The sequence below is a fragment of the Aliikangiella sp. G2MR2-5 genome, from assembly GCF_015687155.1.
Classification (GTDB): Bacteria; Pseudomonadota; Gammaproteobacteria; order Enterobacterales; family Kangiellaceae; genus Aliikangiella.
The window spans coordinates 288358-346028 of record NZ_JADPQF010000001.1 but is presented as its reverse complement, the minus strand read 5'-3'; the positions used below and the strand labels follow the sequence as shown (position 1 = coordinate 346028).

Here is a 57671-nt window from a genome sequence, read left to right as displayed (position 1 = left end):
AGTATAAACAATTATTATTTATCTGATGCTATCTTCTTGTCCTGACTCTCATAAATCAAGAGAGGATCTGATTCACCATCAACGACGGCTGCATCAATAGCAACTTTGGTAACACCTTCCATAGAAGGCAGTTCATACATTGTGTCTAGTAATACTTTTTCGACAATAGAGCGAAGTCCACGAGCTCCAGTTTTCCTTTCCATAGCCTTTTGCGCAACAGCTCTTAATGCATCTTCTCTAAATTCCAGAGTTACACCTTCCATTTCAAATAACTTGGCGTACTGTTTAGTCAGCGCATTTTTCGGTTCAGAAAGGATCTGAACTAGCGACTCTTCGTCGAGCTCCTCAAGGGTTGCAACAACTGGAAGTCGACCAACGAACTCTGGAATAAGCCCGTACTTAACCAGATCATCAGGTTCAATATCTTTAAAAATTTCCCCGATATTTTTATTTTCATCTTTGCTCGTAACCTGCGCACTAAAACCAATACCTGAGCGCTCTGAACGGTCGCGGATAATTTTATCCATACCAGCAAATGCACCTCCACAGATAAACAGGATACTGCTAGTGTCCACTTGTAGAAATTCCTGCTGAGGATGTTTGCGACCGCCTTGTGGAGGGACAGAAGCTACAGTTCCCTCAATCAACTTCAATAGCGCCTGCTGGACGCCTTCACCAGACACATCTCTTGTAATTGAAGGGTTATCAGACTTACGGGAAATCTTATCAATTTCATCGATATACACAATCCCGTGTTGTGCTTTTTCCACATCATAATCACATTTCTGCAAGAGCTTTTGAATGATATTTTCTACATCTTCACCAACATAACCGGCTTCAGTTAATGTTGTTGCATCTGCAATTGTAAATGGCACATTAAGTAACCGAGCCAATGTCTCTGCCAAAAGAGTTTTACCGCTTCCTGTTGGTCCAACTAAGAGGATATTGCTTTTACCCAGCTCTACTTCGTCATTCTTGAGGTTACCCGACTGTAAGCGCTTGTAGTGGTTATAAACAGCAACGGAAAGAACTCTCTTAGCGGCCGGCTGACCGATAACATACTGTTCTAATATGTCGTTGATTTCCCTTGGGGTTGGCAACTTGTTAGAGTCACTATCTTGCGCAACTTCTTGAATTTCCTCACGAATAATATCGTTACACAGCTCAACGCACTCGTCACAGATAAACACTGAAGGCCCGGCAATAAGCTTTCGAACCTCATGTTGACTTTTTCCACAGAAAGAACAGTAGAGAAGCTTACCGCTATCGTCACGTCCACCTGATTTTCTGTTATCGCTCATCGATTATCCTTTAACAATTTTTCTCTGTTTCAGCGTCCCTTATAGATGCAGGGACTCTATACCTAGCTTAGACCTTTTACCGCCAATTTGTCGACCCTGGACTGCAAAATCCCTTGAATATTGTGAAGTTAATCTGATCAAGGAACAAAATCAACCATTAACGAGAAGCGATTACCTGATCGACAATACCGTACTCTGCGGCATCTTCTGCACTCATAAAGTTATCCCGATCTGTATCTTTTTCCAGATCTTTGAGCTTTCTACCTGTGTGATGAGCCAGAATCTTGTTAAGGTTATGCCTCATATTCAAAATTTCTTTAGCATGAATTTCAATATCCGATGCTTGTCCCTGAAAACCACCTAGAGGCTGATGAATCATGATGCGTGAATTAGGTAGCGCAAACCTTTTTTCTTTAGCTCCACCAGCTAAAAGAAAGGCGCCCATGCTACAAGCCTGCCCAATACAGAGGGTAGAGACATCAGGCTTAATAAATTGCATAGTGTCATAAATGGCCATTCCGGCAGTTACCGAACCACCAGGAGAATTGATATAAAGAGAAATATCTTTGTCTGGATTTTCAGATTCTAAAAATAGCATTTGGGCAACAATCAAGTTTGCCATATGATCTTCAACTTGGCCTACCATGAAAATCACGCGTTCTTTCAGCAGTCGAGAATAGATATCGTATGACCTTTCCCCTTTTGCTGTTTGCTCAACAACCATAGGGACTAATCCGAGCGCTTGTTCTTCTAACATCGAACGAGTTGTCATTACTTTTTTATCCTTATATTTATTGTCTCAGAAACTAAAAACCCAGTATAAAACCACTGGTGTTAACCTTGGGGTTAACTATAGCAGTTTCAATACCGGGTTTGTAAATAATAAGATATTTTATTATTTATTATTCTTTATCTTCTTCAGCTGGAGCATCTTCCTGCTTAGGGTTCATGATCTCGTCAAAACTCATAGAAGTCTCGCTCACTTCAGCTTTGCCTTCTACAAATTCAATAACGCTATCTTCCAAAACGAGCTGTTCTACTTCATTCAAACGATTTTCATCAGATAAATAGTAATTAATGACTTCTTCAGGTTGCTCATATACCGAAGCCAACTCCTCCAGCTTATTTCGAACCTTATCTTTGTCTGCAGTAATTTTGTTTTGCTTGATGATCTCACCGACAACCAGGCCTAACTTAACTCTGCGTGTAGCTCGCTCTTCAAATAACTCTGAAGGTAGGTCAGGTAATGAAGCTCCTTGACCACCAAATTGTTGCATAGCCTGTTGCTTAAGCTGTTGAATTTCTTGATCAATCATAGACTTAGGAATTTCAAAGTTGTGGGCTTCCACCAGAGAATCCATCACTTTTTCCTTAAGCTTTGAGTTGACAGCTTGCTTAAGCTCTCTTTCCATATTTTTGCGGATATCCGCTTTCATAGTAGAAATATTGCCGTCTTCAATACCAAGTTTTTCTGCTAACTCACCCATTTTAAGAGTTTCTTTTTTATTAACGATTTTAACAGTCGTTGCAAACTCAGCTTCTTTTCCGGCGACTTCTTTATTGTGGTAATCTTCAGGGAAAGTCACCTTAACTGTGACTTCGTCTCCAGATTTGCTTCCTGTTAACTGGTCTTCAAACCCAGGAATCATCTGACCTTTGCCCAACTCAAGCGCAAAGTCGCTTGCTTTACCACCGGCAAACTCTTCACCATCAATTGTTCCAACGAAGTCGATAACTATTTGGTCACCCTCTTTGGATTTACGTTTTACTTCAACCCAATTTGCCTGTTGTTCACGAAGCGTGTCTATCATTTTTGATAAATCATCATCGCCAACTTCAGCAGTGATTTTTTCAAGAGATATTTTAGATAAATCTTCAAGCGCTACTTCAGGATAGATCTCAAAAGTAGCAGTAAACTCAAGATCTTTACCTTCTTCCATTGAGACTGGCTCAATGTGAGGAGCTCCCGCCGGCTGAAGCTTTTCCTGAACAACCGCTTCATAAAAGGAGCGCTGCATAACTTCAGAAACAACATCCTGGCGAACATGCGGACCAAATCTCTTTTTGATTACATTCAGCGGTATTTTGCCTGGGCGAAAACCATTCATTCGCTGAGTTTTAGCCAACTCTTTCATTCTTTCAAGCGCAACATCGTCTACCTTGCTAGCAGGTACACCGATTGTAAGCTTACGCTCTAGGCCACTTGTGGTTTCAACAGAAACTTGCATTGATATGCTCCAACTAAGTTTTTAATTCTCTTATCGACTAACCTGCTTAAAACCTAGTGTCGTGATAGCTGCTGGTTAGACTGTTAAACGTTGTAATTTTCTGGCTACCTAAGTCAACCAGAGCCCCTCTTTTCAGGATTTTCACCTAAAAAGAGCTGTCCCATCAAAAAGGACTGGTCAGTATACGCATAGTTGAGACTAGATTAAAGAGGAGTTTGCTAGAGCTTGTGCCTTGAAATTAAGGCATGTAGTTGCGGCCAGGGCATCCCAGAGATGTTTGGCTCGCTCCAAAGCTCAGGCGACCACCATCCAGCTCAAGCCTAAATACTGACAGCATCCTGAGGCCAGGAATACCTGATAAAGATTACAAAGTGGTGCGAGAGGAGAGACTCGAACTCTCACGCCGCAAGACACTGGAACCTAAATCCAGCGCGTCTACCAATTCCGCCACTCTCGCACTTTGTAAATCAACCATTCAGACATTTATTCTTATCTAAATAGTTAGATATGGGGTGGACGATGGGGTTTGAACCCACGACCACCGGAATCACAATCCGGGGCTCTACCAACTGAGCTACGTCCACCATAATTCTTTATAAACCAGTAACTTAGCTGGTTTATCTTCATTCCGCCTAGGCGGTAATGGCACGCCCGGCAGGATTCGAACCTGCTACCCTCGGCTTAGAAGGCCGATGCTCTATCCAGATGAGCTACGGGCGCATCGTTCCTAAGAAACCCCGCTGCTTGAGATTACCGTCAACAAGCAATTGTTTTCCTTAAAGTACCTGGTCGGGGAAGAGGGATTCGAACCCCCGACATCCTGCACCCAAAGCAGGCGCGCTACCAGACTGCGCTATTCCCCGACATTCCCCATTTGGAGCTGAGCTCCTCAAGGAGCGGCGAATAATACTGGCTAATCTGACCGCCGTCAACAAGGAAAATAAATAATTTTAAAAAACTTTTCATTCCACCTGTATTCGACTAAAAATCAAACCGTACCTGGTTAAATTTAGCTCAAATTTAGCGTAATAAACTACGTTTGGTCAACCATCCGCAATAATGTATAAATTCAGGCTCGCCTTTTTAAAATCTACCTATTCATGCTTAGTATCACCTTTTATCAGGGTTTCTCCAAACTTTTACTTGGCAGCCACTCCGACAATTGAGAAAATACGCGATTATATTTCCACAAGTTATTAGAGATATCCAAGCAAATGACAGCAAAGCTGATCAATGGTAATGAAATTGCCGCTCGTCTTCGTGCCGACATCAAACAAAAAGTTCAAGCTCGAATAGATCAGGGCAAAGCCCCTCCCGGACTAGCTGTAGTTTTGGTTGGAGAAGATCCAGCCTCTTCTGTTTACGTGAACAAGAAAGTTAATGCGTGTGAAGAGGTCTTATTTAATTCAAGAAAAATAGAACTACCTGCATCAGTTACTCAGGACGAACTTCTGCAAAAGGTCGATGAGCTGAACGGTGACAACTCCATCAATGGTATTTTAGTGCAGCTGCCACTTCCTTCACATTTGGACTCTAGTGAAATACTCGAAAAAATTAATCCTGATAAAGATGTAGATTGCTTTCATCCATACAATATAGGCCGATTAGTACAACGAATACCTCAGATTAGACCCTGTACGCCGTACGGTGTAATGCTAATGTTGGAATCTATTGAGGTAGATGTAAAGGGCATGGACTGTGTAGTGGTTGGAGCGAGTAATATTGTCGGCCGTCCAATGGCAATGGAACTACTTCTTAAAGGAGCAACTGTTACCGTTTGCCATAAATTTACCAAAGATCTTGAGTCTCAAGTGCGCAGAGCAGACCTTGTAGTTGTTGGTGTCGGAATTCCCGGGCTGGTAAAAGGAGAATGGATAAAGCCAAATGCAATAGTGATCGATGTTGGCATTAATCGCTTGGAGAATGGAAAGCTCACCGGTGATGTAGAGTTTGATATTGCCTCACAAAATGCAGCATGGATTACACCAGTTCCAGGCGGAGTTGGCCCAATGACTGTCGCAACTTTGATGCATAATACTTTGCTCGCAACAGAAATGATGGATTAGTACGACAGTTAATACTTTAGATAGCCCAGAACAGCAACCTCTGGGTCCTTCATCTTCCAATATCCCCCGATTTTACTTCCCTTATAACCCTGCTATCCTATTCCATCTTTTGTGTGCGCCTTTTGTCAAAATTTGCAAAAGTCCAATTACCAGCTAGGATTAATCAAGAAGCTTCTTTTATTCGATAAATCATTAACTTATGAGCCTAAAGTTCCTAATAGTCGATGATAGTAAGGCAATGCAAACAATTGTTCAAAGAACACTCAGCAATGCTGGCTACAAAGATCATGACTTCAAATATGCCGACAATGGTAAGGAGGCGCTTGAAATTATCAAGCATTGGCAACCTGACATGGTTCTGCTCGACTGGCACATGCCTGAAATGACCGGAATTCAAGTACTGGAAAAAGTTAACGAGTTGAAGCTGGGAACCCGTATCGGCTTCATTACTGCGGAGAAAAATGAGTCGTCTCTTAAAAGAGCAAAAGCTTCAGGTGCAATGTTTGTGGTAAACAAACCTTTTACCGCAGAAACTCTCAAAGAAAACCTTATTCCGGCACTTTCAGGTGCTTCAACCCTGACCAATGCCTTTCCGCATATCAAAGATCTGATATTCCCCTCTCCGGCAGCAATGAGTACTTTATTGTCGACAATAACCAGTCATGTAATAAAAGTCGAAAAAGTCAAACCCGTGTCAGTGAATGAACTAGAATTGCCATGCACAATTGCGCTTTTTGGAGACAAGGATAAAAAGGTCAAAGCCATTCAGATTCTGGATTCAACTTCATCCGACCAACTCGCAGAGAAGTTTGCCTCGAGCGTATTTAGAGGAGAGCCATTTGACGATAAGCTATTGGCCAAAGCTCTGCTCAAAGCTTTATCAATTATTGCGGTCTGCTTTTACAATGTTGATAAATCTGCGGAGCTTCGTCTGTTAAAAACATACAATATGCAAAAAATGATTAAGAAGGTTGCCCGACTGGACAAGATTCCCGAAGAAGAACGACTGGATTTAAAGTTTACTTTCGATGACGGTTCTTCCAGTTATTCAACTATATGTCTCGAATCCCGAGGCGAAGCCCTCTGATCTCCTCCCGCTACAGGAACTTTCTCTTTATTCAGTCTTGTCCAGTTCATTGAGAACTTCAAGGTATTGTTGCTCTAGCAACTGATGCTCGCTTGTGAGTCGAGCGAGAGCCTGTGCTGTCTCATCGGCGACGGTTGACTCTTTCGATATCTTAAGAAACTGTTGCTCTAACATTTCATTCTCAACTTTGAGCCGGTCCATGATTGACTCTTTTTCCTCGAGCTTGCTCCTTAATCCTTCTAACTTGTTAACCAGTTCAGGATCGACATTCTGGGACTCTGCTTGTACTTGGAGAAGCTTGTTTCTGGCTTCCAGATTACGATACTTACGAGATAATTCTTTGTGCTCATTACTTAAACCAACATAATTTCTATGCATCTGGTTCTGGGTTGCCTTATGCATTCTAATTTGCTCTTTTTGTGCGTGAAAAACCTTAGCTTTTGCAACAAAGGCCATTAGTTGTTCACTGGTAATTGAAAGATCTTTTTTGAGCTTATCTTTTATTTTAAGAGCTTCAGAAAGCTTGCCGGTCAGTAAATTAATTTGCTCTTCCAGGCTTTCGTTTTCTTTTAAATTGGAAGTTGTAAATGCTTCTGCTTGTTTTATTGTTTTATTGGCCTGCTCCAGAGAAGCTTCAGCCTGATCTATTTCCGCTTCAGCTTCCTCATTAGTTTTCGAATCTGCCTGTTCATCCGAAAAAATAGTCACATCATCAACCACTCCGACCATTTCGCCAATGGAATTATATCGCTCTTTTAACTGCCCTAATTGTTCACTTTCCGAATAGTTGCCGTTTTCCAGAAGTCGTGAGCGAAGTACATCCAATACCTGCTCACCTCCTGTCATATTAAAAGCAATCGCGTTCTTTAGCTCATGATACAACTCTTCATAATTCACTTCTTCTACGTCAGTCATAAGAGTGTTATCTAAAACTGATGTGTTCTGCTCTTCCAGCTTGTCTTCCAGCTCATTTAACCGACTCTTTAATGAATCCAGGGTTTCTTTCAATAGTTCTTCACTTTGTTCGGAATCCTTCAGCTTCTTACTTAACTTGCTTTCCGATTTCTCAAGCTTGGCGAGCACGGCCTGAAGCTCTTCATACTCCGCAGCAATCTCTTCTAGTTGTTTAGATAAGTCACTATCTTTCGATTTCTCGCTATCTAATAATCTTTGAAGCGATTCGATGGTACGAATTTGTTCCTGAACCTTAATCCTGAGTCCTTTAGAATGGCGTTTTTCATCTTTTAATTTTTCTCTAAAGCTCTCAATTGCGTCTTGCAGCTCATTGTTCAGGTTGTTCAGATAATAGAGAAGGGCTCCGGCGACAACGATAAGTACCAGAAAGACTTGACCAAGAATAACAACGGAAGAGGTAGACAATTATTACTTCGTTCTATCGGATAAACTCTTGATTTGAGTATAGATGAGAAAGCGAGATATTGCCTATTGTATTGATTTTTAAGAAATTACCCCGCAATAATTACGGGGTCTTAATAGTAGGAGAACTTAATAGATTAGAGTGCTTAAACTCAGAGGCTGCAAACTAATTCTGCCAGAAGAGATCGCCTCCGTGCTCTTCGATAGTCTCTAATACTTTGCCGCCACCTCGGGCAACACAGGTCAGTGGATCTTGCGCCACTATTACCGGCAGCCCTGTTTCCTCAAGGAACAGGCGATCAAGGTCTTTGATTAATGCACCACCACCTGTTAATACCATACCTCGCTCGGAAATATCTGCAGCCAATTCAGGCGGAGATTGCTCCAAAACTGACCGCACAGCTCGAATCATGCCCGCCAGAGGGTCCTGAAGAGCTTCAAGTACTTCATTACTATTAATGGTAAAACTTCTTGGAATGCCTTCGGCGAGGTTACGTCCGCGCACATCAATTTCCATTACCTCACTACTAGGGAAAGCCGTTCCTATTTCATGCTTGATTCTCTCGGCGGTAGCTTCTCCAATAACTGTACCGTAGTTTCTTCGAACATAGTCGATGATAGCTTCATCAAACTTGTCACCACCAATTCGAACAGAATCAGAAGAGACCACGCCATTTAACGAAAGAATAGCGATTTCTGTGGTTCCACCACCAATATCAACAACCATAGAACCGCGAGCTTCGCCGACTGGTAACCCGGCACCCACAGCTGCAGCCATTGGCTCTTCAATCAAATAAACGTCTCGCGCTCCCGCACCATATGCTGACTCTTTGATAGCTCTCCTCTCTACCTGGGTTGAACCACAAGGAACACAAATCAGTACTCGAGGACTGGGGCGCATGAAGAAACTGGAGTCATGAACTTTACGAATAAATTCCTGAAGCATTTTTTCTGTGACTTCGAAGTCGGCAATAACTCCGTCTTTTAGAGGTCTAATCGCTGTGATGTTACCAGGAGTTCTTCCTAACATCACTTTAGCATCCTTTCCAACAGCCGCTATCGACTTATTACCGCCGCGCTCATGTCGTATTGCTACCACTGAAGGTTCGTTCAATACGATTCCTTTTTCACGCATATAAACCAAAGTATTGGCAGTCCCGAGATCGATAGAAAGGTCGGCCGAAAACAGCCCTCTAATTTTATTAAACATATTTCTTTTTAATTCCGATTATTAATTACGCTCATTAATTCTCTGACTTTTTGCTAAAGCTTCAATTCAGCCTGTTTAGAAGCAATTGCTGCTGATTATCGCTTACTTATTATAGAAACAGAAGGGTTTGCTTTAATTTTCTTATGTTTTATGATGCGATTCATTAAAATTAGTTCCAGAGACCCCTATGCTAGAAATAAATCTCGTAACCAAGCAAGAAGCTGGTGCAATAAGTCTGCTAGCCAAGCCTATTTGGGAAGAACACTACATCCCCATTATCGGCTCCGCTCAAGTTGAATACATGCTGGAAAAATTCCAGTCCGAATCAGCCATTCAGGAACAGATAGAGCAGGGTTATCAGTATTATTTGGTTATACAGGACGAACAGCCTGTGGGCTACTTTTCAGTACAACCACGAAGTAATACTCTTTTCCTGAGCAAGTTCTATCTCGATCAATCAACTCGTGGCAAAGGTTTCGGTCGTCAAATGCTTACCTTTGTCGAGAGTCTGGCCAGGCAATCGGCGGCAAACAAGATTGAGTTAACAGTCAATAAATTCAACCCCGCGTACGAGGCTTACTTAAAGATGGGCTTCGAAAATATAGAAGCCATACAAATAGACATAGGTAATGGCTATATTATGGATGACTACCGAATGAATAAGATAATTAGTCCCGAGTAGACATTTAACCTTATCAGGTAGCGCCTAGTATTTTACAACCACCTTGTTGCACCCGGTAATATTACTCAAATTGAAAAGCAGCTCGTCGGTCGGTTTTACCGACCATTCACCCGAGGCAACGATTTCTGCCTGAATATTGTCCAGCGAGGTATCAAATCTGAGTGGACACAAGCCTCCTTTGAAAGGTGCAATGGTCTCGATTAACTCTTCAGCTAAAAGGTTGTTCTGATTAAAGTCCAGTTTAACACTCAAATGATCAGCCTTTTGCTCTCTGACAACGGTCAACTCTTCAATTTCTACGGCACTCATTTTCAACCCCCCAGAAAAATCGTCATTGCTAATATCGCCTTTGGCCACAATGATGCCGTCTTTGGTCAGAATTTCCCGACAAGACTCATAGAGATCGTTGTAAACCATCACGTCTACCCTGCCACTTTGATCATCCAGTGATACGATTGCCCAGCTCAATCCTTTTTTGGTTTTCATGACTCGAATACCAACAATCAAACCCGCAACTGAAACATACTCCCCGCGGCGAGTTGGCTGCAGAGAGTTAAGTCGTAAGTTACAAAATTGTTTAATTTCCGGTAAGTAGCGATCGATAGGATGTCCGGTTAAATACAGACCGAGAGTATCCTTTTCTCCTTGAAGCACCTTCTCTTCAGGCCAGGGCCTTACCAAAGCAAATTCTGGCGCTTTATCACCTGAGGTATCTGTAGGCGAACCGAAAAGATCATTTTGACCGATTAATTGATCCTTTTTAAACTGTTCGGCACTTTTAATCGCATGCTCCAATGATGCCATCATTACCGCTCTACTTGGACCTAACGCATCAAGCGCTCCCGCACGGATCATCGCCTCCAGGTTTCTTCTGTTGACTTTTTTAAGATCGACACGATTACAGAAATCAAACAAATCTCTGAACTTACCATTTTTTTCCCGCTCTTCAACAACCGATTGAATTGCTGCTTCACCGACTCCTTTAATTGCTCCAATTCCATAGATAATCGTTTTAGGCCCATCAATAGTGAACTTATATTGCCCTCTGTTAACATCTGGTGGCACAATTTCAATGCCGTTCGATTTAGCATCATCAACATATGTAACCACCTTGTCAGTATTATCCATATCTGACGACATTACCGCGGCCATAAAAGGCGCTGGATAGTGCGTTTTTAACCACGCGGTCTGGAAAGATACCAGCGCATAGGCAGCTGAATGCGACTTGTTAAATCCATAACCGGCAAATTTTTCCATCAAATCAAAAATGTGGCCCGCGAGCTCTCCATCAACATCTCTCGCAATTGCACCTTTCATGAAGATCTTACGTTGTTCTTCCATTACCTCTGGTTTTTTCTTACCCATTGCACGACGAAGCAAGTCCGCACCACCTAGAGTAAAGTTGGCGAGTACCTGCGCGATCTGCATTACCTGTTCCTGATAGAGAATGATTCCATAAGTAGGTTCTAGTACGGGCTTAAGATCTTCATGTTGATAGTCTGAGTGAGGATAAGCCACCTCCTGACGACCATGTTTACGATTGATAAAGTCATCTACCATGCCTGAACCAAGGGGGCCCGGTCTAAACAGCGCCACCAATGCAATAATGTCCTCAAAACAGCTCGGCAAAAGCTTTTTGATCAGCTCTTTCATTCCTCGGGATTCCAGCTGGAATACAGCAGTAGTATTGGCAGATTTTAATAGCTCGAATGATTTAGGATCTTCCAGGTCAATGGATTCAATTTGCAAAGGGCCTTCTTCTGCGGAGCGCAGTTGCTCATTAACCATTTCGAGGGCCCAGTCGATGATCGTCAATGTTCGTAGCCCAAGAAAGTCAAACTTAACCAGACCTGCGGTTTCAACGTCATCCTTATCAAATTGGGTCACCAGTCCTCCGCCGGATTCATCACAATAAAGTGCAGCGAAGTCAGTCAAATCCGAAGGTGAAATTACTACACCTCCGGCGTGTTTACCCGCATTACGTGTTATACCTTCCAATTTAACGGCCATGTCCCAGAGTTCTCTGAAATCCTCCTCTTCTTCATAGCGTGTAGCAATTTCAGGTTCTGCCTCCCAGGCTTTCTTCAAAGTCATGCCGGGATCGAAAGGGATCATTTTGGAAATTTTATCGACGAAACCATAAGGCTGACTCATCACCCGACCAACATCGCGAATTACCGCTTTAGCTGCAAGCCGACCAAAAGTAATAATCTGAGAAACTGCATTTCTGCCGTATTTTTCTGCTACATAGTCGATGACTTTGTCTCGTCCATCCATGCAGAAGTCGATATCAAAATCGGGCATGGAAACTCGCTCAGGATTGAGGAATCTTTCGAAAAGTAAATCGTATTGAAGCGGGTCTAGGTCAGTAATTTTAAGCGCATAAGCCACCAAAGAGCCTGCTCCGGAACCACGGCCTGGACCGACAGGAATCCCATTGTCCTTGCCCCATCGAATAAAGTCGGCAACAATAAGGAAATAGCCAGGAAACCCCATTTGATTAATTACATCCAGCTCTATCTGAAGCCTTTCATCATACTCCTTTCGTTTTTCAGCAAAGTCTTCTGCACTGGTATCGAACAAAAACTCCAGACGCTCTTCCAGACCTTCTCGGCTTAGTTCGCAGAAATACTCTTCAATAGTCATTCCCTCTGGAATAGGATAGTTGGGCAGGAAGTACTCTCCCAGATGCAAGTGAACATTGCAACGTTTGGCAATTTGAATGGTGTTTTCTATCGCTTCGGGTATATCGGAAAAAAGCTCCCACATTTCTTCTGATGATTTTAAATACTGTTGTTCAGAGTAAGTCTTAGGTCGACGAGGGTCGTCGAGTACACGCCCCTGATTAATACAAACTCGAATTTCATGTGCTTCGAAATCTTTTTGTTCCAGAAAACAAACGTCATTCGTGGCTACCACTGGAGTTCCACTGCCTTGAGCGAATCCGGAAACTGACTGGATATAGGCTCCCTCTCCTGGCCGCCCTGTTCTTTGTAATTCAAGGTAATAGCGTTGTGGAAAATGTAAATTCCAGAAGCCAAGCTGACTGGCTGCTTGTTCGTGATTATTGGCTAGCAGTGACCGACCAACATCTCCATCCTTGCCTCCAGAAAGAACTATCAAGCCCTCATTTAACTCGGTTAACCATTCTTTCTCAACAATGGGCTTCCCCATTTTCTGATTAGTTTGGTAAGCCCTCGATATTAGCTTTTTAGCATTGAGATAACCCGCATCATTCATGCAAAGAACACCAATCCGGAAAAAATCATTTTCATCATTTGAATCATTTATCCAAAGATCGGTACCAACAATTGGCTTGATTCCGTTGGCAATGGCTTTACGATAAAATTTAATCAAGCCGCAGAAATTTACATGATCTGTAATCGCAATGGCTGGCATCTCAAGTTCTGCAGCCCTATCCAATGTTGGATTGATTCGACATATCCCATCAACCATGGAAAATTCGGTGTGCATCCTGAGATGTATAAAGGACTTGGCCCGGACAGTGTTGCTCTCCAGATTCTGTTCTGCAGTGTTTGCTACTTCAGACATATTTAATTAGCTTCTTTTACTCATCAGATAAATCACTTTGAGCGATCCAGGTTTTATATCAGCTCAAGTTGCTTTTGAACGGGTCCAAAACTTTTGCGGTGAATTTCTGTAACGCCTAACAAGGCAATTGCTTCCCTATGTGCTTTTGTCGGATAGCCTTTATGTTGAGCAAATCCATAACCAGGGTAGCGTTCTTCCATTGCAACCATTTCCTGGTCACGTGTAACTTTGGCGATAATGGAGGCTGCACTGATCGCCGGCTCTTTCAAATCACCTTTAACAATTGCCTCAGCGCTACACGGGAGTTTGGGAAGCTTGTTACCGTCAACTAGACAATGTTCGGGAGCAATATCAAGTCCTTCGACCGCCCTGGTCATCGCTAGTAAACTCGCCTGTAAAATATTGATCTGGTCGATTTCTTCAGGCTCACAACGTGCAATACACCAGGCCAGTGCTTTTTCTTTAATTTCCTGGGTCAGTATTTCCCGCTTTTTTTCACTCAACTTTTTCGAATCAGTTAATCCGTCAATTGGATTCGCCGGATCCAGGATGACTGCCGCAGCAATCACAGGCCCCGCTAGCGGACCTCGACCAACTTCATCAACTCCAGCAATTAGTCTATCTATCCCCAATTTAAGCCCCACAAAAACTAAATTTTCTTATTTTTCAAAAGCTTGAACTCACTATTGAACAAGCAGATATATTTTCATGAAAGCAATTATTTCATACTCGCTTATTCTTTCCCAGCCGCAGTTAACAATTTTCTTTTGAATCATATATTTCGCTTTGTAGCCTGTTAAGGTAGGGAGCCAGATTCCATGACTAGCCGATTTATGCTATCTTTCGCGGTCGAATATTCTGACGAGATCAGTAAACTTAACCGTCAAACTTTTATTGTAAGCCAATGAAGTCTTGGTTAGACCTTGGAAAACTAATGAATCAAAAAATAGTTATTAGTGCGGGCGAAGCATCAGGAGATCTACACGCCGCTAACCTGGTGAAAGAGCTGAAGCAAATTAACCCTCATGTGAAGGTTAAAGCAATGGGCGGAGATAAGCTTCGTGCGGCAGGCGCTGAAGTTGTTCTCGACTGCAAAGAATTAGCTGTCATGGGTCTGGTAGAGGTTCTTCTGAACTACAGAAAGCTCAAAGCAGCGCTTACCTTCATGCAAGAGCAGGTGATAAAAGAGAAGCCAGACCTTCTTATTCTGGTTGACTACCAGGAATTTAACAACAAGCTGGCACAAACTGCAAAACAGCATGGTATTAAAGTTTTGTTCTATATTGGACCACAAGTTTGGGCCTGGCGTCCCAATAGAGTGTATAAGATGAAAGAAAGGGTCGACATGATGGCTGTACTCTTTCCATTTGAAGTAGAGTTTTATCAAAAAGCAAACGTACCTGTAACCTTTGTGGGGAACCCACTAGTTGATGAAGTCAAAGCGAATAAAGATAAAATAGATCTTATTTCGGGTTATGGACTCGAGGCTACAAAACCAATAGTCGGTCTTTTACCGGGAAGCCGAAGGAGCGAATTAAAACGGATTTTGCCCATCCAGTTAGAGGCGGCAAGAAAACTAAAAAATCAAAAACCCCAACTTCAGTTTGTCCTTGCGGTGGCAAGCACTTTGGAACTGGAAGAAGTTCAAAGCTTTTGCAAAAACTACCAGGATCTCAATATCAAATTGATTCAAGACCTTTCTTACAACGTAATGTCTGTTTGTGATGCGATGATTGTCGCTTCTGGAACCGCTACACTGGAAGCAGGATTGATGGGAATACCGAGCGTAATCGTCTACCATATGTCTCCAATATCATATGCGATCCTTAGCCGACTGATAAGTATCGAGTGGGTAGGTCTGGTCAATATTGTCGCTCAGAAATTGATAATGAAAGAACTTATTCAGGGAAATGCTAAACCACAAAAGATCGCGGACGAAATTTGTGAACTTCTGGATAACGCTAGCTACCGGCAAAACATGCTAGATGAACTAGCCAGCATCAAAAATAAACTGGGTGTCGGAGGTGGTTCGCGAAAGGTCGCACAACTAGCTAACTCAATGCTTTAAATCAGGCGAAAATAGTAAACGAGTTTAATTCAGTTCCAAAAAAGCCCAGACAATGCCGGGCTTTTCATAGAGCGATCCTTAACAAATCGAACTAGAGCATAGAGCCTCTTGCCAAACCTCTTTTCGAGGTATTAATAAAGTCGATCATAGACTGAACAGAAGGCGAGTCTTTTGCTAACTCTTCAAGTTCCACCATTACCTGCTCCAGCAGCAATCCTTGACGATAAATAACACGATAAGCTTTACGAATTTTAGAGATTTCATCTGAATCAAAGTTTCGTCTCCTCAAGCCTTCAGTGTTTACTGCCCTCGGGGCAGAGTCTGCATAAAGAACAAAAGGGGCGATGTCCTGAGTAACAGTACTTCTGATACCTACAAAAGCGTGAGCACCTATATGACAAAACTGATGGACTCCGGAAAACCCCCCGAGAATAGCCCAATCTCCCACTACTACATGGCCAGCTAAATTCGAACTATTAGCGATAGTTACATTATTTCCTATCACACAATCATGAGCGACATGAGTATATGCCATCAGCAGATTTCCATCCCCAATGACAGTTTCAGAACGATCGTCAACGGTTCCACGATGAATTGTACAAGACTCACGAATAATATTGTTGTCTCCAATAATTGTGCGAGTTGGCTCGCCGTGATACTTCTTGTCCTGGTTCGCTTCTCCAACAGAACAAAACTGATAAAAATGATTTCCTTTACCGATATGAGTGTGTCCATTGATTACTACATGAGGACCAACAACAGTATCCTCATCAATACTTACGTTTTCATCGATCACACTAAAAGGACCAACTTTTACCGAATCGGCAAGTTTTGCAGAAGGATGTATTATGGCTGAAGGATGAATATTACTCACGGCTCTATTTCCTGCTTTGAACACATTAATTCTGCGGAACAAACAACTTTTCCCTCAACTAGTGCTTCCGCCTCAAATTTCCACATCGTCCTTTTGCGCTTTAATAATTTAACTCTTAGCTCTACTTGATCCCCTGGCTCTACGGGCTTTTTAAATCTCGCATTATCGATTCCTACGAAATAATAAAGCGAGCTCTCCTCAGGTAATTCATTCATGGTTTTAAATGCCAGAATACCTGTTGCCTGTGCCAAAGCTTCTAATATCAAAACTCCTGGCATAACAGGTCTATGAGGAAAATGCCCGGTAAAACAAGGTTCGTTTATAGTTATATTTTTGATTGCGTGCAGATATTCGCCAGATCTATAGTCGGTAACCCTATCTACAAGCAAGAACGGATATCGGTGTGGCAGATGTTTCATCACCTCATGAATATCTAAGGTAGAGATCTGTTCACTCATTCCGATTCCCCAATTGCCCAATAATCGTATTAATTAAGAAGTGTAGCAAACTATCTATTATTCATCTTTAAGATCGTTACTATTTGATATTTCAGATAGCCTTTTCTCTAAAGATTTTATTTGTTTAGCCATTTCGTCCAGTTGTCTGAAGCGAGCCACATTTTTACGCCAGGATTTATTATCCTGCATTCCTGTTCCAGACGAATAAACCCCTGGTTCTTTGATGGACTTGTTGATCACACTACATGCAGTTACATGAGTGCGAGGAGCCAATTCCAAATGTCCAAGGATAGTCGTTCGTCCACTCAAAGTGGTATATTCCCCAATTTTACTGCTACCAGCTACCCCAGTATAAGCAGCCATTGCCACGCTCTCGCCAAGCTCAACGTTGTGAGCAATATGACAAAAGTTATCGAGTTTTACGCCGTCGGAAACAACAGTATTATTCAATGCTCCTCGATCAACACAAGCGTTAGCACCAACTTCAACAAAATTACCAATTGTTACGCCGCCAGTTTGCGGAATCTTAACCCAGCGTCCATTTTCATTTGCGAACCCGAATCCATCAGCACCTATTACAGCACCTGAATGGATAATACAGTCACTGCCAATACTAACTCCATGGTATATACTGACATTTGAGTAGACTCTAGTAGCTTTTCCAATGATAGAGCCCTCACCAACCACAACATTCGCTCCAAGAATGACATCATCTTCTATCGTGGTGTCAGCTTCGATAACGACCCCGGCAGCTATGGAAACACTCTTTCCAATTTTAGCCGTCGGGTGAATAACAGCGGACTCAGATATGCCGACTTCGGGAGTAGGAGTTGTATCGAGTAATTGACCAACTTTTGCAAAGGCCAAATAGGGATCTTTCACGACAATAACATTGCCTGAATAAGAACAGGCATTTTCCTCAGAAAGCAAAACACAACCCGCGTGGGTTGTGTCTAGCATTTTAAGGAATTTAGCACTATTTAAAAAAGAAATTTCATCACTTTTTGCAGAATCTAAGGATGAAACTTTCTTTATTTCATGCTCGCCATCCCCTTTGAACTTAGCATCCAGGGATGTGGCGATTTCCTTAATTGTATAGCTATTTGAATTCAAATAATTAACCTGCAGGATTGCTAATAATTGCTATGACTTTATCTGTAATATTTACCGATTGTGAAGCATGAAGAACCATATCGCTTCGTACAACAAGATCTAACTTTTCGTTAGAAGCAACTTTTTGGACCGCTTCCATAATTTTTACCTGAACTTTTTTCATTTCCATATTTCTAGCTAGAGCAAAATCTTCATCTAGAAACTTCTTTTGTAAATTAAATTCAGCATCGATCTGCTCTAATTGACGCTTATACTTCAATTTATCAGCAAAAGTCAGAGTCATTTCTTCTTTTCGTGCTTTGTCTTGAAGTTCCTTGCCCTTCTTCTGAAGCGCTATCAAAGACTCCTGCTTCTCTTTGAACTGGGCTTCAAGCTTTTCCATGATTGTCTTCATTTGAGGAGCCTTTGACTCCACAACACTAAAATCTACAACACCGATTTTTAGATCAGCCGCTGACACGCCTAACGAGCCTAAAACCAAAGCAATACTTACTATAAATTTTTTAAACATTATTACACCTTTTATTTTACTAATTTAGTTGAATTATTTTGCCTTTCAATAGCACTAGAATGTTTGCCCTATGTTAAAAGAGAAAGTTTCCGTTTCATCCAAGTCGCTTTGCTTAAATGGCTTTGAAAAACTAATTGTCAGCGGCCCCATTGGTGATAACCACTGAAGGGAAAAACCGGCAGACATACGATAAGACTCAGGTTTAGAATAATCAGGAATTGTAGCAAACAAATCAGGATTGACAGCTTCTATATCTTTATAATCATCTAAATCGAATTCTGTGTCCCATAAATTACCGACATCGACAAAAAAGCTCGTTCTAACGGAGTTACTTTCTTCAGCAAAAGGCGTTGGGAAAATCAATTCAAAAGTGGTTAAAACTCTCGCGTTTCCACCAGCACTTCTACGTTGAATTGTAACATTATCATATCCCGATGGAAGTGGGTATTGAGCTTGACCATCTTGCGCGTCAACCACTACGCCATTACCAGTAGAAGATGGCGTTCTAACGATTAAACGAGGACCTATCGTATTAGTATCAAACCCGCGCATAGTACCGGAGCCACCTGCAGTAAAGTTTTCAAAATACGGTAATTTTGTAGTATCTCCATATCCATCGCCGTATGAAGCACGAAATGAAGTCATGAATGTCCACTTGTGTGCCAGTGGAAGGTAGTATCTAAAGTTGTAGTCTACCTTGTAAAATTCCAGATCACTTCCAGGTAATGCACTGTTAAGTACCAGAGTTTGACTTGTCCCTCGGTCAGGAAAAACCCCACGATTTAAAGTATTTCTGGAAACACCAACACTAAATCGATAAATATCATAATCAAAGTTAGGCTCAGCTCGTACATCACGTCCGTTTTCAGCAAAAAAGTCTATCACCTGTTCTGATTGAGTTCCTTGTGCTTTTAACAAGTTATCTTGATAACCCAGAGAAAAGTTTAAACCGGTCACTTCACTGGTACGATAGCCAACTTTAAAATCAACTCCGGTTGAATCTAACAAACCATTATATAAATTGATTGACCCATAGTCTGTTTTCCTTAAATATACGCCTACACCCGCACTTATTTCATTGATTGTGAAATATGGATCAAAGTAATCAGCATTGTAACTTTCAACATAATCACTCTTATTGATAGCAAACTGAACTTTCTTCCCTGACCCCATAAAGTTGTTATGGCTTACATTGGCATTTAGCGATACGCCAAACCTGTCACTATAACCAATTCCACCACTAACGGTTCCCGCAGAACGCTCTTTGACTGCGTAGTTTATATCAACTCTGTCATCCTCATTTTCAGCCTTCGGAGTTTCGACTTCAACTTCCTCCATATAGGTCAGTCTCTGCAAGCGCAGCTTGGATCTTTCAACTGCACGAGTTGAAAGAGCTCCACCCTCCATCAAACGAATTTCACGTCTTAGAACTTCATCATCGGTAGCTTCGTTTCCGGAAAAGTTAACCCGATTTACATAGACCTTTTTGCCAGGCTCAATAAAAACGTTCAAATTAACTTTTTTCTCACCTTCCTTAATCTCGGGCACGGTCACAACTTTGGCAAAAGCATAGCCATAGTAACCCAAGTTTTCTTTTATTTGCTCTTCAGCAAAAGATATAGCTGCAGCCGAGTAAGTATCGCCCTTAGTAAGCGGCATAATTCGCTGCAATTGCTCTTTTTCAAGAATAAGATCACCTGAGAAAACAATATCGTTTACAGTAAATTTTTCACCTTCCTCTATATTGATAGTTACATAGATTCCTTTACGGTCGGGAGAAATTGACACTTGGGTGGAAGCATTATTGAAGGTCAAATAACCTCTATCTAAATAAAAAGATCGAAGAGTCTCAAGGTCTCCGCTCAATTTTTCTCTTGAATACTGATCATCACCAGTAAAAGTCGATAACCATCCCCCTTCAGAAAGTTCAAATTGTTCTAACAATTCTTCATCAGTGAATAACGAATTGCCCACAATACCAATTTTCTGAATCTTGGCTGGCTCGCCTTCGTCAATGATAAACTTTACATAAACTCTGTTTCGGGACTGCTTAACAATCTTGTCTTCAATTTTTATCGAGTACTTCCCATGAGAAAAATACTGCTCTTCAATACCTATTTTGATACTTTTAATGGCTGAAGGATCAAAAACTTCACCTTTAGCAAAGCCCGAACGGCTCATTGCTTCAAGGATCTGCTCAGAATCTATATCTGAATTTCCATCAATGGTTATATCTGATATCGTAGGACGCTCATTAAGATCAACAATAAGCTTGCTCCCTTCTCTGAAAAGCCGAATATCGTCAAAACTGTTTGAACCATATATGCTACGAATGATTACAGGTATCCGTTCGGGGCTTAAACTTTCGCCCACTTGTAGGGGAAGCAAGTTGTAGAAGGTACCCAACTCCATTCTTTGCAAGCCCAGAACTTCAATTTCTTCTACTACGAATGAACTGTCTTCTATAGAAGCATACGCCGGGCGTGGTGTAATCAGCTGAGAAGTTGCTAATGCTGTTATACCAAAAATCAAGTTACGAGCTTTGAACTTATTCTTGTACTTCATGTTTCCCTAAAATTCTCTTATTTGCACCTTATTTAGGCGCTAAATCATTAAAAATGGCCAAAGCCATCATCATTATGACTAATATCATGCCCACCTGTAAGCCAAAATTCTGCACACTTTCAGGCAGCGGCTTACCCTTAATTGCTTCTATCACGTAATAAAGCAAGTGTCCGCCATCAAGTAGTGGTATAGGTAATAAATTAATAAACCCTAGATTCACACTTATCATAGCGACGAAAAAGAAGAAGGATACTAGCCCATTGCGAGCGCTTCCACCAGCCCCTTTAGCAATTGAAAAAGGACCGCTGACACTTTTATGGGAGATTTCCCCTACAATCAGCTTCTTAAATAACCTGGAGCTTAAAGCAATCATTTTGCCCGTTTCCCCGATCCCCATTGAAAGAGACTCGAAGAAACCACCCTTACGGCTTGTAATATACTGACTATAATCAGGGCTTTCAGGACGAACTCCTAAGAAGCCGTTTTTACTACCTTCCGTTTCGTGAGAACCTATGACAACAGAAATCTCGAGGGGTTCACCATCTCTTAAAATTCCAAGGACAACCTTTTTGTTAGCATCTTTTGTGATCTTTACTACCAGTTGCTGCCAAGATTCAACATTGGTCTCATCATAAGCTACTATAAGGTCTCCTATTTTTAATCCTGCAATCTCTGCAGGCGAGCCCTGCTCTATTTCTGATATAAGGGGTAGTACGACTATATCCTCTACCGCTAAACGAAGTCCCAGAGACCCCAAAATGTCAGGCCTGTCAGGATTAACCTGCCAGGAAGATATGTCCAAAGGAACCTTTCTAATCTGGCTTATACCTTCTTTTTGAATCCCGAGAATAATCTCTGTCTTTTCACCGATTCGCCTTACAATACCTGTATTCAAGTCTCTGTAAAGTACTACAGGTTCCTCGTCGATAGAGACCACTCTATCTCCTGCTTTCAATCCGGCTTTTCCAGCGATTGATTGAGAGTCTATTTTCCCAAGCTCAGTAGTTACACCTACAACTCCAGAAAGAAAAACCCACCAATAAAGCAAAATCGCTAAAAGAAAATTCGCAACGGGTCCAGCCAGAACAATTGCAATCCTCGCCCATACTGACTTTCGATTAAAGGCGAAAGGCTTATCTTCCTCAGTTACTTCTCCTTCCCTTTCGTCTAGCATCTTCACATAACCGCCAAGGGGGATCATTGCTATGACATAGTCCACCCCGTCTTTGCCTTTCTTTTTCCATAGAGGCGATCCAAATCCTACTGAAAAAGTAAGTACCTTTACTCCTAGCCTTCTGGCAACCCAGAAATGACCAAATTCATGGATAGTTACCAGGATACCCAGAGCGATAATGAAATAAAAAGCATCTGACAAAATTGTCATTTATTCGCGCTCCTGACAAACTCTGGAAGCAGTAGCTCGAGCCATCAAATCTTCCTCCAAGACTTTCTCTAGCGAATCGCAATGGGTTACTGTCACTCTATTGAGAACTTCTTCATTGACGACGGCTATGTCAGTAAATCGTATACGCCCCTCCAGAAAAGCCTCAACAGCGACTTCATTGGCAGCATTTAACACACATGGGGCTGAGCCTCCGGCTTTAATTGCTTCATTAGCAAGCCTTAAGCAAGGAAAACGCTGATAATTGGGAGCTTCAAAAGTCAGGTCAGACATTTGGTAAAAGTCCAAGGGCTCTACTCCCGCATTTATTCGCTCAGGCCAGGCCAAAGTATGCGCAATTGGGGTTTTCATATCGGGCCTTCCTAACTGAGCTAAAACAGAACCATCCAGATAAGATACCATTGAATGAACGACACTTTGAGGATGGACAACGATATCTATCATGTCTGGCGATACCGCAAAAAGATAGCACGCCTCTATAAGCTCCAGTCCTTTATTCATCATTGTTGCAGAATCAACTGAAATTTTCTTTCCCATGTCCCAGTTTGGATGCGCGCAAGCTTGCTCAGGCGTAACCTGATGAAGCTGATGCACAGGAGTAGTTCTAAAGGGCCCTCCCGATCCTGTTAACAAAATTTTGTTGACTCCCTCTAGACTAACCCGCCCTTTTTCTCCAGCATCAGGCAGACTTTGAAAAATAGCATTATGTTCGCTATCTACAGGCAACAAAACAGCATCATTCTTGTCAACTTCGCTCATTAATATGTCGCCAGACATAACCAATGCTTCTTTGTTAGCCAGTAGTATCTTTTTACCTTCTCGCGCAGCGGCCAGAGTCGGTAGCAAACCTGCGGCGCCCACAATCGCGGCCACAACAGTATCGAGTTCCAGAGTCTTAACCGCATCAACCAGAGCGTTTTTTCCGGTCAATACTCTGGTATTGCTGCCTCTGCTTTCGAGTAGTTCCTGAAGTTTTCTTGCTTCATTGTCTTCTACCATCACAGCAACTTCTGGTGAAAACTCAATACACTGCTTGAACAAAGCTTCGACATTAGAATTTGCAGTCAGAAGCCCGACTTGATATCGATCTGCGTTCACTCTCAGTACGTCAAGAGTGCTACATCCGATGGATCCGGTAGAACCCAAAATTCCTATTTTTTCCACCATCAAAACCAGCCCATGTAGCTAAACACAAGAAAATAAACCGGAGCAACGACAAGTGTACTATCCAGTCTGTCTAGCAAACCACCATGCCCAGGCAAAATTTTTCCGGAATCTTTGATATTGGCTTTCCTTTTCAACGCGCTTTCGAACAAATCGCCTAATACAGACAGAAAGGCTATCCCTAATAGAACAAGGGTAAACACCAGTGGTTTTGTAACTTCAACGCCAATCAGAGTGATACCAATCCAACCAACAAGCATGCTAAGCGCAACCCCACCAGCCACACCTTCCCAAGTTTTATTCGGGCTAACCGTTGGTGCCAGTTTACTTTTGCCGAGCGCTTTTCCCGTAAAGTAAGCGCCAGTGTCTGCAGCCCATATCAGGCAGAACATCAACAACAGTAACCCACCACCATGATAAAAATCACCCAGGTAGCCCGTTTTACGAATACTAATCAGTGAAACAAAAAAAGCAGGGAGGATAACTACCCCCATTAGTGAAACAACTAAGCGATTATTCCACCACTGTTTTCGGTTTTGATAGGTAATTACGATATATACCGCCAAACAAATCGCAACCACTCCGAGAACTAAAAAAATCATTGGAATATCAGCGGCAAACGCATTCGGCCAGCTTAGAGAAGGCCAGAACAGAAATTCACCACCATACAGCCAGATCACAAAATTAACAACAGACACTAGCACCGCATAAAAAGTCTGGCGAATACCTCTTTGGAAGCCTGCTAACTTGGCCCACTCAAGCGCCATTAAATAAATCAATACAGCTGCTGCAGATGCGAAGTAGCGAAGTTCAACTACAAAAAAAAATGCCACAACAACAGGCAATAAAAATAACGCAGTTGTAATTCTTTGTTTTAGCATTATTCTCCCTTATCCTTTATTAACCTTTAACTCTTCACTCTGCATTAAGACTCATTTTTTCGACTACCTGCTCACCGGTCTTCCCAAACCGTCTTTGCCTTTTCGAATAGTCATCGACGGCAGCCTTGAACGCATCGGCATCAAAATCTGGCCAAAGTAACTCACTGAAATAAAGCTCCGCATATGCAGCTTGCCAAATGAGAAAATTACTTATTCGAGTTTCCCCTCCCGTACGAATCATCAAATCCAGGGCAGGGAGTCCTGCGGTAGCCAAAAATGGTTCAATATCACTCTCTTCTACTCTTTCTAAGTCGGGTTTAGAAGCTAATAACTTGTTAACTGCATTGCATATGTCCCAGCGACCACCATAGTTGGCGGCAATGTTAAGAGTAAGGTGCTCGTTGTCAGCAGTTGCTTCTTCAGCTTTGTTGATACTACTCTGTAGCTTCGGATTAAAACGAGATTTGTCACCCAGAAACTGTAGTCTCACTCCATTTTTTCTGAGCATTTTAACTTCTCTGTTTAACGCAATTACAAACAGCTCCATCAAGAAAGAAACTTCTTCTTGAGGACGACTCCAGTTCTCACTGCTAAATGCAAATAATGTCAGAGAGCTAACACCCAGTTCACCTGCAGCTTCAACGACTTCACGGACGCGCTCAACGCCAGCCTTATGCCCGCTTGTTCTTTTCTTTCCTCGAGCTTTAGCCCAGCGACCATTGCCATCCATAATGATGGCCACGTGCTTAGGAGTATTTTGTTTGATATTTTGACTTTCGTCGTACCTGCTCATATTCAAACTCTAGTATTACTAATATTAAAACCTAATTTTCGCGTCATTAGACAGACTCATTGTCTGATAGTGAATTCAGCGCTATATCCAGTTTGTTTTTACTATCAGCTCATATACAATGACGCCGTGTTATCTCATGATAACACGGCGCACTCCATACAAATCGAACAAGTGAAAGCGTTATACTTCCATCAGCTCTTTTTCTTTCTCGGCGACCATTTCATCAACTTTTTTAACGTGAGCATCGGTAATCTTCTGGATCTCATCCTGAGCGCGACGCTCTTCGTCTTCACTAATTTCCTTTTCTTTTTCCAAATCTTTTAAAGTTGAGTTTGCATCTCTTCTAATATTCCTAATCGCTACTTTAGCACTTTCAGCCTCGTTTCCTACTACTTTGATTAAATCTCGACGCCGCTCTTCAGTTAAAGGAGGAAGAGGAAGACGAATCAGATTTCCCGCCGTATTAGGCGTAATTCCAATATCTGACTCCATGATAGCCTTTTCAATTGGTTGAATCATGTTCTTCTCAAAGGGCTGAACAGTTAAAGTTCTAGAGTCTTGAACAGATACATTCGCAGCCTGATTTAACGGCGTATCAACACCGTAATAAGAAACGCTCAAATGATCCAGGAGGCTAGGATGAGCTCTACCAGTTCGAATTTTCTGAAGTGCTAGTTTAAACGACTCGATACTCTTATCCATCCGAGTATTGGCATCTTGTTTTATATCGTTTATCACTCTATTGCTCCGTTTATTGTCAGTTTAACTCAAGTTATCAGGCTCTAATTAGACGGTAATAACTAATCTCGAGTAATTAAAGTGCCTTCATTTTCATCTATAACAGCTCTGATTAAAGCGCCAGGCTCTTGCATATTGAAAACTCGAATAGACTTATTATGATCTCTTGCCAAACAGAATGCGGTTAAATCCATAATACCTAGCTCCTTTTCAAGAGCTTCATTGTAGGTAAGTCTATCATATTTTACTGCATCAGGATTTTTAGCAGGGTCTTCAGAATATACTCCGTCAACCTTGGTTGCTTTCAATATAACATCTGCATCAATCTCGATTCCGCGCAGACAAGCTGCAGTATCAGTAGTAAAAAATGGATTTCCGGTTCCCGCAGTGAAAATAACAACTTGACCCGATTTCATAAATCTTAATGCGAACCGGCGATCATAATCTTCACAAACGCCAGTCAGGGACACGGCCGACATGACGCGGGTCCCCACTCGAATCCGCTCTAAAGCATCCTGCATTGCCAGCGAATTCATTACAGTAGCCAGCATTCCCATATGGTCACCGGCTACACGATTCATACCTGCCCTTGCTAGTTTCTCACCTCGAAACAAGTTACCGCCACCAATTACAACACCAACTTGAATATTTGCTTCCACAAGTTGCTTGATTTCGGTAGCGATTCTGTCCAGCACGGCAGGATCAATTCCAAAAGACTCTGCACCCATCAGTGCCTCACCACTTAATTTAAGTAGTATTCTCTTTCTATTCTTTACAGGTGCAGAACTTGGCATTGATATTACTCTCCCTTAACCTGTGCCATTACTTCAGCAGCAAAATCGTCTTCTTTTTTCTCGATACCTTCGCCGACTTCGAATCGTACCAAAGAAGTCACCTCTGCGTCAGCTTTCTTTAACAATTCACCAACTGTGACTGAAGGATCTTTTACGAAAGATTGTCCAACCAGGCTGATTTCTGCTGCAAACTTGCGCATACGGCCGGTAATCATCTTTTCAATGATTTCATCAGGCTTTCCGCTTTCTCTTGCTTGTGCAGTAAAGATTTCTTTCTCGCGGTTGTATACATCTTCGGAAATATCTTCCGGGTTGATGAATTGTGGGCTAGTCGCCGCAGCATGCATAGCGATGTCTTTTGCCAGATCAGCATCACCACCTTTAAGAGCCGCAACCACACCAATACGACCACCGTGAATGTAACTACCTAAAGCACCTTCAGCGTCAATAATTTGAACGCGACGAACACCAATATTTTCTCCAATTTTGGCAACAAGAGAAGCGCGAGCTGATTCAACTGTTTCACCAGATGCAAGTTCCGCATTCTTAAGTGCTTCGATATCGTCAATTTTGTTTGCAAGAGCAACCGCAACAACTTGATTCGCAAAAGATGTAAAGTTCTCGTCTCTTGCAACAAAATCTGTCTCTGAGTTTACTTCAACAACAGCAGCTACTTTACCGTCATCAGAAGTATTAATTACGATAATACCTTCTGCTGCAATACGCCCAGCTTTCTTTTCAGCCTTGGCTGCGCCAGACTTACGCATGTTGTCGATTGCAGTTTCGATATCGCCGTTTGTCTCAACAAGGGCTTTTTTACATTCCATCATGCCTGCGCCAGTTCTTTCACGCAGTTCTTTTACCAATGCAGCGGTGATTGCCATTTTAATCTCCAAATAATTTAAATCTGTTGGGTTTTCCACTCTTGTGGAAGCAACCATAAAATAGGGGGCAATTTGAGCCCCCTACTTATGATTAAGCGAGTAAGGGTTACTCTTCAGCTGATTCTTCTTTCTCAGCCTTCTCTTCTTCTACGAACTCGTCGCTTGACTCTTCTGCAACTGGTGCAGTAGAAACACTTTGTCGACCCTCAATAATGGTGTCGGCAGCAGCAGATAAGTAAAGCTGGATAGCACGGATCGCATCGTCATTACCTGGAATAACATAATCAACCCCATCAGGGTTTGAGTTACTATCCACAACAGCAACAACCGGGATTCCTAATTTACGTGCTTCAGCAATTGCAATATGTTCATGATCAGCATCGATAACAAACAAAGCGTCAGGAAGACCACCCATATCCTTAATACCACCAATACTGGCTTCCAACTTGGCCATTTCACGTGAAAGCAATAGAGCTTCTTTCTTGGTCAAACGCTCGAAAGTACCATCTGCGCTTTGCTTTTCAAGTTCTTTTAGTCGATTGATTGATTGACGAATTGTCTTATAGTTAGTCAACATTCCGCCTAACCAACGCTTGTCTACAAAGAACTGATCACAACGAGCAGCTTCTTCTCTAACAAGCTTGCCAGCACTTCTCTTAGTACCGACAAATAGAATTTTACCTTTTCGTGAAGCAACAGAGCTTAAGAAGTTCAACGCGTCGTTAAACATCGGAAGCGAGTGCTCAAGGTTAATGATATGAATTTTGTTGCGCGCACCGAAAATGTACGGCTTCATTTTTGGATTCCAGAAACGGGTTCTATGACCGAAGTGAACACCCGCTTGTAGCATATCACGCATAGTGACTTTTGCCATTTTATAAACTCCTGATTTTAAAGGGTTTTGCCTCCGCTAATCCCAACTAACAACCCTATCCTGTAAAACAAAGACAAAGCACCCTGGTAGCTGTGACGATTAGCGTGTGAATTAGGTGCGAATCACCATTAACTCGCACGGCGCGCTTTATACCATAGTTAGACCTTTGAGGGCAACGAAAATCGTTGCTGCGAAATGGATTTCTGGACTCGATTAGCTGGAACATCGCTTAAGTAGCTAGTGGATATCTATGCGGCCAGTTCTCGCTCCAGCCCTCACAATGAAAAACTGGCCAATCCCGGCTAATTAACAAATTTTCACCTTTTTCTAAAAGCACATTATTGGTAGTCTTACCTTTTAGTTATTATCTCTAATCGAGCTAAGATAGTTAAAATAGTCATTTCACTATTCGCTATAATAAAATCAAGAAGTTAAAGTCAAGCCAAAGGCGGAAGATTATAATGCAACCAAAATGTCGGGGACTGATCACAGCTTCCTTTTCGCTACTAGGGTGTTTGATAGTAAACAATCCAACAAAAGCCGAAGATAAAGATACAGACTACTTCTCCCTGAGCCTGGAGGAGCTAGCCAGCATTAAAGTGGTTACCTCATCCAGACGTGAACAGACTGTTGACGACTCCTATGCCAATATTTCTGTTATTACCAAAGATATGCTGGACTCCAGAGGCTATCGCAATCTGATAGAAGTGCTACAAGACCTTCCGGGCTTTGATTTTTCAACCTTCGAAGATGGAGGCGGAGAGTACCCTACTCACTTCCTGAACAGAGGTATTGGCGGCGACAACGGAAATACTCGTTTACTGGTAATGGTCGACGGCTTTGTTCAAAACCACATCTCATTTAACTGGTCTCAGGGCCTGACCGACGAACAAATTTTGCAAGATATAGAACGTATTGAAGTAGTACAAGGTCCGGGATCTGCACTTTACGGCGCACAGGCTGTTTCAGGCATCGTCCACATTATTACTCGCAAGGGATACGAGGGAACTCAATTAAAAGCAACTGTAGCGGAAAACAGTTCTAGAACACTGGAAGCATTTCATGGAAGTTCTCTCGCAGGAATCAATTATCAGGTTGCAGTCAAGAGCCACAAATCAGACGGCGACTCAGGAAATAACAGACCAGATCCTGGAAACTACTTTCATAATAATGTTTACCCAAACTACTTAACTCAGAACTATGACGAAAATGGTAACTATGTAACCAATAGTCCGCACCCTCTAGCAGGCAGACCTATTGCAGATGGCTTTAATACTTCCAAAGATGATAAGGCGGTAAGGCTAAGAGTTAGCAAAGATAATCTGCAAATTGGACTGAACTACTGGGATAAAAAAGATGGCCTTGGTAGCTACGTTGTGGGCTATGAATATGAGGCAACAGCAGAAGACTTTATTACCCATCACAGCAGTACTTCAGTATTTATTAAAAACCAATTTCCGCTTGTAGAGAAGAAGCTAAGCTGGAAGACCGACTTCTGGTATCGTGTCGATCAGCAGGAATCGGATACCGGTTTCAGATATACCTACCGCTTTCCAGATCTAAAGAAAAGCTACCACAGTGCCAGCAGCCAGATAGGATTCGAGAATCAAGTTGATTGGCAAATCAGCGAAAATGAAACGGCAATTTTCGGATTGAGATTTTTAGGCAATCGACAGACAGAGCAAGTAGTTTCTCTTGGAAGGTTGCAAAATGGAAATGCTTCGACAACAGACGCTGCCTGGGATATTGCCGCTTCTGGCGAAGGTCTATACCAACCCAAGGTCAATGAGATCTTTGATGAATCAGAGACAGCCTTCTACTTTTTGTTTGAAAGCGAAATTAATTCTCAATTGAGTTATTCGTTGGGGGCCAGATACAGTGATGGCAGTGACTATGGAAGCACTACAAACCCCCGCGCTGGTGTTATCTATCGCCCGGCAAATGACTGGATCATTAAAGCGCTCTATGGCTCGGCTTTCAGGCAACCTTCACTATTTGAGTTAAGAGATGAGTTTAGAGGATATGAAGAGCTTAAACCCGAAGAGATTGATAGTTTTGAGTTAGAATTAACCAGAAAGCTCTCTCCAATCTCTCAAGCCAAGCTTAATTTGTTTTACTCCAACCTTGAAGACAGCATCAGTTTGATATCAGATCCCTCTCGAGCTGGAGGAGAAAGATATGCAAATGTTAGTTCCTCTAAAGTCAGAGGTTTGTCTGGCAGATTTGATCTTCAACCAGAAGAAAACCTGAATTTCTATCTAAACTATTTCTATCAACAGGGTACCGACGTTAATGGAAACTGGGGTAGCCTCTCCCACACTGCTGAGCACAAACTAAATGTCGGCATAAACTGGCAGCCTTTTGGTAATAATTTCAATTTTAACTTGCGGGGAAATATTGTCGGAGACAGAACTACGCCAATTACCAATCAATACTTTGACGGAACCGCTCCTGGTTATGAAAAATTTAACTTAACATTGAGCTGGCTAGATATTTATCAAATTCCAGGACTAAGTTCACAACTAATTGTTAAAAATATTTTTGATGAAGATTTTTATGGGATTGGACGACAGGCAGGCTCGAGCGATAGAAGTACATATGACCCGGCAGTCACGGCAGACCCGCCAGGATTCATTCCTCCCTATCATCCGCAACCAGGAAGAACCATTCATTGGAATATATCTTATAGAATCCAGTGATAATGCTTAAATCCCCAAGGATGATGATTAATCTATCAATAGAACAAAGACCAGAGAAATATTTGCTCGGCAAATATTTGCGCTACATATTAACTATCTTCTGCTACTTATCAATTCTAATGGTAGACGCACTAGTAGCGGCCCCTGTAAAGAATAAAGTTGCATTCATAGAAGAGCCATCAAGGATAAACAAGGTTAAGTCCGCGTACCTATACAACTTTTTAAAATATGTTACTTTTAGCGATGAGAAAATAGATACCTCCCCTGAAAACTACTTCGTTTGCGTATTAGGCGTAGACCCTTTTGGAAGCCAGCTAGAATTAATGAATGGACGTATTGCTAAGGGGAAAAAAGTAGCAATAAAGCGAATGCTAAGTGTCGAAAAAGCATCACATTGTCATCTTGTTTATGTCAGTCGCTCCAAACAATTGGAGTTAGAACCTGTTCTAGAGATTCTTCGACAGTCATCGGTTCTAACAGTGAGTGATATTCCAGAATTCACTCAAAAAGGTGGAATCATTCGCTTTATAAACAAAAATGATAACATTAAGCTCGAAATCAATCTGAAAGAAGCACAGAAAGCGCAAATAAAAATAAGCGCACTACTACTTGAAATAGCAAGTATTGTCGAATAGAGGCTCTTAATATTGTTAAACCTGAAGAACTCACCAATCAAAACAAAAATAATATCGATAGCACTGATGGTTAGTGCTTTAAGTATTGTTCTTGTTCTTTCAATTTTTTTGTATATCAATCAGCAGGATGAAAAACAGACTACAATTAGCAATATTTCAATTTTGGCCAAATTAATCGGTAATAGAAGCCACGCAGCTCTTACGTTTAATGATACCAGTGCAGCGGAAAACAATTTAATGTCATTGGCGAGCCACCCTTTGGTTATTAGAGCTTGCCTCTATGATGAAAAAGCAAAACTTTTCGTTTCATTTTATCAGCAAGATGTCGCTTTATTGAAATGCAATGAAATTCAAAATCGAATGCTCGACCAGTCTGCAGTGGAAAGCAGCGATAATCAACTAACAGTTATAGAGCCCATATTAATTGATAACGAGTTCAAAGGAAGTCTTGAAATAGTTGCGAATATTCAAGTCGTTCAAGAACATTTGTTTCGCTACCTGCTAATCGCTGTGCTGGTCGCTTTTGCTGCTTTTATTCTTTCTGTCCTGTTCGCTACAAGACTTCAAACAATCATTTCCAACCCGATTGTTAAACTTGCCCAAGTGACGAGACAAGTAAGAGAAAGTTACGATTATTCGGTCAAAGCAGAGAAAATGGGAAACGATGAAGTCGGTGAACTGGTAGATTCATTTAATAATATGCTGGAAACAATTGGTAATCAAAACAAAGTTCTTCTAGAAACAACTGAGCGAGCCAATCAAGCTAACGAAGTCAAGGGGCAGTTTCTCGCAAATATGAGTCATGAGCTTAGAACACCAATCAATGGTGTGTTGGGAATGAATGATTTACTTATGGCAACTGAATTAACCGAAGAGCAAAAAGAATATGTTCAATTGGCCAGACAAAGTAGCGTGGTATTGCTTGATACAGTGAATCAAATTCTTGATCTTGCAGCAATCGAAAGAGTTGGCCTGAGGTTGAATAAAGAAGTGGTTGATGTAGAAAACTTCATCAAAGAAATTGGACAACTTTTCAGTGCTCAAATTGCAGCAAAACAACTAAACTTGACCATAGACATACACGGCGAAATGCCGACAAAACTCGAGTTTGACCCAGTGAGACTAAGACAGGTTTTTATCAATTTAATTTCAAACGCGATAAAGTTTACTCATGTCGGATACATCAGTCTCGAAGTCAGCTATCAAAGTAGAAGAATTAGTGTTACGGTGGAGGACACCGGTGTAGGTATCCCGGTTGACGCGCAGCATAGAATTTTCGAGTCTTTTCAACAAGTCGACAACTCTTCAACTAGAGCTTATGGGGGTACCGGTTTAGGGCTTCCAATTTCACAACAAATATGTGAAGCGATGAACGGATGTATTAATCTGGTTCACTCCTCTGAGCGAGGAAGTATTTTTGAATTTAATGTTGAAATTTCACCAGTTGAATCTCAGGCGATTGTTCACACAAAATATAGTTCTACCAAAGTACTGATCATTGCTGGAGAAAAGCCGATTGGCAGGTGGCTTAAAAGAAACCTCGCTCATTTCGGAGTATCATCAGAATATTATAGCGATGACAAGGACCTAAACTGGCGCTCTTTTCAAATTGCAATAATCGATTTTACAACCCATAAAGAATTATTTTTCGAACTAAAAGAGATATTCGAATCGAATAATATTCGAGTATCTCTACTCGGTTGGGTTGGCGATGACTTTCCCAGCAACCAGATAAAACAGAGTTTAATCCTTTACAAACCCCTTACAGTATTTAATCTTAAAAAGGTGGTTTCTCCCTCTTCATTAGTGAAGAACTTCAATGAAGCGGTTAAGTAACAAGTAGCAGTTAAATACATCAGCCAAATCAATAAACGAAAGAAATTACTCAATCATATTATTTGTCACAAACTCTAGCGTTTAAAACTATTCAGCTTGATATAGGCTAGAGTTGATCTGTATGTTTAAGAGACTGCTCTCAAACTTCTTTTAATTCTTACAGCACGGCTTGCTGTAAGCTGATTTCACTATGCTCTTCACTCAGTGGAATATAATCCCCCTTGGAAGCATCAAACCGATAATCATTTTTCCACTCGTCAACATTTTCGATAACTGCTCTGATAGAGTCACATATATAAACAGCGTCTTCATTAGTCGTTGTTGGATGCAATGATATTCTCACCCATCCTGGCTTCATCGATAGATCCCCGAGATCAATCATATCAGTGATGGCGCAGGAGGTTTCCTGGTCAACGCCGAGTAATATATGGCCGTATGTTCCAGCACAGGAACAGCCACCACGAGTTTGAATACCAAAGCGGTCACTCAATATTCTAACCATCAAGTTATAGTGAATTTCTAGTACATAAAAAGAAATCACACAAAGGCGATTTTTATTACCGCCATGTAAAATATTAACCTGTGGAATCTGAGAAAGTTTTTGGCACATCAGGTTCACCAGCTCTTTTTCTCGCTGGTGAATATTTTCTGTTCCCATTTTCTCTTTGAGTTGAATGGCTAGCGCTGTGCGTATTGTCTGTAAAAATCCAGGAGTGCCCCCATCTTCTCTTACTTCAATGTCTTCAAAAAAGCGATGCGCGCCCCAAGGATTGGTCCATGTTACGGTACCACCACCTGGATTGTCTGGTACTTTGTTGTTATATAGACACTTATTAAACACAAGGACGCCAGAACTCCCCGGTCCCCCGAGAAACTTGTGTGGAGAAAACATCACTGCATCAAGGCGTTGAGCTTCATTTTCTGGATGCATGTTGATATCAACATAGGGCGCTGATGCGGCAAAGTCAACAAAGCAATAGCCTCCATGACGGTGCATTATTTCAGCAAACAAATGATAGTCAGTTTTGATTCCTGTTACGTTACTACAAGCAGTGAACGAGCCTATTTTCATTGGTCGATCTTGATATTTTACTAGCAGTTTTTCCAGAGCTTCAATATCTGGCATACCACTTTCGTCTTCGGGAACAACAACTAAGGTTACCGCACATTCGTTCCATGAAGTTTGATTTGAATGGTGCTCCATGTGAGTAATAAATACGACCGGCTTTTCAGATTCGGAAATTGTAAAGCGCTCAGCCCACTTTTCCGGAACGCGTAAACCAAGAATTCGCTGAAACTTATTAATAACAGAAGTCATTCCAGAACCAGCACATATCAAGACGTCATTCTTGTCAGCATTTACATGTTGTTTAATTTTAATCTGAGCTTCGTGATAAAGGCGGGTCATAGTGCATCCAGTATAACTCGCTTCAGTATGCGTGTTTGCAACTAAGGGGCCTATTTTATAACTGATAAACTCTTCTATTGGAGCATAGAGCCGACCACTCGCAGTCCAGTCAGCATAAATTATTCTTTTACCGTCATGGTGCAAATCGTGACCAACAATATTCTTGTTGAATGCCTGAAAGTACTGTTGCAAATTCATTATTATAAAACTCTTTGATTGACTAATAACTGGGCCTAAATAATCTTGGCTTAAAAATTTTCGACAACTATATTTATAGTTTATCCTTTATTGTTCTGATAATTGTTGGGTAACTTGCTTTATAAGCTATAAAGGTCGATATATTAACTAATTCTAATATAGTTCTTTCGAAGAGGAAAGCGATGAGTGAGTAAAATATACTCACAAATTGGAATGTGTATAATAAAAGGAAGCCAACTATTCTGTTGGCTTCCGGTAAGTATTTAAATTTAAAGAAATATTCTTGGTGAAACTACTTATTCCTTTATTTAGGCTAATTGCCCGCGATCGTCATTTCATTAACTAACCAGGAACCGGTAGTTATGCTACTCCGCATATCCAAGTCATTACTAACGGCTTGAAGCCCCTGGAACATGCTTTTAAGGTTTCCAGCTATCGTTATTTCCTGAACAAAGTGCTGTATTTCGCCTGCTTCAACCCAGAATCCAGCAGCTCCTCGTGAATAGTCTCCGTTAACAAGATTCACTCCATGCCCCATGACTTCAGTAACAATCAACCCTTTATTCATCGTTTTAATCAGTTGTTCATAGCTAAGCGTACCAGGAATCAGGCTCAAATTATGAACCCCCCCGGCATGCCCCGTTGGCTTCAGGCCTAGCCTTCTCGCACTGTAACTATTCAGTAGATATGTTTGCAAAATCCCCTGGCTAACAATACTCTGCTCGCGAGTAGCGACTCCCTCATTGTCAAACCAGCTACTGGCAAGGCCCTTTAACTTAAAAGGCTCTTCTTTCATCGTAACAAAGTCTGGAAAGATCTGCTTTCCTTTGGAATCAAGCAAAAAACTAGACTGTCGATATAAGCTTGCTCCTCTAATTGCTGAACAAAAACTGTTTATAAGACCTCTAGCAATATCGGGTGTAAATATCACAGGAACCTTTTGAGTCGCTATTTTTTTAGCACCTAATCGAGCAATAACTCTTTTAGCAGCCTTTTCTCCTACAGTCTTGGGAAGCTCCAAATCATTGAAGTCTCTGGCAATGGAGTACCAATAGTCTCTCTGCATTCCATGCTGGTCTTTCGCTATTACGACACTGCTCAAACTATGTCTGGTAGAAGGGGTTGATGCCGAAAAACCATGGGAATTGGCATAGTAACGAAGGTTTCGATGACTATTAAAGGTTGCACCTTCACTCTGACTGACTTTGTCGGAATAGCCTAGTGAAAATTCTTCACACTCTTTTGCCAGGGCTTTAGCTTTTTCAGCAGAAACCCCCATTGGACAGTCTAGTTTTAGATCTTTAGGCTCTGTAGCCATCAGCTCTTTATCAGCAAGGCCTGAGCATTTGTCTTCCTGGGTAAATCGCGCAATGTTACAAGCGGCTTCTACGGTTTCACTCAATGCCTCAAAAGAGAGGTCGCTAGTCGAAGCGACTCCTTTTTTATGACCAAAGTAAACAGTTAATCCAAAGCTATTATCGCGATTAAACTCTAGTGTTTCCACTTGTTGATTTCTAACTTGAACAGATAGGCCTAAATCTTTGCTAACCCCAACTTCAACCTGACTGGCTCCCTTTTTCAATGCGAGCTGGATCAGTTTTTCACCAGTATCCTGAAACTTCTCGATTTCGGCATCAAGATCCAGCTCATCTGCCGGATGCTCAGTGACTGACAATGGTTGCTTTTTCATTAAAACTCCAGACTTTTAGATTCCATTTTCAAAGAGATACTGACGTAATTTCTCGGTAAAACCTTGCCTCTTATTATCGACTTTAGCATTATTGATATTTCTTACATGCTGCCTTAAGGTTTGCCTGTCAAGAGAGTCGTATTCATCCAGTATTAGCTGAATAGCTGGATCGCCTTCCAAAATAAGTTTGTTAAGCCATTGAGAGTTCACTGAATCACCAGAAGGCTCACCTCTCAGTTCGGCAAACTTATCTTCGGACAAAAAAACTCTAGCTTGTTCGGCATCATCATTCCTTAGACATTTTCCGATAAAAGCTAAATGGCGTTTTTTGGCAATATTACCCGATTGACGATGAAAATCTCTCACTGCGGTTTTAGTCACATCATTCAGAGGTAATAGTTTTAACTTTTTATCGGGTAACTCAATGAGCTCTAGAGCGAACTGTTGCAAAGCTTTAGCTTCTTTCTTAAGCTGAGTTTTACTTATAAAGTCCTCATCGGCTGAAAACTCTTCTCCTATTTCATTTACCTTATTATCTTTGGTCATTTTTCACTCTAATTAAAATAAGATTTTGTTAGTTCGTTCCACCCACAGTCAACTCATCAACTTTTAACGTCGGCTGGCCAACGCCCACAGGAACACTTTGTCCTTCCTTTCCACAAACGCCGACCCCTTTGTCTAATGCGAGATCATTACCGACCATGCTTACTTTGGTCAGTACATCAGGTCCGTTTCCTATTAAAGTAGCCCCCTTGACCGGTGTAGTCACTCTGCCATCCTCAATCAAATAGGCCTCGCTTGTAGTAAAAACAAACTTACCGGATGTAATGTCAACCTGCCCTCCACCAAAGTTAGGTGCGTATATTCCTTTTTTAACAGATGCAATGATATCCTCAGGAGACGACTCTCCTGCTAACATATAAGTATTCGTCATACGTGGTAACGGTAAAGTAGAATAAGACTCCCTTCGGCCATTTCCTGTCGGTTTCGCATTCATTAAGCGCGCATTCTTTTTATCCTGCATGTATCCCAACAAGACGCCATTTTCAATCAGCGTTGTTACTTGAGAAGGAGTCCCCTCGTCATCAATGGTTAAGGATCCGCGCTTTCCTGCAATGGTGCCATCATCAACTATGGTGCAAATAGATGACGCGACTCTTTGTCCTACCTTATCAGAAAATGCACTCGCACCTTTACGATTGAAGTCACCTTCTAAACCGTGTCCTATTGCTTCGTGTAATAACACTCCGGGCCAACCTGCTCCCAGTACAACCGGCATGTTTCCAGCAGGTGCATCAACCGCCATTAAGTTTACCTTCGCCTGGTGAACTGCGTCTTTAGCAAGCTCCATTAATATATCATCTGTCAACATGTGATAGTTGTCACGACCGCCCAAACCAGCACTACCTTTTTCGGTTTTACTACCATCCTTCATTATTACGGTAACATTTGCCCGTATCAATGGACGTATGTCAGATACGAAAGTGCCATCAGTTGCGCAAATTAGAATAGTATCAAAAACCCCCGACACTGAAGCGATTACTTCATTGACTCTTGAGTCGAGCTGGCGCGCGAAAGCATCCAGCTTGTTGAGAATTTCAAGCTTTTCTTGTTCATTGAGACTCATCAAAGGATCGTCATCTCTGTATAGAGGTTTTACCGGATTACCAACTTTCAAAGATACTTTTCCATTCCCTCCGAGCCGGGCGATACTTCGAGAAGCTACGGCGGCCTGCTCTAGCGCAGGAACCAATATTTCTTCAGAATACGCAAATCCAGTTCTTTCTCCACTAAGAGCTCTGACTCCTACCCCCTTATCTGCACTAAAGCTCGCATCTTTTACAATACCGGCTTCTAATACCCAGGACTCATGGCGACTAGATTGAAAATACATCTCGGCAAAATCAACTTCATGAGTCAATATTGACTCCAATATTTTCTCAAGGTCTGCTCGAGCCACTCCCGCTGGCGCAAGAAAGATATTTTCAACCTGTTGCATCTGGTCGTTCATAATTATGTCTTCTGATATGTAGTATGGTTGATTTTCCGGTTAGCGACTTTCCACATTTCAATAAATGTAAGCTAACGCCGTAAATAGTATTCTAATTATAACCTTCTATGAGTAAGTGCGGGAAAATCGTGTCTCAACTGCTGCAAATGAGTAAGATCAAGATCTGCAACGACAACGCCATCTCCCTGTTCCTTATCTGCCACAATAGCCCCCCATGGAGAGATAATACAGGAATGACCGAAAGTTTCTCGACCATTTTCATGTAGTCCCCCTTGAGCAGCGGCGACAGTATAGCAAAGGTTTTCAATAGCCCTTGCTTTCAGCAAAGGAAACCAGTGGGCCTGCCCTGTTACTTTAGTAAAAGCAGCTGGAACAATGAAGATCCTCACTCCTTTTTCCGATAACTTTCTAAATAATTCAGGAAAACGAATATCATAACAGATAGCGACACCTATCTTACCCCATGGAGAGTCAAAACAGCAGACTTCATTTCCCTGAGCTGTATATTCAGATTCCACATAGCGCTTGTGACTATCTTCCACCTGAACATCGAACAGATGAATTTTGTCGTAATGGCAAACATACCGACCGTCAGGATTAAAAATATAGCAGCGACCAAAAGGTTTCGTTTCAAATGATTGCGAATTTGTCACTACCGGGTGACTCCCTCCGATAATCCATATTTTATTTTCTTTCGCCTGGTTGCTTAAAAACCGGTATACCCTTCCTTTGGTATGCACTTCAACCGCTCTCTCTCTCTGTGCAGAGTCCTTTGCGAAAATGGCAAAATATTCAGGAAGAACGACCATCTCAGCCCCATGACCTATTGCCGTCTTTATTAGCTTTTTTGCGGTTTTAAGATTAGCCTCTACAGAAGTGGTAGAAACCATCTGTATACTAGCAATACGAAAGCTCTTATCTGCAGACTCACTCTTGCTTTTCATCATCAATTTGTTCTTCCTGACTAACGGAGCTATCCGCAGACTGTCTACTTTTCAGCTCTTGCTCAATAACTTCATCCTGATTTGCAGAAAGTTCTTGCTTCAAGCTGCGGTCTACCTCTGTCTCTGATGTTACTTTGCTTTTGTTCTTGTTGTCAGTTTCACTTGCTGCAGGCTCTTGTGTTGAAAGGTCTTCTGACGAATCCTCGTTGGTAGATTTCGTTTCATCAGTATCAGTGTCATCCTCTTCAACTTCATATTTAACTTTTGATGATACTTTTTTGACCTCATCGACATTAATATCACCTAAATTTCCATGAATTCGATACTCAATTTGAGTCACAACATCTATCGCAGGTTCCATAATCTTGTTAACTAAATAAACAAGTAATCCAGTGGTTGGCTCAACCGCCCAACCAACCAGTACAGGAAGGCTTGAGGTAAGTTGAGGTATAACCAGTGCATTCTGCTCAATGATATCTTTATTTAAATCGACATGTCCGCTTAGACTAACTTTGGCAGCACTTCCATCGACAAAAACATTATCTGTAGAAATAACCCCCTCATCCAGAGAAATATCACCTGTTAACTTTTCATAGAAAAAACCTTTCTTGTATACATCTTTGAAATCTAGACGTAACCTTCTAGAAAGAGATTGTAAGTTAAATAATGAAAAGATTCTCGCCTTAGCGTCACTAACGTCGCTCAAATACCCTTTTCCAAAATGAAAGGAAGCTCCGCCTTTCAGAAGTTTTGGCTGGAATTTCCAAGGAAAATCCCCCCACTCTACGTTTGCGACAAGAGCGCCATTGCTTTCCTCAATACCTACCGGATAATTCCAGGCTTTCATCAAAGCACCAACATTAGTACTAGATATCTGTAACTCGGCAATTGTATTTGACTCTCTTTGGGCAGCGTTTTCAGAATCTGAAAGAACGCCAAGGTTTTGCTTCCATAGTAAAGAAAGCAGAAGATTATGCTGATTAGGAGCTATGGCACTTCCTCTTAACGAAAGTAGCCCATCTTGATTCCTTAATTTAAACTTCAAATCACCTAATAACTTGTTATCAATTGCACAACTGGCGCATAGCAAATCAACGCTTGGCCAATTCTCAATTAATTCCCAACTTTCCAGAGTGGTTTTACTATCTTCTTCAATAATTTCTTGAGTAGAGTTAACTGTTTGCTTTTCCGAAAAATTCAGGGGAATCGGCAAGTTGACATTTGAGGCTTCAACTTCAATCGTTTCATTTTTGCCAATTCTAGCAATTGCACTTCCCTCTCTAGTGTGGACACCTACAACCCATTGACTGCTTTGTGGCTGATGAAGGGCCAACTCTACTTCGTTTAACGTCATAAACTCAAATTTTAACTGATTAGCAGAAACATTGAGTGCAAAACGAGGCTCTTGTTGACTTACATTCAAAGTCTTCGACCGCGCATCAGGCTGATACACACCATCTAAGAACTCTTTCCACTCGCTAAAAATAATTTCATTCAGCTTGCCTTCTACGACAATCCCTTCAGGCATACTTTGTGGCAGCTTTTTATCAAGACCGAAATAGAACACGCCCCCCTTAGGGCTTTTTGACTGTTTGCCCAACGGCTCAGATGTTTCACTTTGAACTGCTTGTAATCTATTTTTTAATTCAGGTAGCGACCATTTACCTTTCAACCGGCTCCAATTAAGATGTGCTATTGATTTTTCTGCTTTCGACTCTACAACCAGTTTTATGGGAGATGTTTCTTCTTTTCCTTTTGCAAAGATACCAGGAAAATCAAAGGCAAGTCCGTTCAGGCTACTTTTTACTTCAACTAGTGCTCCTTTATTCTGGCCACTACCAGCATTTATCTGAATATCCAAATCAGAGCTTCCTCGAATATAAGCCCCAATTCTTTCACCTGCATAACTAGCGAGCAATTGACTATTCAATCGTCCATCAGCCCGAATGTTTACAATTTTTTCTTCTTTATCTCCCTCAATTACCTTCTGACTAACTTGTACCTTAAGCGGTTCACCCGCCAAACGAGCTTTTAGAATACTTGGCTTGATTCCTTTTTCATTGAAATCAACACTTCCATCTATGTTATCTACAATTAATGCGTCAACTTTAATAGCGCTTTCGCCTTTGGACAATTTAATACTTCCATCTATAACAAGATTTGAAGGATCCTCAAGCCCAAAACTCATATCAATTTTTGCTTTCGCTCTCCCCTGAAAATCAATCGTACCCAACCCCTCAACAACATCTTTTATTGGCGTTTCAGACAAGTAGTCTACTCCGAGGTTATCCTTTACCGTTGCATCAACAAAAAGCTCAAACGGCGTATTTTCTTCAGAGAAATCTTTTATTACAGCTCTTGCAGTGTTGACAGTATTTCCTCCTGCTTGCGCAGCAAGAGCCTTTAAATCCATACCATTTCCTTCGAAAAGCAATTCAGCGTTCAAGTTCTCTACTGCGGGCCATTCTGGCAGGTACTCAAAACGTGCGTTATCAAGTTGTCCAAAGATTGAAAATACCCCATCAGTATTATCAAAAGGGAATGATTCGAGCGGACCATGTACAACGGCTTTGACATAGGGTAGCGTTCCCGTTTTTACACTCCTGTCCAAATATTCAACTAAGCCGTTACTCATGATACCTACAGGTAAATAAAGAGACTTGCTAGCAGCATTTAAATCATTGAGCTCAGAAAAGAGAGATAAAACAGGCTTTCCATCTTGAAAGAAAAAGCGAGCACTTGCTTTAATCGCCAAATCACTGTTTTTCGCCTTAAGGTACTCAACATTCAGATTAAGTCTTCGTTCGTTATCACCACTCCAGTTAAAACGTAAATCTATATCATCAACCTGAATAGGTTTTCTAAAAAGCTTATCAAAATCCAATGAAACATTGCTGCCATAAAGTCTTGCGCTTCCAATATCATTTATAAATGAAAGTTCTCCACTAAAGCCCTTAACCACAGGAATGCCCATGATTTTTTCGTAACTTAAGTCAGAAAAATTGGCCACCAGAGCTGGAGATTCCCAACGGTGATTTTTTCGGTGCAAACGAATACCAAACTGACTCAGTTGCATTGATATGCCGGAAGAGATTCGCTTCTGGCTTTTAACAGTTTCACCGATCAACAGGTCCAGATAACCTGTAAGGTCATCTACCTGTAATTTTTGCAATACAAAATCCCAGGTGACCAGAGACTCTTTCTGTTCAAAGAGTAAATATGCCTCTGGCAGACTGGTAATTTCAGATTCATTTTTCCTTAAATTCAAATCATATAACTTGAATATTCCATTATTATCACTAAGAAAATCCCAACTAAACCGGTTAGATATTTTTTCTAATTTGAGGATACTTTGAGAAGTGTTTGTATCATTTTTTCCAGTAATTTCATCATGCCAATCCAATTCCGCTATTTCCATATCTCCCAACGCTTGCTGCCATCGGTTATTTCTCCACTCAGTCCATAGTCTCCAGCTTAGCAGCCCCTTTTCCGGTTTTAATCTTGGATTTTCTAACAGCACGGGTAGTTTCGCTATATCAATATTCTTTCCTTCCATATATAGATTGGTATAACTATCGTCACTGGAAGGATTCCCGTATATCTCAGCAACGAGTTTTATCACGCCATTCGTTTTATCTACCAACCTTCCTGTTAGCTGGTGAATCTGGTCATAATTGCGGATACTTAACTCATCTAAATCGTAAGCGAATTGTCGCCCACTCAGTGTTTCCAATAGTAAGTTTGAATGAGTGACTGTTAATTTCTTTTGCGCGAATAAAGAGCGTAAAAATTGATTTGAAGTATTTTGTAGATCGGTAGAATACTGCTCCACTTGCTCTTTAGGCTCTATCGTATCCAACCTTACACCCAACTTTCGACCAAGAATGAAGCTCAGAGAAGCACCATCAATATGAATATCTTCAGTTACCAATTGACCGGCAAGTATGGATGAAATGCCATCCACATAAATAGAAAGCTGTTTGACTTCGACTAGATTGAGCTGGCCACCGCTTGCCTGCAGTGCAATATTATTAAATGATAGAACCGGACCTGAAGCAGCCCACTCTCCTTCTATTTGGTCAAAACTAATATTGATGCCATAGCTATTTTCAACCCAGTTTTCAATGTCTTGTTTAAAATAATTGAGATGAGGTAGTAGCACTCTAAGAAGAGTAAATACAATCGCGGTAATGATTATCAGCGAAGCAAGAAGAAGCCAAAGTTTATTAACAATTAGGGCGAGCAGGCTGTGTGGTTGGCTTTTCCGTTTCTTTGACACAGGTAGAACCTTTCTTACATTAAGACAACGTCAAATTGCTCTTGAGTATATAGCCGCTCTGCCTGAAAACGAATCGGTCTTTCAATCATTGATTCTAACTCAGCTAAGTGAGAGGCCTCCTCATCTAACATTCTGTCGACAACTTCCTGAGAAGCAAGAACCAGATATTTTTGAGCATCATAAGCTCTTGCAGAACGATAGAGTTCTCTAAAAATTTCGTAACAAATCGTTTGTGCGGTTTTTATACTTCCGCGGCTTTCACAAGTTGGACAAGGCTCACATAAAAGGTGCTCAAGACTCTCTCGGTTTCTTTTTCGAGTCATTTGAACCAGCCCTAGAGAAGACACCTCAGAAATATGATTTTTTGCGTAGTCTCGTTCTAACGCTTTTTCAAGGGTTCTCAATACCTGACGCTTATGCTCTTCATCTTTCATGTCAATAAAGTCGATAATTATCATACCGCCAAGATTTCTAAGCCTAAGCTGTCTTGCTAGCGCTGAAGCTGCTTCCAGATTCGTCTTAAAAATAGTATCTTCAAGATTGCGATAGCCTACAAAAGCGCCGGTATTTACATCAATTGTCACCATGGCCTCAGTCTGTTCAATCACCAAATACCCGCCAGACTTTAACTGTACCTTTCTATGTAGTGCTTTTTCTATTTCGTCTTCTACATTGTATACGTCAAATAAAGGCCGTTCTCCACGGTAAAGTTCCAGACACCGTCTTACAGCAGGTACAAACTCATCAACAAATGATAGCAAACGAGCATGAACTGACTCTGAATCGACCTTGATAGTTTCCACATCTGACGGTACCAGGTCTCTGATCAAACGAAGAGGTAAATCGAGTTCCTCGTAGACAAGGCACGGCGCCTTTGCCTTAGTTATTTTTCCTTTTATTGTTTGCCATAGCTTTTGCAGAAAATCGGCATCTCTTAACAGATCTTTCGCATCAGCCCCTTCTGCAGCGGTTCTTACAATGTACCCGGGAGTTGTATCATCTCCCTCTTCATCCTTGTTAAATATACTTTTCAGGCGACGACGCTCGACCTCATCTTCAATTCTTTGTGAGACTCCAATATGCTGATTATCTGGCATCAATACCAGATAACGAGATGGTAAAGTTAAATGTGTCGTTAACCTTGCTCCCTTTGTACCTAACTCATCTTTAATAACCTGAACTGTAATAGTTTGCCCTAAATGCAGGAGTTCATTGATATCGGGTGTTGCAATATTTTCGTTTTCGATTAATTCTGTTTCAGAAATAGGTAAAATTTCTGCAGCATGCAAGAATGCCGAACGCTCTCTACCAATGTCGATAAATGCCGCCTGCATTCCAGGAAGAACTCGAATAACTTTACCGCGATAGATATTACCTACCAACCCACGACTCGACGCTCTTTCAAGATAGAGCTCTTGCAGCATGCCATTTTCAATAATTGCTGCTCTCACTTCTTGCGACGAAACATTGATCAAAATTTCTTCTTTCATTGAGCTCTCTCAAGAAAATTTTTGACTAGTATACTGGTTTCATAAAGTGGTAATCCCACTACCCCGGAGTAACTACCAGCAAGCTCACTAACAAACTGAGCAGCAGCTCCCTGTATAGCATAGGCTCCTGCTTTGTCGACACCTTCAGCTGTCTCACAATAGTGCCGAATTTCATCTTCTGATAATAAGGCAAAAGTTACGCGACTAGTTGAAATAGCTGTATCCGAGTAGTTTCCACTTTTAATTGCTACTGCAGAATGAACTTTATGGGTTTCACCCGACAACGAAGTCAACATTCTTACTGCATCAGCTTCATTTTCAGGTTTGCCAAGAATTTGTCCCTGCCATTCGATGCAGGTATCAGCAGAAATAATTGGTTTAGAAGAATAATCTTCAATCTGCCGATATTGTTCACTGTCCCACGCAGCTTCTGCTTTACTCTCAGCCATTCTTTTAACATAAGTCAGAGGAGGTTCACCCGGTATTACTGATTCATCGATATCTACGTGACATAACTCGTAAGCAATACCTATTTGCGCAAGTAGCTCTCTCCGGCGAGGAGACTGAGACGCAAGGATCACGGAAATCGAACCAGGTAAAACAAACACGATTAAATTTTTCCTTTAAATTAGTTAAGGTATTTGACCTAAATATTGGTCAATTTTTCTGCTTGCTCCCTGCAAAATCAGCCAAAAATAACTACACAACAAAATTACTAAGAGCAAAATTTTCTTCGTACATCCCTTAACAAAACAAATACCCAGGGCCAAAGCACTGCCACACCAATTAATGGTAACCAGTAACGATAATCTACTTTAACTGGTTCTACGATTCCTGTTAGTGTTATCACGATTAATCGATGAATACCCACCACGACAGCAATGTTTACGGCTTGTTTCCATCGTGGGAATAACCTTAGTCGGTGATAAATAATTTGGATGATAAATGCGACTACAGCAAAAGATACCGCGTGAATACCAAACAGAGTCCCATAAAGAACATCAACAAATAACCCTAAAGCCCAGCCGGAAAACACCCCGACTCTATTTGGAAGTGCCATCACCCAATAAACTAATACCAAAGCCACCCAGTCAGGCTTAAATGTAGCAATCACTTCTGGAAGTGGCATAACGTTGAGTAACATAGCCACAGCAAAGGATATGATAATAGCAAAAGTGCCGTGGGAATCGGCCTTACCTTGCATCGACTTTCTCCCGTTCTTTGTCAGTCCATACAAGCAAAACAAGTGAACTGCGTTCCAGCTGTGCAACGGGCTTTGCAAAAATTTTTGCATAATCCTGCCCTGGATTGTGCTCAACCAGACTAACAGTCGCTACTGGATAACCATCAGGAAAACGCTCTCCAAGGCCCGAACTCAATAATAAATCTCCGACTTTGATATCCATTGTATCCGGGACATATTGCAAAGCGAGGAGATCAATTTGACCGGTTCCAACAAGAGTCGCCCGAACTCCGTTTCTATTAACCTTTACCGGTATAGCATGAGTTGCATCCGAAATCATTAGGACTCTTGAGGTGTAAGTAGAAACTTCAACAACTTGCCCTATAATGCCATATGCATCAATAACGGTTTGTCCAATATAAATGTCGTCAGCACTCCCTTTATTGATTAAGAATCTCAGACTAAAGGGGTCAGAATCTATCTGAATAATTTCAGCGACTAAACGCCTTTCAATCTGCTTGTTCTCATTTCCTAGCAAATTTCTTAATCGAGCGTTTTCAGCCTGGATAGCAACGAACTTCTGTAGCTGTGCTTTTAAAACCAGAGACTCATTCTTCAGCTTGGTATTTTCCTGTCTCAGTTGGCTTCGGCTCATCAGGTTTTCGCCACCCCAGGCAAAAAAATCGGCGGGTATATCAGCCAAAAACACTATAGGAGTAATAAAAGTCGCTATGCCATTTCTCAACCACTTCAAGTGTTGCTGGTGATGATCAATGAACATGAGGGCACAAGAAAGCACCACGGCAATAAATAGCCGAGATGTGTGCGATGTCCCTTGTGCAAATAGTGTTTTAATAGAAAAGACCTTAAGTTCAGAATTTATACTAAGCTATTGAATTTTTTTGCTATTTTAGCCTAGAGCAACGGTGTTATCCAATGAAATTGGGGAATTTGCCAAGTTCAACATCAGTTGGTCTTAGTTCTCAATTAAAACCTGAGCAATAGCCATTTGCTTTTCATCAGAAATAGACAAGTGCGTTCTTTTGCACCCAAACTTAAGAAATCGATCCAGAGCCCCGTCGCAGAGTATTAGCTCTGGTTTACCTCTATCGTCATTTTTCACCTGAATACTAGGCAAGGTAACATTTTCAGCTATTCCGGTTCCCAATGCTTTTGCGAAGGCTTCTTTCGCTGCAAAGCGCTTGGCCAGAAACCGACCCGGGAAGCGGTGCCGCCTGAATTTATCCATCTCATCCGGTCCCAGTATTTTCTCAGCAAATTTTTCACCGTGTTTCTCTAGAGAACGCTCAACGCGACTAATTTCGCAAAGATCAATGCCTATTCCCCAAATGCTCATCGTCGCGCACTAACCATAATAGACTTCATGTCAGTTACCGCCTTGGCGAGACCACTAAAGACTGCTTGAGCGATAATAGCGTGACCAATATTGAGTTCGTATATTTCTTTTATCGCGGCAATTGGAGCAACATTATGGTAATGGAGCCCATGGCCGGCATTAACCATCAGACCTAAGTCTTTAGCCTGTTTTACACCTTCGCAAATCATACGGTACTGCTCGCCTTTTGTTCTTTCATCCCTTGCGTCAGCATAATGTCCGGTATGAATTTCAATAAAAGGTGCACCAACAGCACTTGCAGCCTCAATTTGTCGTGGCTCAGCGTCAATAAACAAAGAAACCTTGATTCCTTCAGCACCAAGTTCCTCGCATGCTCGACGAACACGGTCCATATTGCCACATACATCAAGCCCACCCTCAGTCGTCACCTCTTCTCGCTTTTCTGGAACCAAACAAACATATTCAGGTTTGGTCTTCTTTGCGATAGTAATCATTTCATTGGTAACTGCCATCTCAAGATTGAGTCGAGAGTTGATACACTCTCGTACCAACTCAACATCACGATCCTGAATATGTCTTCGGTCTTCTCGCAGATGTATTGTTATACCATCTGCGCCAGCTTGCTCTGCGACTAATGCAGCTTGCACAAGCTGAGGGTAATCAACTCCTCTGGCCTGCCTTATTGTTGCGACATGGTCAACATTTACACCAAGTAAAATTGAATTGGATTGGTTCATTAATCACTCACTTTAAAAGCATCAGTATTGCTATTTTTGGCTATGTTGCCACAATTTTCTACTCTGTAAAGGCTTATTCCCAATAACTTGGCGTAATAGCTCTCTCATCAAACCGCGACATGCGCGCAAGTTGTCTTCTGTAAAATGACCTTCCGCTAAGGCTCGAATGTATTTACCTGAAAACATGCTGTAATCGGTCAGGTTTTGACTCTTAATATACACTGACTCATTTTCAGCGACCTGAAATCCTTCTTCTGCGACAAATCGATAGTTTTTTAATGGCTGTATAGGTTGAGAGTCAGTGTCAAACTCCCAGTCCGGGGCTATCCCTAGTTCAGTGATTAACTGTATTTCAAATTTTCTCAAAGCTGCCGCCAAAGCGTCACCACCAATTACTTCGAACAATGCTTCAATATAGGCATTGAATACGATAGGGAACTCTTGTGACTTAGGCAGCGCTCTCAATAAGAGTTCGTTCAAGTAAAAACCACACGCCAATCTCTCGCCTGTCAAAAATACATGCTTGGGAAAATTGTGATGACTATTTTTAGCGCTTTGGTCGCCTCGCTCAAAGTTTAACTCAGTCAACTCGCAGCTAATCAGGATTTTAAGCTCGCCTTTTCCAGCAAACTCAATTGTCAACAACTTGAAAGGCTGTAGAATCGCTTTTCTCGCTTGGGATCGCTTACCTTTTAACCCTTTAACCAAACAGGAAACAATTCCAAACTGGTAAGTAAACAACTGAAGAATAACGCTCGATTCCTGATAAGGACGCTGATGTAAAACAAATGCTATTGCTGTACTTTGGCTAGTATTCACGTAAAAATTAAATTAATTTTCAAAGTCATTAAACCCTAAAGAGCGGAGTGAGCGTTCATCATCTGACCAGCCATCTTTCACCTTAACCCACAGCTCCAAATGAACTTTTTGGCCAAATAGCTTTTTCATTTCCAACCGGGCTTCGCTACCAACTTTTTTTAGTCGGCTTCCACTTTTACCAATTACAATGGACTTCTGACCGTTTCTCTCTACATAAATAAGGCCGTTAATTCTAAGCAGGCCGTCATCGTCAGTTTTAAATTGCTCAATTTCAACTGTAATAGCATAAGGCAATTCCTGCCCGAGTTGTCGGATCAATTTTTCTCGAATAATTTCTGCAGCAAGAAACCGTTCACTACGGTCTGTATAATAGTCTTCCGGAAAAATAAATTCACTATGTGGCATTTCATTGACGAGATGCCTTTTTAGCTCATCCACTTGTTTTCCTTTTAATGCTGAACCTGGGATGATTTGTTTAAAATCATGCAAATCAGCAAGAAATTGCAACTGCGGTAATAGCTTTTCTTTGTCTTCCAGCTTATCGACTTTGTTTAAGAATAAGTAGATGGGTGTATTAGTTGATTTAATGTGGTCCAGCACTAGCTGATCATCTTGAGTCCATCGCTCAGGTTCAACAACAAATACGACAGCATCTACATCCTCAATAGAGCTAGAGGCAGCTCGATTCATCAATCGATTTATGGCCTTTGGCTCCTCTTTATGTAAGCCAGGAGTATCTACATAGATAAGCTGATTTTTATCAAATGTATCAATTCCAAGAATTCTATGGCGAGTGGTTTGAGGCTTTCTCGATGTTATGCTTAACTTGTGGCCGAGTAAACGATTTAGTAAGGTTGATTTACCAACATTGGGACGTCCAACGAAAGCAACAAAACCACAGCGAGTATCAGGTGCTACCATATTAATCAATTTCCAAATTTATTTAGGCTCAGCCTTTATCATCTGAAGAATTTCACTAGCCGCAGCTTGTTCTGCTTTTCTGCGACTGGCACCTTGTCCCTCAGTTTGATAATTTCTATAGTTTATATGACAACTTACCCAATAGGTCTTCGCATGGTCTTTGCCAGATGAACGGGTAACCTGATATTCAGGCGTTTCGATATTTCGTGCTTGCAGCCATTCTTGCAGTTGCGTTTTAGGATCTTTCTCAGCCATATCCAAAGATAGTGAAGATAGCTTTTCCTTATATAGACTAAGAACCATACTCTGAGTTTTATCAAAGCCACCATCGAGATAAACTGCACCAATGAGCGCTTCAAAGGCATCGGAAAGAATCGAAGCTCGTCGGAAACCACCGCTTTTAAGCTCTCCGCTTCCTAGTTTCAGGAAATCACCAAGCGCGAGCTCTTGCGCTAACTCAAACAACGCTTTCTCTTTAACCAGAAAAGCTCTTAGCCTGCTCAACTGACCTTCGTCAGCATCAGGAAACAATTGAAAAAGTTTAAGCGCTATAATATTGCCTAGCACTGCATCCCCAAGAAACTCCAGACGCTCATTATGCTGACTACTCGCGGAGCGATGTGTCAAAGCTTGCTTCAAATATTCGACATCAACGAACTGGTAGTCGATTCGAGACTGAAGTTTTTTTAGATTGTTTCCAGGATACATTGAGCTACTTTTACAAAGCGATTCTAGGAGGCTTTACTTCCGTTCCGGTCGAATTTCTTCTTTAAATTCGACCAGGGCAGAAACATTACCAGCGATATGAACTGTTTTGGAATAATCAATAAGAATGTACTTTTCTCCTGACTTCTCACGCACCACCTTAAAAGCATCTTTGTCAAAATCTCTGATACTATCGATAATCAGACGCTTCTTGATACTCTCAGCAATTTGCTTGGCAGTCATACGCTGGAACTCATGGTGATTTGCAATTTCCTGCATCGAACCTCGAACAATTCCATGATCAAGGTAAGCCTGGCTTAGTTTAAAGGCAAGAAAAGCGATAAAGCCGATCATCAAAACGAAGGACAAAGTTGTCCACATGGTTGCCCCATGTTGCCGCGAGTTATTGAGATGTTTCATAAGCTATTATTCCTAACTAATTGGAAAATATAGATATATCATAGCATAACTAACTACTCAATTGCGCCAATACGCCCTATATCTATTCCCGTGGGTATCCAGCTAAATCCTTTGGCTTTAATGCCAAAGTCCAGATGGAGCCAGACAGCTACAGCCTGTCCTACCAGCTGCTCTTCTGGAACAAAGTGCATATTATCTGGCCAATAACGGCTATCTGCGCTGTTGTCACGGTTATCCCCCATAACAAAATAGGAGTTCTCAGGTACCCGAAAGGTCATGTCATAGCCCATACCAAACTGATTAATCTGTCTTCTGTTAGGATTATTCAGAATACCGTGCTCAGCATCCCCCAAAACTTCTGTAAACAGATAGTTATATTTCTTATCACCTGTATCAGGGTTTTCATCGATATACATCTCATCAGAAACTTTGGTTTTCTTAATATGGATTTTTTTCGGACATTCCTCTACAGGAGTACCCGCTGCGCAAGCAGGCTCAATAAAAAGCTCTTTGTTACGAGTGTAGACAACTGTATCACCAGGTAAGCCAACGATTCTCTTAATATAGTCTTCTTCAGGTCGATGTAGTGGGCGAAAAACAGCAACATCTCCGCGCTCAGGCATACCAATGTCGACAAACTTAGTAGAAGTAACTGGAAGTCTCAAACCATAGCTAAATTTATTAACCAGAATAAAGTCTCCTTCAGTGAGCGTTGGTTTCATTGAGGCAGAGGGAATCTGAAAAGGTTCATAGAGAAATGACCGAAGAACCACGATGAAAAGAAGAATCGGGAAAAATGACTTGGCATAATCTACGTGAACAGGCTCTTTTGCTACCGCTTCGATAGCTTCTTTACTTGGTTCTTTGACCTCTTCTTTTAATTTGGCAATAGCTTTTTTTCTTTCTTTTCCTGCAGTTAATGTATCTATTAACCACACCAAACCCGATATAAAGGTCAGCAGAACAAGAATTAGCCCATAATTACTGCTCATTTAAATTCCTTAAAATTTTAGTTTTAGTTAGTCCTTACCAACTTGTAATACAGCAAGAAAAGCATTTTGAGGTATTTCCACCCGGCCAACTTTTTTCATTCGCTTTTTACCTGCTTTCTGTTTTTCCAGAAGTTTTCGTTTACGACTGACATCACCACCGTAACATTTGGCTGTTACGTTCTTACGCAACGCCTTTACCGTTGAGCGAGCGATAACGTGATTACCAATCGCAGCCTGTATAGCTACTTCGAACATTTGACGCGGAATTAGTTCACGCATTTTTTCAACCAGCTCACGCCCTCTATACTGGGCTTGCTCTTTATGCACGATGATGGCCAGAGCATCGACCTTATCGCCATTGATAAGGATATCCAGTCTAACTAAATCAGCAGGTTCAAATCGTATAAAATTGTAATCTAATGATGCATAGCCTCTGCTGACGGACTTGAGACGGTCAAAAAAGTCGAGTACAACCTCGTTCATAGGAATATGATAGGTTAAAGAAACCTGAGTTCCCGCATACTCCATCTTGGTTTGGACCCCGCGTTTTTCCACACACAAGGTGATGACACTGCCCAGATGATCCTGAGGAACCAGTATGTTGGCCTCTACGATAGGTTCACGCATTTCACTGATCTCGCCCGGGTCAGGCAGTTTTGAGGGGTTGTCTACATAAACAGTCTCCCCCTTACTGGAAATGATTTCATAAACTACAGTCGGTGCAGTTGTAATCAAATCAAGATCATATTCCCGCTCCAGCCGTTCCTGAATAATTTCCATGTGGAGCATTCCAAGGAACCCGCAACGGAAACCAAAGCCCAATGCAGTCGAATTTTCCGGCTCATAGAAAGAGATGCATCGTTCAAGCTCAGTTTAGCCAGCGCATCTCTGAACGCTTCATAATCATCAGAGGACACAGGAAACATTCCTGCGTATACCTGCGGCTTAACTTTCTGGAAACCCGGGAGAGGTTTCTCAGCAGGATTTTTAAAAGTGGTTAAGGTATCTCCAACCGGAGCTCCCTGTATTTCCTTAATACCAGCTATAACGTAACCAACTTCTCCCGCTTTGAGTTCAGGCAAGTCATGTCTTTTCGGAGTAAAAATTCCAACAAAATCAACAAGGTGAGCTTTGCCCGTCGACATAACCTGCATTTTCTCACCTTTCTTGAGAGTCCCTTGTACGACACGTACCAAAGACACTACACCTAAATAGTTGTCGAACCAGGAATCAATGATCAAGGCTTGTAAAGGAGCGTCAGGATCCCCTTGAGGAGCGGGGATCTTCGCGACCAGATCTTCAAGCAAATCTTCAATACCTACTCCGGTTTTAGCACTGCACTGAACAGCATCCAGCGCTTCTAGTCCGATAATATCTTCTATTTCCTGCGCAACTCGATCTGGATCCGCTTGAGGCAAATCAATTTTATTTAACACAGGAATCACTTCCAGATCCTGTTCAATCGCGGTATAGCAGTTTGCAAGCGTTTGCGCTTCGACGCCCTGACCGGCGTCAACAACTAATAATGCCCCTTCGCAAGCGGCTAACGAACGCGAAACTTCATAAGAAAAGTCAACATGTCCGGGCGTATCAATAAAGTTAAGCTGGTAGTTATTTCCATCTTTTGCTTTGTAATTAAGGGTAACACTTTGAGCTTTGATGGTTATTCCACGCTCTCTCTCAAGATCCATTGAATCTAAGACTTGCTCAGACATCTCACGCTCAGTGAGCCCGCCACATTCCTGAATCAAGCGATCGGACAAGGTCGACTTGCCGTGGTCAATATGGGCAATTATCGAAAAGTTGCGAATATACTGGGTGTAAGACATAAATAAAATCGTGCGCTAATAATAAACAATACAAAAAAGGGGCAGAATTGTACCCTATTTTAAAGCGGTTTGGCGACAATTGTTAGTTAAGCAACCATAAAGAAGTTCGGTTCAACAAATTATTAGTCGAAAAATAGTGGCAGTAGCTGTCAGAGGAGAGAAAAGGCTTATATTTCAAGTAATTATAAGCCTATCTATATCATTATTGCTATATTTTGAATCTACCTACCAGCTCAGCAAGCTTTTCAACGTCCCGATTCTGTTGCTCTACTCCGGTATGAACCTGGGTCATAAAACTAACAGTATCTTCAGACATTTGCCTTATTCCGGCAGCTCTTTGAGTGATTTCTTCGGATGCTTTAGCTTGTTCCCCGGTAGAGCTAGCGATCTCTGTTGATTGCTTCTTAATCTCAGTAATAGCCTGAGTGATGCGATCCAGTACTGACTGAACCTGGACCGTTTTTTCTACCCCCTGTTCAGCATGAGACGTTCCTTTTTGCATTGCCTCTACCGCATCCCTCGCATTATTTTGAAGTCCTTCAATAATTTTATGAATTGACTCAGTTGACTCCTGAGTGCGACTAGCAAGTGAGCGAACCTCATCTGCGACGACAGCAAAGCCGCGTCCTTGATCGCCCGCTCGGGCAGCTTCAATAGCAGCATTTAAGGCAAGCAAATTAGTTTGCTCGGCAATACTCTTAATGACTTCCAATACTTCACCAATTTTGGAAGAATCATTATTCAATTTGTTAACTACCTCGGCTGCTTCTTTTACTGTATTTGCCAGAGTTTCGATACTGTCAGATGCTTCATGAACAACAACTGCTCCCTTGCTGATCTGCTCCTCGGCTTCATCAGCCGAACTGGAGGCCACATCAGAATTAACTGAGACACCATTGACCGAATAACTGAGTTCTTCAGCCGCAGTTGCCACCATATCAATCGAACTTCTCTGTTCTTCAGCTTTGTGACGACTTTGTTTACTAAGCTCTGCAACATGTACAGCACTCTCAATAACTTCATCAACAGTCGCTTTATTTAGCTTGATTAGCTCGTGTATTCGTTCGATAAAATAGTTGAACTGCTCGGCAAACTCTCCAACCTCATTTTGGCTCTCAATTTCAATTCGCTGAGTCAGATCGCCTTCACCATGAGCAACATCATAGATTGCATTTACCAGCTTTTTGAGAGGTTGTACGATTTTCAAGCTCACCAACCAGATAGTGGTGCCGACAAGTAGCAAAATTATCACGACAGCAAAAATAGATGACCAAACACTATCATTGATAGGTCCAGAAATCACTTCATCGGAAATAAGGATTCCTGCAGCCCAGTCAACATATGGTGCCTCCAATGAAATACTATCAAATGCCGCAATATAATCCTCATTATTCCAGGTAACCTGAATTATTCCATTGGCTTGTCCCGCAATCATTTGCTTTAACCGTGCAAAACCGCTTGCATGATTGAGACTGGAATCAACCTGTCCCAGATCTGAGTCTGGTTTCACAACTTCCTTGTCCGCCGGGAATAATATGATTCGTCCATCCCTGTTTACCATAAAGGGTAAGCCTTTACCTTGATACTTTAACTGGGAAGCGATCGCTTTTTCCAACGTAGAAAGAAGAATATCTGTTCCAGCGATTCCTATCAGTTCTCCTTTTTCGTTGTAAACTGTTTTTTTAACCGAAGACACAATCGTCTTATCAACATAATCTTCTTCTGGCTGAGTTATAAATAAACGGTTTTTCTTTACCGCTTCTCCCCACCATGGTCGCTTGGTGGCGTAATAGGATCCATCTCCATAGTAACGTCCATTAGTACTATCAAAATACTCGCCAGTCGCAGCACTAGCAAAAAATACAGCTTTGGTATTTGCATCTCTTTGCGCCAGATTTTTAAACAGCTGTAATATTTTAGGGAAGTCAGGATCTGCAGATAAGTCCTTTTGCCGTTCTCGATAATTATCAAACCACGAAGTCAGCTGCGGGGAAGCCGTCATTGTTTCAACAACCTGTCCGTGTCCTTTAATAAAAGACTCTATTTCCAGAGTTTGTAATGACAGCGTTTTAATGAGCCCTTCCTCGACCCTCTCACGAGTACCGTTTGCTCCATTGCGGATGTAAATGGCTGCAATAATAATTAAGATCAGTGCTAAGGCGGCAGTCAGATAGGTGGTTAGTTCAGTTCTGATAGATTTAAATTGAATCATTTATCGATTATCTCTTCATTATTCGCTTTCGCTAGTTCAGACCTCCTGTCAGCAAGTTTCCCCTTTTCTAACCTCTGAAGTTTTTCAGAAGTATTTCGCGAAAGTAATTTTCTTGATTAAATAACAATATCCCTTTTGAATATAGAAGATAAATCTCAGATTCTCAAACTCGTGTTTCGCTTGTATTTCCTAATAAATCAATGATTTGTTTACGATACTGCGGAATGATATTCGACGTAAGATATTGGCTCACATCAACTTCAGGTAGCTGGTTATGATTTAACAGGCTGACCAGCAGGCTAAAAAGCTGTTCCGCCTCATCGATACCTTCACCAAGCTTATACCTCAGGCTATCAGGCACATATTCCGGATAGGCAACCCTGTCCGGTACAACCGGGGTCGCCCCACAATGAATAGCTTCAAGAGTACTTAGCCCCTGAAAGTCATGCAGTGCAGTCGAAACAACAATATCTGATTGGCTAAGACATTTCCAATAGACCGCTTTGGGCTGATATCCCCAGTTTAATATTTCATCTTTAAGTCGTTCTCTTGCCTTTTCAAAACACTCTGGTTGCTTCCTGAAAGATTGTCCCAGAATATTTAACCTAAATTTATATCCTGCAGACTTCAACCGAGTTAAAGCTTCAAAAAAAACTTCAGGCTGCTTATCATACTCCCAACGAT

General features: G+C 41.6%; 46 protein-coding genes, 4 tRNA genes and 1 pseudogene (1 of these 51 running past the window's edge). 7 read left to right on the top strand and 44 right to left on the bottom strand.

All coding sequences use genetic code 11. From position 1 onward, the window contains the following. Positions 1–14: 14 nt before the first annotated feature. From clpX to IYN84_RS01435, 7 genes are all read right to left on the bottom strand, one after another. Positions 15–1301 carry an ATP-dependent Clp protease ATP-binding subunit ClpX gene (clpX, locus tag IYN84_RS01465; protein WP_196137392.1) on the bottom strand — a complete coding sequence of 429 codons (1287 nt, stop codon included), beginning with the start codon at positions 1299–1301 and terminating at the stop codon, positions 15–17. A gap of 157 nt (positions 1302–1458) precedes the next feature. Next, the gene (gene clpP / locus IYN84_RS01460; protein ID WP_196137391.1) at positions 1459–2073 is read right to left on the bottom strand and encodes an ATP-dependent Clp endopeptidase proteolytic subunit ClpP; all 615 of its coding nucleotides are present in this window, start codon (positions 2071–2073) and stop codon (positions 1459–1461) included. Between the two features lie 130 nt (positions 2074–2203). Next, positions 2204–3529 (bottom strand): trigger factor, encoded by a 1326-nt coding sequence (gene tig, locus IYN84_RS01455; RefSeq protein WP_196137390.1) that lies wholly within the window; start codon positions 3527–3529, stop codon positions 2204–2206. A 372-nt stretch (positions 3530–3901) separates the two neighbouring features. Continuing rightward, positions 3902–3986 (bottom strand) — tRNA-Leu (locus IYN84_RS01450). Positions 3987–4037: 51 nt separating this feature from the next. Then, positions 4038–4113, bottom strand: a tRNA-His gene (locus IYN84_RS01445). Between the two features lie 59 nt (positions 4114–4172). Continuing rightward, positions 4173–4249, bottom strand: a tRNA-Arg gene (locus IYN84_RS01440). A gap of 66 nt (positions 4250–4315) precedes the next feature. After that, positions 4316–4392 (bottom strand) — tRNA-Pro (locus tag IYN84_RS01435). A gap of 351 nt (positions 4393–4743) precedes the next feature. Here IYN84_RS01435 and folD point away from each other — a divergent pair. Further along, positions 4744–5595 carry a bifunctional methylenetetrahydrofolate dehydrogenase/methenyltetrahydrofolate cyclohydrolase FolD gene (folD, locus tag IYN84_RS01430; RefSeq protein ID WP_196137389.1) on the top strand — a complete coding sequence of 284 codons (852 nt, stop codon included), beginning with the start codon at positions 4744–4746 and terminating at the stop codon, positions 5593–5595. Positions 5596–5794: 199 nt separating this feature from the next. Continuing rightward, positions 5795–6682 (top strand): response regulator, encoded by an 888-nt coding sequence (locus tag IYN84_RS01425; RefSeq protein WP_196137388.1) that lies wholly within the window; start codon positions 5795–5797, stop codon positions 6680–6682. Positions 6683–6709: 27 nt separating this feature from the next. Here the strand turns inward: IYN84_RS01425 and IYN84_RS01420 are convergent, their stop codons facing one another. Together IYN84_RS01420 and IYN84_RS01415 are read right to left on the bottom strand one after the other, a co-directional pair. Beyond that, the gene (locus IYN84_RS01420) at positions 6710–8062 is read right to left on the bottom strand and encodes a hypothetical protein (RefSeq protein ID WP_196137387.1); all 1353 of its coding nucleotides are present in this window, start codon (positions 8060–8062) and stop codon (positions 6710–6712) included. A 163-nt stretch (positions 8063–8225) separates the two neighbouring features. Continuing rightward, positions 8226–9269 carry a rod shape-determining protein gene (locus IYN84_RS01415; RefSeq protein WP_196137386.1) on the bottom strand — a complete coding sequence of 348 codons (1044 nt, stop codon included), beginning with the start codon at positions 9267–9269 and terminating at the stop codon, positions 8226–8228. A 187-nt stretch (positions 9270–9456) separates the two neighbouring features. On the opposite strand from IYN84_RS01415, the gene IYN84_RS01410 reads away from it, so the two are divergent. Continuing rightward, positions 9457–9951 carry a GNAT family N-acetyltransferase gene (locus IYN84_RS01410; protein WP_196137385.1) on the top strand — a complete coding sequence of 165 codons (495 nt, stop codon included), beginning with the start codon at positions 9457–9459 and terminating at the stop codon, positions 9949–9951. Between the two features lie 24 nt (positions 9952–9975). Here IYN84_RS01410 and dnaE read toward each other — a convergent pair whose 3' ends face one another. Then, the gene (dnaE, locus tag IYN84_RS01405; protein ID WP_196137384.1) at positions 9976–13503 is read right to left on the bottom strand and encodes a DNA polymerase III subunit alpha; all 3528 of its coding nucleotides are present in this window, start codon (positions 13501–13503) and stop codon (positions 9976–9978) included. A 53-nt stretch (positions 13504–13556) separates the two neighbouring features. Next, a complete protein-coding gene (gene rnhB / locus IYN84_RS01400; RefSeq protein ID WP_210330258.1) occupies positions 13557–14135 on the bottom strand; it encodes a ribonuclease HII in 579 nt (192 codons plus the stop codon). 302 nt (positions 14136–14437) lie between these two features. Here rnhB and lpxB point away from each other — a divergent pair, with 302 nt between their 5' ends. Further along, on the top strand, positions 14438–15571 hold the full coding sequence (lpxB, locus tag IYN84_RS01395; protein ID WP_196137382.1) for a lipid-A-disaccharide synthase: 1134 nt from the start codon (positions 14438–14440) through the stop codon (positions 15569–15571). Between the two features lie 91 nt (positions 15572–15662). On the opposite strand, the gene lpxA is transcribed toward lpxB, so the two are convergent. The 13 genes from lpxA to rpsB all read right to left on the bottom strand — a co-directional run bounded on the left by lpxA (position 15663) and on the right by rpsB (position 28622). After that, the gene (gene lpxA, locus IYN84_RS01390) at positions 15663–16445 is read right to left on the bottom strand and encodes an acyl-ACP--UDP-N-acetylglucosamine O-acyltransferase (protein WP_371734717.1); all 783 of its coding nucleotides are present in this window, start codon (positions 16443–16445) and stop codon (positions 15663–15665) included. Then, a complete protein-coding gene (fabZ, locus tag IYN84_RS01385) occupies positions 16442–16903 on the bottom strand; it encodes a 3-hydroxyacyl-ACP dehydratase FabZ (RefSeq protein WP_196137381.1) in 462 nt (153 codons plus the stop codon). The genes lpxA and fabZ overlap by 4 nt, the downstream gene beginning before the upstream one ends. Positions 16904–16960: 57 nt before the next feature. Next, positions 16961–18016, bottom strand: coding sequence for a UDP-3-O-(3-hydroxymyristoyl)glucosamine N-acyltransferase (gene lpxD / locus IYN84_RS01380; protein ID WP_196137380.1), 1056 nt, complete (start codon positions 18014–18016; stop codon positions 16961–16963). A 4-nt stretch (positions 18017–18020) separates the two neighbouring features. Then, positions 18021–18527, bottom strand: a complete 507-nt coding sequence (locus IYN84_RS01375) for an OmpH family outer membrane protein (protein WP_196137379.1) — start codon at positions 18525–18527, stop codon at positions 18021–18023. 54 nt (positions 18528–18581) lie between these two features. Further along, entirely contained in the window at positions 18582–21092 is a 2511-nt protein-coding gene (bamA, locus tag IYN84_RS01370) for an outer membrane protein assembly factor BamA (RefSeq protein ID WP_196137378.1), read from the bottom strand. Positions 21093–21120: 28 nt separating this feature from the next. Then, positions 21121–22476 carry an RIP metalloprotease RseP gene (rseP, locus tag IYN84_RS01365; protein WP_196137377.1) on the bottom strand — a complete coding sequence of 452 codons (1356 nt, stop codon included), beginning with the start codon at positions 22474–22476 and terminating at the stop codon, positions 21121–21123. After that, positions 22477–23661 carry a 1-deoxy-D-xylulose-5-phosphate reductoisomerase gene (gene ispC / locus IYN84_RS01360; RefSeq protein ID WP_196137376.1) on the bottom strand — a complete coding sequence of 395 codons (1185 nt, stop codon included), beginning with the start codon at positions 23659–23661 and terminating at the stop codon, positions 22477–22479. Then, positions 23661–24539: a phosphatidate cytidylyltransferase gene (locus IYN84_RS01355; protein ID WP_196137375.1), complete on the bottom strand. Its 879-nt coding sequence runs from the start codon at positions 24537–24539 to the stop codon at positions 23661–23663. Before IYN84_RS01355 ends, ispC begins: the two co-directional genes overlap by 1 nt. 34 nt (positions 24540–24573) lie before the next feature. Beyond that, positions 24574–25332 carry a polyprenyl diphosphate synthase gene (gene uppS / locus IYN84_RS01350; protein WP_196137374.1) on the bottom strand — a complete coding sequence of 253 codons (759 nt, stop codon included), beginning with the start codon at positions 25330–25332 and terminating at the stop codon, positions 24574–24576. Between the two features lie 180 nt (positions 25333–25512). After that, entirely contained in the window at positions 25513–26070 is a 558-nt protein-coding gene (frr, locus tag IYN84_RS01345; protein ID WP_196137373.1) for a ribosome recycling factor, read from the bottom strand. Positions 26071–26132: 62 nt separating this feature from the next. After that, the gene (gene pyrH / locus IYN84_RS01340; protein ID WP_196137372.1) at positions 26133–26864 is read right to left on the bottom strand and encodes a UMP kinase; all 732 of its coding nucleotides are present in this window, start codon (positions 26862–26864) and stop codon (positions 26133–26135) included. A 5-nt stretch (positions 26865–26869) separates the two neighbouring features. Then, complete coding sequence (gene tsf / locus IYN84_RS01335) at positions 26870–27748, bottom strand: translation elongation factor Ts (protein ID WP_196137371.1); 879 nt, start codon at positions 27746–27748, stop codon at positions 26870–26872. Positions 27749–27854: 106 nt separating this feature from the next. Further along, positions 27855–28622 carry a 30S ribosomal protein S2 gene (gene rpsB, locus IYN84_RS01330; RefSeq protein WP_196137370.1) on the bottom strand — a complete coding sequence of 256 codons (768 nt, stop codon included), beginning with the start codon at positions 28620–28622 and terminating at the stop codon, positions 27855–27857. Between the two features lie 461 nt (positions 28623–29083). On the opposite strand from rpsB, the gene IYN84_RS01325 reads away from it, so the two are divergent. The 3 genes from IYN84_RS01325 to IYN84_RS01315 are packed head-to-tail and all read left to right on the top strand — an operon-like array spanning position 29084 to position 33792. After that, complete coding sequence (locus IYN84_RS01325) at positions 29084–31321, top strand: TonB-dependent siderophore receptor (RefSeq protein WP_196137369.1); 2238 nt, start codon at positions 29084–29086, stop codon at positions 31319–31321. A 2-nt stretch (positions 31322–31323) separates the two neighbouring features. Then, entirely contained in the window at positions 31324–31956 is a 633-nt protein-coding gene (locus tag IYN84_RS01320) for a YfiR family protein (protein ID WP_196137368.1), read from the top strand. A 12-nt stretch (positions 31957–31968) separates the two neighbouring features. Next, on the top strand, positions 31969–33792 hold the full coding sequence (locus IYN84_RS01315; RefSeq protein ID WP_210330256.1) for an ATP-binding protein: 1824 nt from the start codon (positions 31969–31971) through the stop codon (positions 33790–33792). Between the two features lie 157 nt (positions 33793–33949). Here the strand turns inward: IYN84_RS01315 and IYN84_RS01310 are convergent, their stop codons facing one another. From IYN84_RS01310 to IYN84_RS01215, 20 genes and pseudogenes are all read right to left on the bottom strand, one after another. Then, the gene (locus IYN84_RS01310) at positions 33950–35398 is read right to left on the bottom strand and encodes an aminotransferase class V-fold PLP-dependent enzyme (protein ID WP_196137366.1); all 1449 of its coding nucleotides are present in this window, start codon (positions 35396–35398) and stop codon (positions 33950–33952) included. Positions 35399–35711: 313 nt separating this feature from the next. Next, positions 35712–37088 (bottom strand): metalloprotease PmbA, encoded by a 1377-nt coding sequence (gene pmbA, locus IYN84_RS01305; RefSeq protein ID WP_196137365.1) that lies wholly within the window; start codon positions 37086–37088, stop codon positions 35712–35714. A gap of 15 nt (positions 37089–37103) precedes the next feature. Further along, entirely contained in the window at positions 37104–37634 is a 531-nt protein-coding gene (gene yjgA / locus IYN84_RS01300; RefSeq protein WP_196137364.1) for a ribosome biogenesis factor YjgA, read from the bottom strand. 28 nt (positions 37635–37662) lie between these two features. Further along, positions 37663–39099: a metalloprotease TldD gene (gene tldD / locus IYN84_RS01295; protein WP_210330255.1), complete on the bottom strand. Its 1437-nt coding sequence runs from the start codon at positions 39097–39099 to the stop codon at positions 37663–37665. A gap of 95 nt (positions 39100–39194) precedes the next feature. Further along, positions 39195–40046, bottom strand: coding sequence for a carbon-nitrogen hydrolase family protein (locus tag IYN84_RS01290; protein ID WP_196137363.1), 852 nt, complete (start codon positions 40044–40046; stop codon positions 39195–39197). Next, positions 40027–44322 (bottom strand): YhdP family protein, encoded by a 4296-nt coding sequence (locus IYN84_RS01285; protein ID WP_196137362.1) that lies wholly within the window; start codon positions 44320–44322, stop codon positions 40027–40029. Before IYN84_RS01285 ends, IYN84_RS01290 begins: the two co-directional genes overlap by 20 nt. Before the next feature lie 14 nt (positions 44323–44336). Next, positions 44337–45812, bottom strand: coding sequence for a ribonuclease G (rng, locus tag IYN84_RS01280; protein ID WP_196137361.1), 1476 nt, complete (start codon positions 45810–45812; stop codon positions 44337–44339). Continuing rightward, entirely contained in the window at positions 45809–46420 is a 612-nt protein-coding gene (locus tag IYN84_RS01275) for a Maf family protein (RefSeq protein ID WP_210330254.1), read from the bottom strand. Before IYN84_RS01275 ends, rng begins: the two co-directional genes overlap by 4 nt. Before the next feature lie 107 nt (positions 46421–46527). Beyond that, the gene (mreD, locus tag IYN84_RS01270; RefSeq protein ID WP_196137360.1) at positions 46528–47016 is read right to left on the bottom strand and encodes a rod shape-determining protein MreD; all 489 of its coding nucleotides are present in this window, start codon (positions 47014–47016) and stop codon (positions 46528–46530) included. Continuing rightward, a complete protein-coding gene (mreC, locus tag IYN84_RS01265) occupies positions 47006–47851 on the bottom strand; it encodes a rod shape-determining protein MreC (protein WP_196138526.1) in 846 nt (281 codons plus the stop codon). The genes mreD and mreC overlap by 11 nt, the downstream gene beginning before the upstream one ends. A 120-nt stretch (positions 47852–47971) precedes the next feature. Next, the gene (gene acpS / locus IYN84_RS01260) at positions 47972–48352 is read right to left on the bottom strand and encodes a holo-ACP synthase (protein WP_196137359.1); all 381 of its coding nucleotides are present in this window, start codon (positions 48350–48352) and stop codon (positions 47972–47974) included. Continuing rightward, the gene (pdxJ, locus tag IYN84_RS01255; protein ID WP_196137358.1) at positions 48349–49089 is read right to left on the bottom strand and encodes a pyridoxine 5'-phosphate synthase; all 741 of its coding nucleotides are present in this window, start codon (positions 49087–49089) and stop codon (positions 48349–48351) included. The genes acpS and pdxJ overlap by 4 nt, the downstream gene beginning before the upstream one ends. 30 nt (positions 49090–49119) lie before the next feature. After that, the gene (locus tag IYN84_RS21615; protein ID WP_196137357.1) at positions 49120–49908 is read right to left on the bottom strand and encodes a DNA repair protein RecO C-terminal domain-containing protein; all 789 of its coding nucleotides are present in this window, start codon (positions 49906–49908) and stop codon (positions 49120–49122) included. A 12-nt stretch (positions 49909–49920) separates the two neighbouring features. After that, positions 49921–50829, bottom strand: coding sequence for a GTPase Era (era, locus tag IYN84_RS01245; protein WP_196137356.1), 909 nt, complete (start codon positions 50827–50829; stop codon positions 49921–49923). 18 nt (positions 50830–50847) lie between these two features. Next, positions 50848–51537, bottom strand: coding sequence for a ribonuclease III (rnc, locus tag IYN84_RS01240; protein ID WP_196137355.1), 690 nt, complete (start codon positions 51535–51537; stop codon positions 50848–50850). Between the two features lie 33 nt (positions 51538–51570). Further along, on the bottom strand, positions 51571–51954 hold the full coding sequence (locus tag IYN84_RS01235) for a DUF4845 domain-containing protein (protein ID WP_196137354.1): 384 nt from the start codon (positions 51952–51954) through the stop codon (positions 51571–51573). Between the two features lie 53 nt (positions 51955–52007). Beyond that, positions 52008–52946 (bottom strand): signal peptidase I, encoded by a 939-nt coding sequence (lepB, locus tag IYN84_RS01230; RefSeq protein WP_196137353.1) that lies wholly within the window; start codon positions 52944–52946, stop codon positions 52008–52010. Positions 52947–52973: 27 nt separating this feature from the next. Then, positions 52974–54775: pseudogene (lepA, locus tag IYN84_RS01225) on the bottom strand (translation elongation factor 4). Positions 54776–54983: 208 nt separating this feature from the next. Beyond that, positions 54984–56987 carry a methyl-accepting chemotaxis protein gene (locus IYN84_RS01220; protein ID WP_196137352.1) on the bottom strand — a complete coding sequence of 668 codons (2004 nt, stop codon included), beginning with the start codon at positions 56985–56987 and terminating at the stop codon, positions 54984–54986. Positions 56988–57150: 163 nt separating this feature from the next. Next, a protein-coding gene (locus IYN84_RS01215; protein WP_210330253.1) for a DUF3524 domain-containing protein crosses the window boundary here: on the bottom strand, positions 57151–57671 show its end. 580 nt of this gene lie beyond the right edge of the window; 521 of the gene's 1101 nt are visible here — the last part of the coding sequence; its start codon lies off the right edge, out of view; the stop codon is at positions 57151–57153.

What these genes read in the sequence shown, in the direction of transcription:
- rnc (WP_196137355.1), bottom strand. Translation starts at nt 51,537, where the DNA reads ATGTATCCTGGAAACAATCTAAAAAAACTTCAGTCTCGAATCGACTAC.
- clpX (WP_196137392.1), bottom strand. Translation starts at nt 1,301, where the DNA reads ATGAGCGATAACAGAAAATCAGGTGGACGTGACGATAGCGGTAAGCTT.
- IYN84_RS01355 (WP_196137375.1), bottom strand. Translation starts at nt 24,539, where the DNA reads ATGCTAAAACAAAGAATTACAACTGCGTTATTTTTATTGCCTGTTGTT.
- pyrH (WP_196137372.1), bottom strand. Translation starts at nt 26,864, where the DNA reads ATGCCAAGTTCTGCACCTGTAAAGAATAGAAAGAGAATACTACTTAAA.
- folD (WP_196137389.1), top strand. Translation starts at nt 4,744, where the DNA reads ATGACAGCAAAGCTGATCAATGGTAATGAAATTGCCGCTCGTCTTCGT.
- bamA (WP_196137378.1), bottom strand. Translation starts at nt 21,092, where the DNA reads ATGAAGTACAAGAATAAGTTCAAAGCTCGTAACTTGATTTTTGGTATA.
- rpsB (WP_196137370.1), bottom strand. Translation starts at nt 28,622, where the DNA reads ATGGCAAAAGTCACTATGCGTGATATGCTACAAGCGGGTGTTCACTTC.
- tig (WP_196137390.1), bottom strand. Translation starts at nt 3,529, where the DNA reads ATGCAAGTTTCTGTTGAAACCACAAGTGGCCTAGAGCGTAAGCTTACA.
- IYN84_RS01425 (WP_196137388.1), top strand. Translation starts at nt 5,795, where the DNA reads ATGAGCCTAAAGTTCCTAATAGTCGATGATAGTAAGGCAATGCAAACA.
- lepB (WP_196137353.1), bottom strand. Translation starts at nt 52,946, where the DNA reads ATGAGCAGTAATTATGGGCTAATTCTTGTTCTGCTGACCTTTATATCG.
- dnaE (WP_196137384.1), bottom strand. Translation starts at nt 13,503, where the DNA reads ATGTCTGAAGTAGCAAACACTGCAGAACAGAATCTGGAGAGCAACACT.
- tldD (WP_210330255.1), bottom strand. Translation starts at nt 39,099, where the DNA reads ATGAACGACCAGATGCAACAGGTTGAAAATATCTTTCTTGCGCCAGCG.
- IYN84_RS01290 (WP_196137363.1), bottom strand. Translation starts at nt 40,046, where the DNA reads ATGATGAAAAGCAAGAGTGAGTCTGCAGATAAGAGCTTTCGTATTGCT.
- clpP (WP_196137391.1), bottom strand. Translation starts at nt 2,073, where the DNA reads ATGACAACTCGTTCGATGTTAGAAGAACAAGCGCTCGGATTAGTCCCT.
- pmbA (WP_196137365.1), bottom strand. Translation starts at nt 37,088, where the DNA reads ATGAAAAAGCAACCATTGTCAGTCACTGAGCATCCGGCAGATGAGCTG.
- IYN84_RS01325 (WP_196137369.1), top strand. Translation starts at nt 29,084, where the DNA reads ATGCAACCAAAATGTCGGGGACTGATCACAGCTTCCTTTTCGCTACTA.
- mreD (WP_196137360.1), bottom strand. Translation starts at nt 47,016, where the DNA reads ATGCAAGGTAAGGCCGATTCCCACGGCACTTTTGCTATTATCATATCC.
- fabZ (WP_196137381.1), bottom strand. Translation starts at nt 16,903, where the DNA reads ATGAGTGAACAGATCTCTACCTTAGATATTCATGAGGTGATGAAACAT.
- yjgA (WP_196137364.1), bottom strand. Translation starts at nt 37,634, where the DNA reads ATGACCAAAGATAATAAGGTAAATGAAATAGGAGAAGAGTTTTCAGCC.
- IYN84_RS01375 (WP_196137379.1), bottom strand. Translation starts at nt 18,527, where the DNA reads ATGTTTAAAAAATTTATAGTAAGTATTGCTTTGGTTTTAGGCTCGTTA.
- IYN84_RS01220 (WP_196137352.1), bottom strand. Translation starts at nt 56,987, where the DNA reads ATGATTCAATTTAAATCTATCAGAACTGAACTAACCACCTATCTGACT.
- IYN84_RS01415 (WP_196137386.1), bottom strand. Translation starts at nt 9,269, where the DNA reads ATGTTTAATAAAATTAGAGGGCTGTTTTCGGCCGACCTTTCTATCGAT.
- ispC (WP_196137376.1), bottom strand. Translation starts at nt 23,661, where the DNA reads ATGGTGGAAAAAATAGGAATTTTGGGTTCTACCGGATCCATCGGATGT.
- rng (WP_196137361.1), bottom strand. Translation starts at nt 45,812, where the DNA reads ATGAAAGAAGAAATTTTGATCAATGTTTCGTCGCAAGAAGTGAGAGCA.
- uppS (WP_196137374.1), bottom strand. Translation starts at nt 25,332, where the DNA reads ATGAGCAGGTACGACGAAAGTCAAAATATCAAACAAAATACTCCTAAG.
- IYN84_RS01410 (WP_196137385.1), top strand. Translation starts at nt 9,457, where the DNA reads ATGCTAGAAATAAATCTCGTAACCAAGCAAGAAGCTGGTGCAATAAGT.
- IYN84_RS01235 (WP_196137354.1), bottom strand. Translation starts at nt 51,954, where the DNA reads ATGAAACATCTCAATAACTCGCGGCAACATGGGGCAACCATGTGGACA.
- tsf (WP_196137371.1), bottom strand. Translation starts at nt 27,748, where the DNA reads ATGGCAATCACCGCTGCATTGGTAAAAGAACTGCGTGAAAGAACTGGC.
- lpxB (WP_196137382.1), top strand. Translation starts at nt 14,438, where the DNA reads ATGAATCAAAAAATAGTTATTAGTGCGGGCGAAGCATCAGGAGATCTA.
- acpS (WP_196137359.1), bottom strand. Translation starts at nt 48,352, where the DNA reads ATGAGCATTTGGGGAATAGGCATTGATCTTTGCGAAATTAGTCGCGTT.
- pdxJ (WP_196137358.1), bottom strand. Translation starts at nt 49,089, where the DNA reads ATGAACCAATCCAATTCAATTTTACTTGGTGTAAATGTTGACCATGTC.
- era (WP_196137356.1), bottom strand. Translation starts at nt 50,829, where the DNA reads ATGGTAGCACCTGATACTCGCTGTGGTTTTGTTGCTTTCGTTGGACGT.
- IYN84_RS01320 (WP_196137368.1), top strand. Translation starts at nt 31,324, where the DNA reads ATGCTTAAATCCCCAAGGATGATGATTAATCTATCAATAGAACAAAGA.
- IYN84_RS01310 (WP_196137366.1), bottom strand. Translation starts at nt 35,398, where the DNA reads ATGAATTTGCAACAGTACTTTCAGGCATTCAACAAGAATATTGTTGGT.
- rseP (WP_196137377.1), bottom strand. Translation starts at nt 22,476, where the DNA reads ATGACAATTTTGTCAGATGCTTTTTATTTCATTATCGCTCTGGGTATC.